The sequence below is a fragment of the Streptomyces otsuchiensis genome (assembly GCF_004305975.1).
Classification (GTDB): Bacteria; Actinomycetota; Actinomycetes; order Streptomycetales; family Streptomycetaceae; genus Streptomyces; species Streptomyces otsuchiensis.
Window position 1 is genome coordinate 1 of the sequence record NZ_BHZI01000006.1, and the last position, 48,999, is coordinate 48,999.

General features: G+C 73.2%; 45 protein-coding genes. 15 read left to right on the top strand and 30 right to left on the bottom strand.

The genetic code is table 11. The annotated features are described in order from the left end of the window. Window positions 1-114: 114 nt before the first annotated feature. The gene (locus E0D90_RS01090; protein ID WP_130796282.1) at window positions 115-885 is read left to right on the top strand and encodes an alpha/beta hydrolase; all 771 of its coding nucleotides are present in this window, start codon (window positions 115-117) and stop codon (window positions 883-885) included. After that, entirely contained in the window at window positions 872-1,501 is a 630-nt protein-coding gene (locus E0D90_RS01095) for a hypothetical protein (RefSeq protein WP_130796283.1), read from the top strand. Before E0D90_RS01090 ends, E0D90_RS01095 begins: the two co-directional genes overlap by 14 nt. Before the next feature lie 151 nt (window positions 1,502-1,652). Here the strand turns inward: E0D90_RS01095 and E0D90_RS01100 are convergent, their stop codons facing one another. From E0D90_RS01100 to E0D90_RS01115, 4 genes are all read right to left on the bottom strand, one after another. Beyond that, entirely contained in the window at window positions 1,653-2,366 is a 714-nt protein-coding gene (locus E0D90_RS01100) for an endonuclease/exonuclease/phosphatase family protein (RefSeq protein ID WP_130796284.1), read from the bottom strand. 123 nt (window positions 2,367-2,489) lie between these two features. Beyond that, a complete protein-coding gene (locus E0D90_RS01105) occupies window positions 2,490-3,431 on the bottom strand; it encodes an ROK family glucokinase (protein WP_130796285.1) in 942 nt (313 codons plus the stop codon). Between the two features lie 80 nt (window positions 3,432-3,511). Further along, window positions 3,512-3,937 (bottom strand): DUF5304 family protein, encoded by a 426-nt coding sequence (locus E0D90_RS01110; protein ID WP_130796286.1) that lies wholly within the window; start codon window positions 3,935-3,937, stop codon window positions 3,512-3,514. Window positions 3,938-4,074: 137 nt separating this feature from the next. Beyond that, on the bottom strand, window positions 4,075-4,530 hold the full coding sequence (locus E0D90_RS01115; protein ID WP_130796287.1) for an SRPBCC family protein: 456 nt from the start codon (window positions 4,528-4,530) through the stop codon (window positions 4,075-4,077). Window positions 4,531-4,894: 364 nt separating this feature from the next. Here E0D90_RS01115 and E0D90_RS01120 point away from each other — a divergent pair, with 364 nt between their 5' ends. Beyond that, the gene (locus E0D90_RS01120; protein ID WP_130796288.1) at window positions 4,895-6,754 is read left to right on the top strand and encodes an AMP-dependent synthetase/ligase; all 1,860 of its coding nucleotides are present in this window, start codon (window positions 4,895-4,897) and stop codon (window positions 6,752-6,754) included. Between the two features lie 54 nt (window positions 6,755-6,808). Here E0D90_RS01120 and E0D90_RS01125 read toward each other — a convergent pair whose 3' ends face one another. From E0D90_RS01125 to E0D90_RS01145, 5 genes are all read right to left on the bottom strand, one after another. Next, window positions 6,809-7,960, bottom strand: coding sequence for a glycosyltransferase family 4 protein (locus E0D90_RS01125; protein ID WP_130796289.1), 1,152 nt, complete (start codon window positions 7,958-7,960; stop codon window positions 6,809-6,811). Window positions 7,961-8,180: 220 nt separating this feature from the next. Continuing rightward, entirely contained in the window at window positions 8,181-9,353 is a 1,173-nt protein-coding gene (locus E0D90_RS01130) for a C40 family peptidase (RefSeq protein WP_227869903.1), read from the bottom strand. A 208-nt stretch (window positions 9,354-9,561) separates the two neighbouring features. Then, complete coding sequence (locus E0D90_RS01135) at window positions 9,562-10,659, bottom strand: C40 family peptidase (RefSeq protein ID WP_130796290.1); 1,098 nt, start codon at window positions 10,657-10,659, stop codon at window positions 9,562-9,564. A gap of 417 nt (window positions 10,660-11,076) precedes the next feature. Next, window positions 11,077-12,366, bottom strand: a complete 1,290-nt coding sequence (locus tag E0D90_RS01140; protein WP_227869907.1) for an NYN domain-containing protein — start codon at window positions 12,364-12,366, stop codon at window positions 11,077-11,079. A gap of 396 nt (window positions 12,367-12,762) precedes the next feature. Beyond that, entirely contained in the window at window positions 12,763-13,002 is a 240-nt protein-coding gene (locus tag E0D90_RS01145) for a hypothetical protein (protein WP_103502371.1), read from the bottom strand. Between the two features lie 240 nt (window positions 13,003-13,242). On the opposite strand from E0D90_RS01145, the gene E0D90_RS01150 reads away from it, so the two are divergent. Next, window positions 13,243-13,524 carry an Lrp/AsnC ligand binding domain-containing protein gene (locus E0D90_RS01150; RefSeq protein ID WP_103502370.1) on the top strand — a complete coding sequence of 94 codons (282 nt, stop codon included), beginning with the start codon at window positions 13,243-13,245 and terminating at the stop codon, window positions 13,522-13,524. A gap of 102 nt (window positions 13,525-13,626) precedes the next feature. Here E0D90_RS01150 and trpD read toward each other — a convergent pair whose 3' ends face one another. The 5 genes from trpD to ctaE form a co-directional block, all read right to left on the bottom strand. Continuing rightward, window positions 13,627-14,700, bottom strand: a complete 1,074-nt coding sequence (gene trpD, locus E0D90_RS01155; protein ID WP_130796291.1) for an anthranilate phosphoribosyltransferase — start codon at window positions 14,698-14,700, stop codon at window positions 13,627-13,629. 362 nt (window positions 14,701-15,062) lie between these two features. Further along, the gene (qcrB, locus tag E0D90_RS01160; RefSeq protein ID WP_130796292.1) at window positions 15,063-16,712 is read right to left on the bottom strand and encodes a cytochrome bc1 complex cytochrome b subunit; all 1,650 of its coding nucleotides are present in this window, start codon (window positions 16,710-16,712) and stop codon (window positions 15,063-15,065) included. Next, window positions 16,709-17,776 (bottom strand): cytochrome bc1 complex Rieske iron-sulfur subunit, encoded by a 1,068-nt coding sequence (qcrA, locus tag E0D90_RS01165; RefSeq protein ID WP_130796293.1) that lies wholly within the window; start codon window positions 17,774-17,776, stop codon window positions 16,709-16,711. The genes qcrB and qcrA overlap by 4 nt, the downstream gene beginning before the upstream one ends. Then, window positions 17,773-18,582 carry a cytochrome bc1 complex diheme cytochrome c subunit gene (gene qcrC / locus E0D90_RS01170; protein WP_103502366.1) on the bottom strand — a complete coding sequence of 270 codons (810 nt, stop codon included), beginning with the start codon at window positions 18,580-18,582 and terminating at the stop codon, window positions 17,773-17,775. Before qcrC ends, qcrA begins: the two co-directional genes overlap by 4 nt. A 78-nt stretch (window positions 18,583-18,660) precedes the next feature. Next, a complete protein-coding gene (gene ctaE, locus E0D90_RS01175) occupies window positions 18,661-19,275 on the bottom strand; it encodes an aa3-type cytochrome oxidase subunit III (RefSeq protein ID WP_103502365.1) in 615 nt (204 codons plus the stop codon). 249 nt (window positions 19,276-19,524) lie between these two features. Here ctaE and E0D90_RS01180 point away from each other — a divergent pair, with 249 nt between their 5' ends. Further along, window positions 19,525-19,926, top strand: coding sequence for a hypothetical protein (locus E0D90_RS01180; protein WP_103502364.1), 402 nt, complete (start codon window positions 19,525-19,527; stop codon window positions 19,924-19,926). 104 nt (window positions 19,927-20,030) lie between these two features. On the opposite strand, the gene E0D90_RS01185 is transcribed toward E0D90_RS01180, so the two are convergent. From E0D90_RS01185 to ctaC, 4 genes are all read right to left on the bottom strand, one after another. Beyond that, a complete protein-coding gene (locus E0D90_RS01185; RefSeq protein ID WP_130796309.1) occupies window positions 20,031-21,233 on the bottom strand; it encodes a L,D-transpeptidase in 1,203 nt (400 codons plus the stop codon). Between the two features lie 260 nt (window positions 21,234-21,493). After that, window positions 21,494-21,892: a cytochrome c oxidase subunit 4 gene (locus E0D90_RS01190; RefSeq protein ID WP_103502362.1), complete on the bottom strand. Its 399-nt coding sequence runs from the start codon at window positions 21,890-21,892 to the stop codon at window positions 21,494-21,496. Next, on the bottom strand, window positions 21,889-23,610 hold the full coding sequence (ctaD, locus tag E0D90_RS01195) for an aa3-type cytochrome oxidase subunit I (protein WP_103502361.1): 1,722 nt from the start codon (window positions 23,608-23,610) through the stop codon (window positions 21,889-21,891). Before ctaD ends, E0D90_RS01190 begins: the two co-directional genes overlap by 4 nt. Then, the gene (ctaC, locus tag E0D90_RS01200) at window positions 23,607-24,566 is read right to left on the bottom strand and encodes an aa3-type cytochrome oxidase subunit II (protein WP_130796294.1); all 960 of its coding nucleotides are present in this window, start codon (window positions 24,564-24,566) and stop codon (window positions 23,607-23,609) included. The genes ctaD and ctaC overlap by 4 nt, the downstream gene beginning before the upstream one ends. A 424-nt stretch (window positions 24,567-24,990) precedes the next feature. On the opposite strand from ctaC, the gene E0D90_RS01205 reads away from it, so the two are divergent. Then, window positions 24,991-26,505, top strand: a complete 1,515-nt coding sequence (locus E0D90_RS01205) for a cysteine desulfurase/sulfurtransferase TusA family protein (RefSeq protein ID WP_130796295.1) — start codon at window positions 24,991-24,993, stop codon at window positions 26,503-26,505. Window positions 26,506-26,627: 122 nt separating this feature from the next. Here the strand turns inward: E0D90_RS01205 and E0D90_RS01210 are convergent, their stop codons facing one another. Further along, complete coding sequence (locus E0D90_RS01210; RefSeq protein ID WP_130796296.1) at window positions 26,628-27,605, bottom strand: carbohydrate kinase family protein; 978 nt, start codon at window positions 27,603-27,605, stop codon at window positions 26,628-26,630. Window positions 27,606-27,770: 165 nt separating this feature from the next. Between E0D90_RS01210 and E0D90_RS01215 the strand changes: the two genes are divergently transcribed. Further along, entirely contained in the window at window positions 27,771-29,531 is a 1,761-nt protein-coding gene (locus E0D90_RS01215) for a hypothetical protein (RefSeq protein ID WP_130796297.1), read from the top strand. 350 nt (window positions 29,532-29,881) lie between these two features. On the opposite strand, the gene erpA is transcribed toward E0D90_RS01215, so the two are convergent. Further along, a complete protein-coding gene (erpA, locus tag E0D90_RS01220; protein ID WP_103501768.1) occupies window positions 29,882-30,235 on the bottom strand; it encodes an iron-sulfur cluster insertion protein ErpA in 354 nt (117 codons plus the stop codon). A 313-nt stretch (window positions 30,236-30,548) separates the two neighbouring features. Here erpA and nadA point away from each other — a divergent pair, with 313 nt between their 5' ends. Then, the gene (nadA, locus tag E0D90_RS01225) at window positions 30,549-31,727 is read left to right on the top strand and encodes a quinolinate synthase NadA (protein ID WP_374754175.1); all 1,179 of its coding nucleotides are present in this window, start codon (window positions 30,549-30,551) and stop codon (window positions 31,725-31,727) included. A 40-nt stretch (window positions 31,728-31,767) separates the two neighbouring features. Here the strand turns inward: nadA and E0D90_RS26435 are convergent, their stop codons facing one another. Further along, window positions 31,768-31,929, bottom strand: coding sequence for a hypothetical protein (locus E0D90_RS26435; protein WP_157996793.1), 162 nt, complete (start codon window positions 31,927-31,929; stop codon window positions 31,768-31,770). Between the two features lie 85 nt (window positions 31,930-32,014). Between E0D90_RS26435 and E0D90_RS01230 the strand changes: the two genes are divergently transcribed. Continuing rightward, window positions 32,015-32,887, top strand: coding sequence for a GNAT family N-acetyltransferase (locus E0D90_RS01230; protein ID WP_130796298.1), 873 nt, complete (start codon window positions 32,015-32,017; stop codon window positions 32,885-32,887). A gap of 75 nt (window positions 32,888-32,962) precedes the next feature. Here E0D90_RS01230 and E0D90_RS01235 read toward each other — a convergent pair whose 3' ends face one another. From E0D90_RS01235 to E0D90_RS01250, 4 genes are all read right to left on the bottom strand, one after another. Then, window positions 32,963-33,637 carry a response regulator gene (locus tag E0D90_RS01235; RefSeq protein WP_130796310.1) on the bottom strand — a complete coding sequence of 225 codons (675 nt, stop codon included), beginning with the start codon at window positions 33,635-33,637 and terminating at the stop codon, window positions 32,963-32,965. Continuing rightward, entirely contained in the window at window positions 33,634-35,079 is a 1,446-nt protein-coding gene (locus E0D90_RS01240; protein WP_227869904.1) for a sensor histidine kinase, read from the bottom strand. Before E0D90_RS01240 ends, E0D90_RS01235 begins: the two co-directional genes overlap by 4 nt. Window positions 35,080-35,241: 162 nt before the next feature. Continuing rightward, complete coding sequence (pspAA, locus tag E0D90_RS01245; protein WP_103501764.1) at window positions 35,242-35,538, bottom strand: PspA-associated protein PspAA; 297 nt, start codon at window positions 35,536-35,538, stop codon at window positions 35,242-35,244. Window positions 35,539-35,573: 35 nt separating this feature from the next. Then, the gene (locus tag E0D90_RS01250; RefSeq protein ID WP_103501763.1) at window positions 35,574-36,365 is read right to left on the bottom strand and encodes a PspA/IM30 family protein; all 792 of its coding nucleotides are present in this window, start codon (window positions 36,363-36,365) and stop codon (window positions 35,574-35,576) included. Window positions 36,366-36,699: 334 nt separating this feature from the next. On the opposite strand from E0D90_RS01250, the gene E0D90_RS01255 reads away from it, so the two are divergent. The 4 genes from E0D90_RS01255 (at window position 36,700) to E0D90_RS01270 (ending at window position 41,564) form a co-directional block, all read left to right on the top strand. Then, the gene (locus E0D90_RS01255; protein WP_103501762.1) at window positions 36,700-37,296 is read left to right on the top strand and encodes a DUF3043 domain-containing protein; all 597 of its coding nucleotides are present in this window, start codon (window positions 36,700-36,702) and stop codon (window positions 37,294-37,296) included. A gap of 140 nt (window positions 37,297-37,436) precedes the next feature. Then, on the top strand, window positions 37,437-38,477 hold the full coding sequence (locus tag E0D90_RS01260) for a S1C family serine protease (RefSeq protein ID WP_130796299.1): 1,041 nt from the start codon (window positions 37,437-37,439) through the stop codon (window positions 38,475-38,477). 130 nt (window positions 38,478-38,607) lie between these two features. After that, window positions 38,608-39,171 carry a DUF3995 domain-containing protein gene (locus tag E0D90_RS01265; RefSeq protein ID WP_130796300.1) on the top strand — a complete coding sequence of 188 codons (564 nt, stop codon included), beginning with the start codon at window positions 38,608-38,610 and terminating at the stop codon, window positions 39,169-39,171. Window positions 39,172-39,215: 44 nt separating this feature from the next. Further along, window positions 39,216-41,564 carry an excinuclease ABC subunit UvrA gene (locus E0D90_RS01270; protein WP_130796301.1) on the top strand — a complete coding sequence of 783 codons (2,349 nt, stop codon included), beginning with the start codon at window positions 39,216-39,218 and terminating at the stop codon, window positions 41,562-41,564. A gap of 65 nt (window positions 41,565-41,629) precedes the next feature. On the opposite strand, the gene E0D90_RS01275 is transcribed toward E0D90_RS01270, so the two are convergent. Beyond that, on the bottom strand, window positions 41,630-41,836 hold the full coding sequence (locus E0D90_RS01275; RefSeq protein ID WP_103502241.1) for a hypothetical protein: 207 nt from the start codon (window positions 41,834-41,836) through the stop codon (window positions 41,630-41,632). Window positions 41,837-41,919: 83 nt separating this feature from the next. On the opposite strand from E0D90_RS01275, the gene E0D90_RS01280 reads away from it, so the two are divergent. Continuing rightward, the gene (locus E0D90_RS01280) at window positions 41,920-43,287 is read left to right on the top strand and encodes a bifunctional adenosylcobinamide kinase/adenosylcobinamide-phosphate guanylyltransferase (protein WP_130796302.1); all 1,368 of its coding nucleotides are present in this window, start codon (window positions 41,920-41,922) and stop codon (window positions 43,285-43,287) included. Window positions 43,288-43,434: 147 nt separating this feature from the next. Next, window positions 43,435-44,649, top strand: coding sequence for a nicotinate-nucleotide--dimethylbenzimidazole phosphoribosyltransferase (locus E0D90_RS01285; protein WP_130796303.1), 1,215 nt, complete (start codon window positions 43,435-43,437; stop codon window positions 44,647-44,649). A gap of 49 nt (window positions 44,650-44,698) precedes the next feature. Here the strand turns inward: E0D90_RS01285 and E0D90_RS01290 are convergent, their stop codons facing one another. The 4 genes from E0D90_RS01290 to E0D90_RS01305 all read right to left on the bottom strand — a co-directional run. Further along, on the bottom strand, window positions 44,699-45,358 hold the full coding sequence (locus tag E0D90_RS01290; RefSeq protein ID WP_227869905.1) for a polysaccharide deacetylase family protein: 660 nt from the start codon (window positions 45,356-45,358) through the stop codon (window positions 44,699-44,701). 92 nt (window positions 45,359-45,450) lie between these two features. After that, complete coding sequence (locus E0D90_RS01295) at window positions 45,451-46,590, bottom strand: glycosyltransferase family 2 protein (RefSeq protein WP_227869906.1); 1,140 nt, start codon at window positions 46,588-46,590, stop codon at window positions 45,451-45,453. An 85-nt stretch (window positions 46,591-46,675) separates the two neighbouring features. Next, window positions 46,676-47,629, bottom strand: a complete 954-nt coding sequence (locus tag E0D90_RS01300) for an aldo/keto reductase (protein WP_130796305.1) — start codon at window positions 47,627-47,629, stop codon at window positions 46,676-46,678. Window positions 47,630-47,856: 227 nt separating this feature from the next. Beyond that, a partial coding sequence (locus E0D90_RS01305; protein ID WP_130796306.1) for an endonuclease/exonuclease/phosphatase family protein occupies window positions 47,857-48,999 on the bottom strand: 1,143 nt, incomplete at its 5' end.

Consider the following 48,999-nt stretch of genomic DNA (forward strand, 5'->3'; position numbering starts at 1 on the left):
GGACCACGTCCCGCCCCCGCTGCGGGACGCCCGCGACACGGACCGTCCGCAGCCGCGGACCGGACGACCGCCGCCGGCCGGCACCACCGGACCGGCACCGAACGGAGCCGCCCCATGCCGCTTGTCCCCGGCGCCGACCCCTTCCGTCACGAGGGCTCGGACATCGGTGTGCTGCTCTGCCACGGCTTCACCGGCAGCCCCGCCTCGCTGCGGCCCTGGGCGCGGCACCTGGCGGAGCGCGGACACACGGTCTCGCTTCCGCTGCTGCCCGGGCACGGCACCCGCTGGCAGGACCTTCAGGCCACCGGCTGGCAGGACTGGTACGCGACGGTCGACCGGGAGCTGCGCCTGCTCCGTGACCGCTGCGACCGGGTCTTCGTGGCCGGCCTGTCCATGGGCGGCTCGCTGGCGCTGCGGCTGGCGGCACGGCACGGCGACGCCGTGACCGGAGTGGTCGTCGTCAACCCGGCGACCACCTTCCCCCGGGTGAAGGGCTGGGCGCTGCCCGCTGTCCGGCACGTGGTCACCAGCATTCCGGGGATCACCGACGACATCGCCAAGGAGGGCGCGGTCGAGGGCGGCTACGACCGGGTCCCGCTGCACGCCGCGCACGCCATGCGGCAACTGACCCGGGTACTGCGCGGCGACCTCGCCCAGGTCACCCAGCCGCTGCTGCTCCTGCGCAGCCGGGTGGACCACGTGGTGCCGCCCTCGGACTCGGCTGTGGTGCTGGGCGCGGTGTCCTCGACCGACATCACCGAGGTCGTGTTGGAAGAGAGTTACCACGTCGCGACGTTGGACCATGACGCGGAACGCATCCACGACGAGACGGATGCCTTCATCACCCGGCTGACGACGAGGAAGGCCGTACGTGACCGAACGTGACAGGGACCGCGGCGAGGGCCGCGATCCGCTCGACGAGGAAGCGGCCTGGGCCGAGATCGTCGCCGCCTACGGCGAGGAGCCGGCGGTGCCGTCCTCCGGGCCGGGCGACACCCCGCCGGGCATCTGGCATCCGGACGCGGTGCCGGACCACTCCGGCGCCGTGGCGAGCCGCGGGAAGACGGCGGACGGCACGGAGGACCCTCCGTCCGACGCCGATCCCCCGGCGGCGGACGGCCCGGGGCCGCCGGCCGAGGGCGGCGCCGACGCAGCCCCGCACGAGGCCGCCGAGATCAACCGGCTGGGCGAGAACGGCCAGTGGGACGGACCCGGGCCGCGTGACTGGGCGCCGGAGGACGACGGCGACGAGGGCCACTTCGTGCCGCCCGAGCCGCCACCGCTGCCCGAGTCCGACATGATCACCCGCTTCGCGTGGCTGGGCGTGGTGGGCGGTCCGCTGCTGCTCGTGGGCTGCGCCCTGCTCGACATCGACATGACGTGGTGGCTGACGACGGCCGGCGTCGGCGGCTTCCTGGGCGGCTTCGCCACCCTGGTGCTGGGGATGCGCGACGACCGCGACGACGAGTGGACCGACCCGGGCAGCGGCGCCGTGGTCTGACAGGTGTGGGCGGGCGCCGCGCGGCTGATTCCGTGCGCCGGTACCCGCGACACCCGTCCGCGCCCCCGCGCGACCCTGGTCGCGTGGGGGACGCTGGCGTGTTCGGGCGGCGGGCGTGTTCGGGCGAAGGGCGCGGCGCCGGCGCCGTGGATCAGCCCGCCTCGCCCGGGAGCCGCAGCACGGCGAGCACCGGCAGGTGGTCGCTGGCCGCGCGGAGGTCGGCGGCGTCGACCCCCTCGTCCGCTCCCGGCACCCCGCAGGAGACGACGCCGACCCCGGGCCCGCAGAACACCGCGTCGATGCGGCGGTCGGGTGCGTGCGCGGGGAAGGTGAGACCGTCGCCGCCCCGGGGCGCCGCCGGCCAGGCGTCGCGCAGCTCCCGGCCCAGCAGGCGGTGGGCGGCGCCGCCGGGCGCCTCGTTGAGATCACCGGCCAGGACCACCGGGGCGTCCAGCCCCGCGAGGTACTCCAGCAGCCGGGCCCCGTGCCGCCGCCGCTCCTCCGCGTACAGGCTGAGGTGACAGCCGACGACGGCCAGCCGGGCGCGGCCGAAGCGCAGCACCGCACCCGCCAGGGCACGGCGGTGGGCTCCGGGCCGGTACGGCAGCGGGATCTCCTCCGACCGCTCGACGGTCGGCCGGAGCGTCGACATCAGGGTGACGCCGCACGCGGGGGCGCCACCCGCGACCAGGTGGAGCCCGGCCTCCCGGCCGAGCCGTGCGGTGCGCCGCCGCCACCGCACGAACCGCGGCGCCTCCTGGAGGCAGACCACGTCGGGGGCGGTCGCACGGATGACCCGTGCCAGCGCCTCGGTGTCGTCGCGGAGCGAACGGATGTTGTAGCTGAGCAACCGCACCTCTGGCATGGGACCGACTGTAGGGCGGTGGTCCCGGCGGCGTCCGCGCCACGCCGGGCGCGGGGGGCGACAACGCGACCCGCCGGTGCGTCCCGCGGGACGCACCGGCGGGTCGACGGCCGACGGCCGGGGTCAGCCCTGCCGGGCGAGGTCTGCGGCGCCCACCAGCCCCGCTCGACCGCCCAGTTGGGCGGCGAGGACCTGGGCGTGCGGCCGGTACCTGCTGCCGACCAGCCAGCGCCGGAAGGACTTGCGGATCGGTTCCAGCACGAGGTCGCCCTCGTCGGAGACGCCGCCGCCGACGATGAACGCGGCGGGGTCGAACAGGGAGGCCAGGTCGGCCAGTCCGGCTCCGGCCCAGCGGGCCAGCTCACGGAAGGAGTCGATGGCCACGGGGTCGCCCTGCCGGGCGGCGGCGGAGACGTGCCGCCCGTCGATGCCCTCGGGGGTCCCGTCGCCCAGGGAGAGCAGCACCGCCGCCGCGTCCGGGCTGGCGGAGGCCCGCTGGCGGGCGTAGCGCACCAGGGCGCGGCCGGAGGCGTACTGCTCCCAGCAGCCCTGGCTGCCGCAGCCGCAGAGCAGACCGTCCGGCACTATCCGGATGTGGCCGAACTCGCCGGCGATGCCGAAGCGTCCGCGGTAGAGCCGGCCGCCCATGACGATGCCGCCGCCGAGGCCGGTGCCGAGGGTGATGCAGACGACGTCCTCGTGGCCGGCGCCGGCGCCGAAGCGGTACTCGCCCCAGGCGGCGGCGTTGGCGTCGTTCTCGACCACGACGGGCAGCCCGACGCGCTGCTCGACCTTGTCCTTGAGCGCCTCGTGCCGCCAGTTGATGTTGGGGGCGAACAGCACCGTCGCCCGCTTGTCGTCGACGTAGCCGGCCGCGCCGATCCCGACGGCCTCGGCGCCGGCGCCCTCACCGCAGGAGCGCACCGCGTCGGCGATGGCGTCCACCACGCCCTGAGGGGTGGGCGGAGTGGGCACCTTGCTGGTGCTCAGGATGGTGCCGGATTCGTCGACCACACCGGCCGCGATCTTGGTGCCGCCGATGTCGACCCCGATGGTGAGTCCCATGAGTCCCTCAGTGAGTGTGGTCGTTGCATACCCGCCGCGGAACACCGTACAGGAGGTGAACGGACCGCCTCCTGGCCCGATCAGCGCTCTGACCGGCCGTCCTCGCCGTCGTCCCCGGTGTCACCGGTTTCCGCGGGGCGGTCCGGGGTGGATTCGCCGTTCTTCTCCCCTTCGCGGCTCTGTTGAGGAGTGAACGCGGCGCGGAGGGCGGCGGCCAGTTCGTCACCGGCCTTGGCCAGGTGTCCGATGGTGTCCTTGTGGCGGTCCAGGACCGGGTCGACGGCGGCACGGGCGCGGGCCGCGGCGTCTCCGGCGACCCAGCCGGCGGGGCCGGAGGCGAACTGACCGATGCGGTCGGCGAGCGTGTCGAAGAAGTGACGTAGTTCGTCGGCGGGCTCACTGCCCTGACCGGCGGCGCGGCGGCGCTCCCGTTCGGCGGCGAGATCCTCCTCGCAGGCGGTGGCCCAGGCGTCGTCGTCGGACGGGGACTGGTGGGCGTCACTCATGGCGGACTCCTGCGGGCCGTGCACGGGACTCGTCGCTTCCGACGGTACCCGAACGGCCGCACGGCGGTCACCGGCCCGACGGTGCCGGGATGGCCGGGCGTCGGGGAAGCGCGCACCGGCGGCCCCGCCGCCGGAGGTCAGGCGTCGGCGTCGCCGAGGCTCTCCACCCGCCGCCGCAGCCCGTCCAGAGCACGGTCGATGATGACCTTCTCCGCCTTGCGCTTGATTTCGCCGAGCATCGGGATCTTGACGTCGACGGTCAGCTGGTAGACGACCTCGGTGCGCAGGCCTCCGGAGGACGGGGTGAGCCGGTAGGAGCCGTCGAGCGCGCGCAGCATCTTGGACTTCACCAGCGTCCAGGAGACCTCGCGGTCGCCGGTCCAGGTGTAGGCGAGGGTGTGGTCGTCGCGAATGGCGCCGGCGTCCAGGACCAGCCGGACCTGGCGGGCGCGGCCCTGCTCGTCGGTGTCGAGGACGTCGGCCTCGGTGACCTCGCCGGTCCACTCGGGGTAGCGGCCGAAGTCGGCGATCACCGCCATCACCGCCGCCGGCGGCGCCTCGACGGTGATGCTGGACCTGGTCTGCTCAGCCATCGCGCTGGCTCCTCGTTCTCGCTCGCCCCTGGCCGGCCGGAGTCATCCGGCGCCGTCCCGTGGGAAGGCTATACCGTGCGCGGGTCCGCTCCCGCGCCCTCGCACCCGGCCGGGGCGCGACGCGGCGCTCACCCCCGGTAGGCTCGAAGCCGGGCGATGCCCGGCGGCGACTGTCCGGCCGGGGGCCGGCAGCGGCACACCGCGAGTGCGACGGTCCACGGCGTGGCCCACGCCCTACCGCGATCCGACTACCAGCGGGTAACGTCCCTTCGCACGCAACGGGGCGACGCCGCCCCGTTGGAACCGCAGCAGACGCCAGGGCGGTCGCACGGCCTCCCCAGTCGCATGATGACGAGGAGCAGCAGTGCGCGAGTTCAGCCTTCCGGCTCTGTACGACGTGGCGCCGGGAGACCGGTTGCCGGACGTGCTGGACCGCAACGCCGCGGCCGGCCCGGACCAGGTCGTCATCGCCCGCCGCACCGCCGACGGCGGCTGGAGCGACGTGGGCAGCGCCGCGTTCCTCGCCGAGGTGCGGACGACGGCCAAGGGCCTGATCGCCTCCGGCGTCCGCCCCGGCGACCGGGTGGCCCTGATGTCGCGCACCCGCTACGAGTGGACGCTGCTGGACTTCGCGCTCTGGTACGCCGGGGCGGTCGGCGTCCCCGTCTACGAGACGAGTTCACCCGAGCAGGTCGGCTGGATCCTCCAGGACTCGGGCGCGGTCGGCATCGTGGTCGAGCACGCCGGGCACCGGGCCGTGGTGGAGGATCTGCGCGGCGAACTGCCCGCGCTGCGCACACTGTTGACGATCGACCCGGACGGCGGCCCGGCCACGGCCACGGCCCCCGGCAAGGACGGCCAGGCGAACGGCCGGGCCGACGGCGCCGTCGCGGAGCTGGCCGCGGCCGGCGCGCACGTCACCGACGCCGAACTGGACGCCGCCCGGGACACCGTGACGGCCGACTGCGCGGCCACCATCATCTACACCTCCGGAACGACCGGCCGCCCCAAGGGCTGCGTGCTGACCCACCGCGCGTTCCTCGCCGACGCCGGCAACGTGGTCGCCGAGCTGGGCCCGCTCTTCCGCACCGGCGAGGGGTCGGTGCTGCTGTTCCTGCCGCTGGCGCACGTGTTCGCGCGGCTGGTGCAGGTCGCGGCGGTCTTCGCGCCGATCCGCCTGGGTCACACCAGCGACGTCGCCTCGCTGACCGACGACCTGGCGTCCTTCCGTCCCACCCTGCTGCTGGCGGTGCCCCGGGTCTTCGAGAAGGTCTACAACTCGGCGCGGGCCAAGGCCCGGGAGGGCGGCAAGGGACGGATCTTCGACGCCGCCGCCGAGACCGCCATCGCCTACAGCCGCGCCCTCTCCGCCGGCGGGCGCCCGGCGCTCGGACTGCGCCTGCGGCACGCCGTCTTCGACCGGCTGGTCTACGGCAAGCTGCGTGCCGCGCTCGGCGGGCGCGCCCGGCACGCCATCTCCGGCGGCGCCGCGCTCGGCGAGCGGCTCGGTCACTTCTACCGGGGTATCGGCTTCACCGTCCTGGAGGGCTACGGCCTGACCGAGACCTGCGCCCCGACCACCTTCAACCCCTTGGACGCGCCGCGCATCGGCACGGTGGGGCGTCCCCTGCCGGGCTCCTCGGTACGGATCGGGGACGACGGCGAGGTACTGCTGCGCGGTGAGCACCTCTTCGACCGGTACTGGAACAACGAGACGGCCACCGCCGAGGCGATGGAGGGCGGCTGGTACCACACCGGCGACCTCGGCTCTCTCGACGAGGACGGCTATCTGTCGATCACCGGCCGGAAGAAGGAGATCCTGGTGACCGCCGGCGGGAAGAACGTCGCACCGGCCGTCATCGAGGACCGCATCCGGGCCCACGCGCTGGTCGCGGAGTGCATGGTGGTCGGGGATGCCCGCCCCTTCGTCGCCGCGCTGATCACCCTGGACGAGGAGTTCCTGCCCCGCTGGGCGGCCGAGAACGGCAAGGAGCTGGGCGACCGCGCCGCGCTGCTGACCGACCCGGAGCTGCTCGCCACCGTGCAGCAGGCCGTGGACCAGGGCAACGCCGCCGTCTCACGGGCGGAGTCGGTACGGAAGTTCCGGGTGCTGCCGGCCCAGTTCACCGAGGAGTCCGGCCACCTCACCCCGTCGATGAAGCTCAAGCGGCACGTGGTGGCCAGGGACTACGCGGCGGAGATCGACTCACTCTACGAGTCCTGACGGGACGGGGAACGGGCCCGGGCGCCCGGGCACCGGGCACCGGGGCACCCGCGCTCAGAGCAGGGCGCGCAGCCGCTCGGCGAGCAGGTCCCAGCGCCACTTCTCCTCGACCCAGGCCCGGCCGCGCTCGCCCATCCGCTGCCGCAGCTCGGGGTCCTGGAGCAGGGTCACCACCCGGTCGGCGGTCTCCGCCGGCGCTCCCGCGCCGCCACCCCGGACGACCCAGCCGGTCTCCCCCTCCAGCACGGCGTCCGGCGCTCCGCCGGAGTCACCGCCGACGACGGGAAGCCCGGTCGCGGACGCCTCCAGATAGACGATGCCCAGCCCCTCGACGTCCAGCCCGCCGCGCCGGGTGCGGCACGGCATCGCGAAGACGTCCCCGGCGCCGTAGTGGGCGGGGAGCTCGGACCAGGGCACCGAGCCGGTGAAGCGGACCGAGTCGGCGACACCCTCGGAGGCCGCGAGCTTCCGCAGCTCCGGCAGGTAGGGACCGCCGCCCACGACCAGCAGCACCGCGTCGGGCACCCGCTCCAGCACGCGGGGCATCGCCCGGATCAGCGTGTCCTGCCCCTTGCGCTGGACCAGCCGGGAGACGCACACCACCACCGGCCGGTCGGCGAGGCCGAGCGAGGACCGCACCTGCTCGCCGCCGGAGCCGGGGTGGAAGGTCTTCTCGTCGACACCGGGCGGCAGTTGGACCATCCGCCCGGCCGCGGCCGGGGTGAGCGCCGAGGCGATCCGGGAGCGGGTGTACTCGCCGAGGTAGGTCAGGGTGTCGGTGGACTCGCCGATGCGCCGCAGTAGTCGGCGCGCCGCGGGCAACTGCGCCCAGCCCGCCTCGTGTCCGTGGGTGGTCGCCACCAGCCGTTCGGCGCCGGCGGACCGCAGCGCCGGCGCCATCAGGCCGAGCGGCGCGGCGGCACCGAACCACACCGACCGGCAGCCGTGCTCGCGCAGCAGCGCCTGGGCGCGCCGGGTGACGCGCGGTGTCGGCAGCAGCATGGTGGCGCGGTCGCGGACCACGGTGAAGGGCTGTTCCGCGTCGAACGCGGCGGTCGCCTCGGCGCCCTCCCGGCCCCGCTTCCACGTCGAGGCGTAGACGACGACCTGTTCGGGGTCCATCCGCAGCGCCATGCTGTGCAGAAACGCCTGGATACCGCCGGGGCGCGGGGGGAAGTCGTTGGTGACGATCAGGGTGCGGTGCATCGGCAGGAGCCTATCCGGTGACGGGCGCGGGACCGGAGCCCGCCGGGCGGTCCGGGCGGCCCGGCCCGCACGGCGCGTGGCGGCCACCTCCGGGGCCCGCGCGGCCCTGGATGGCACCGGAGGGGCCGGGCGGGGGCCCGGGGCGCGGAGGGCGCTTCCAGGGCGCGCCTGGGGATGTCCGGGCCGGCCGGGTGGGCGCCGTCCGTCGGCGCGGCCGGACTCAGGGCCGGACGACGGCGCTGACCGGCATCATCCCGACCGGGTCGTGCCGCACGGAGGAACCGGGGTAGGGGGCGTGCACCACCTGTCCGCCGCCGATGTACATCGCCACATGGCTGGCGTCGGCACGGTAGATCACCAGGTCGCCGGGTTGTGCCTGGTCCAGTGACACCCGGCGGCCCGCCCCGGCCTGGCCCTGGGAGGTCCGGGGCAGGGCGGTCCCGGCCTGGGCGTAGGCCCACTGGGTGAGCCCCGAGCAGTCGAAGCCGCTGGGACCGGCGGACCCCCACACATAGGGCCGCCCGACGGCGCCCAGGGCGGCGGCCGCGGCCGCCCCGCCGCGTCCGGAGGCGGCGACGGGTGCGGCGGCCGCGGCGAGGGTCCGCCCCTCACCCGGGGCGTCCTGCCGTTCCTGCGACCGCTGCGCCCGTTCACGCTGGGCCCGTTCACGCTCGGAGAGACGGTTGAGCTGGCGCTGCGCGAGCGCCAGCTTCTCCTTGACCTCCCGCTTGCGTTCGGCGAGTTCGGCCCGCCGGCTCTCCAGCTCCGCGAGGACACCGCCGGCCTCGGCCCGCTGCTGGTCCATCGAGCGCTGGGCGCTGAGCAGGCCGCGCAGGTCGTCGCGCTGACGGGCGCCGGCCCGGTCGAGGAAGGCGGCCTGCGCGAGGTAGCTGTCGGGGTCGTCGGCGAGCAGCAGCGCCAGCGAGGGCTCGACGCCGCCGGAGCGGTAGTGGGCGGCAGCGAACGAACCCAGGGAGTGCCGCTGTTCGTTGACGCGCTCCTGGGTGCGGGCCAGCCGGTCCTGACGGCGCTCGACCTCGGCCCGCAGGCCCGTCACCCGCTCGTCGACCCCGTTGTACGCCTCCACGGCACGCTCCGCCTCGGCGAAGAGCTCGTCCACCCGCTCGGCGGCCGACTGGCCCGCCTCGGAGCCGGGTTGGGCGGCGACCGGCGCCACCCCGGCCGCCAGTACGGCGGACGCGGCGGCGGTCAGCATGGTCGCCCGGGCGGCTCTGCCGCGCGTGGACGGCACGGAACCTCGGTTCGTCGGCACGACGCGGCGCTCTCCTCGGTCGGGGCTCGGGGAGAGCAGAATGTAGCGGCGCACAGTCCGCGCACCGACCAGCGACGACGCCAGGGTGCCGCCCGGCGGGACGGACTCCTCGCAGGTCACGCGCGGTTCGGAGGACCGTCCGGCCCCGGCGATCGGCGGTGGACAATCACCTGGACGGAGGAGCGCGTGAAGCGGGCGCGGGAGCCGTGGAGTTGCCGGGCCCGGCGAAGCTCGGCATCGACGGGGCGGATCACGACGACGGGGCGGCGCCCGCCGGTCTCGGCGGTCACCGCCCCGTCGTGGGCGTGCGGTTCGGGCGTGCGGCCGGTCAGGCCACGCGGACGCCGAACTGGAAGGGCATCGAGTTGACCCCGGCGTAGCTGACCGTGGAGCCGGTCCGCGGCGCGTGCAGGATCTGCCCGTTGCCGACGTAGATGCCGACGTGGGTGATGCCCGCGTAGTAGAACACCAGGTCGCCGGGCTGGAGCTGGCTCTGGGAGACCCGGGTGCCGGCGTTGGCCTGCGCCTGCGAGGTGCGGGGCAGCGAGATACCCGCCTGCTTGTACGCCCAGCCGGTGAGGCCGGAGCAGTCGAAGCTGTGCGGGCCGGTGTTGCCGAAGACGTACGGGGAGCCGATCTTGCTCTGCGCGGCGGAGATGGCCGACTGCGCGTAGGAGGACCCGGATCCGCTGTCCGCCACCGGCGTAGTGGTGGTGGCGGAGGGGCTGTCGGTGCGGCCCTCGCTCCGGCTGGCCCGGTCGGCGGCGGCCTCCGCCTGCCGCTGGGCCTCCGCCTCGGCGGCGCGCTCCTCGGCCTGGAGCTGCTGGCGCTCCTCCTCCGTGAGGCGGTTGAGGAGTTCCCGGGCCTCGCCGAGCTTGGCCTGGATCGCGTCCTTCTTCTCCTTGATCTCGGCGCGGGTCTCCTCCAGCGTCTCCAGCTTGGTGGTGGCCTCCTCGCGCTGCTGGGCGAGGGTGCGCTGCTTGGACTCGATGTTCCGCAGCACCTCTGCCTGCTTGCCGGTGACCTGGTCGAGCGTGGAGGCGCGGTCGAGGTAGCCGTCGGGGTCGGCGGAGAGGAAGAGCTGCACGGAGGGCGTCATGCCGCCGTTGCGGTACTGGGCGGAGGCGACCGAACCGACGCTGTTGCGCAGTTCGTTCAGCTCCTCCTGGCCGCGTGCGACCGAGGTCTGCAGCTCCTCGGCCTCCTCCTTCAGCTGCTCCTCCTGCTCCATCGCACCGTTGTATTCCTCGGTGATCTCGGTGGCTTCTTCGTGGAGCTCGTCGACGCGTTCCTTGACCTCGGCCTTGCTCGGGTTCGGGTCGGCGTGCGCGCTCTGGGAGGAGAGGGCGACGGTGGCAGCCGCGGCGGCACCGAAAACGGAGACACGGGCGCGGCTCGGCTGCTTGGGACGACGGTGGGACGCCACTGGGGCGATCTCCTTCTTCCTCAGCCGCCTGCCGGTCTCCCGGCCCCGCGTTACTGCCGCGGATCGGCGGTTCCTCCACGGCCACCCCGGATGAGTGAACTACCGCGCGAAGGTTCGAGGCCAGACCATAGCGACAGGGGAAAGCAACCTTCAAATCCCCACGGCGATTTTTTACTTACCCGGTACCCGTAGCTACCGAAACGGTACGTTCCGTGGAAGATAAACCACCCGCAAGGGCAACAGCTCCCCAGCAACGCGTCGTTCCGGACAACGACCGGTGCGCCCGATTCGCTCCCCGCTCGTCCGGCTTGACAAGTACGCCGCGTCCACCATGTGATCCACCTCTCCCGCGTCCGGCGCGCCGGACGCCGGCACCGGGCGGGGGCGGGGCCCATGAGGCCCCGCCCGGAGCACGGTTCAGGCGCGCGCGAGCCGCTTCAACAGCAGTACCGATGCCACCGGGCGCGCGCCCGCGCGCGCGACCCCGTCGGCGACCTCCCGATCGGCCGAAACCACCACCACCGGACGGCCGGGCGGCTCCGCCCGCACCAGCCGCCGGATCAACTCGTCGGCGGTCTGACCCGACTTCGAGAACAGCACCCGGACACCCCGCGGCGGGGCCAGCAGGACCGGAACGTCCAGCTCCGCACCGTCGAAGACGCAGGTCACCTCGGCCGAGGTCTGCGCCGCCAGCATCGCCAGCCCACCCAGCAGCCGCAGCCGCTGCTTGTCCAGCGGCATCGTGGGATACCCCGTCTTGGTGACGTTGTAGCCGTCCACGACCAGGTGGGCCTGCGGGAGGGCCAGCAGCTGGTCCAGCAGCGCCGGGTCCTCCTCGGACAGCGCCCGGTTGGCGATGTCACGCGGCGTCAGTGCGCCCGGCTCCACCGCCTCCACCGTCTGGGCGGGCCTGAACTCGACCGGCGGAAGGGCGAGTTCGCGACGCAGACCCTGGGCCGCCTCCAACACCGTGTCCAGCAGCAGCCGCAGACGCATGTCCTCCACGCTGCGGCCCTCGCGGGCGGCCCGGCGGCCGGTCTCCAGCGCGGTCTCGGACTCCGCCAGCCGCGCGCGCAGCCGGCGCGCCTCCGCGTCGGCCGCCGCCCGCTCGGCGGCGGCCTCCGCACGTACCGCCTCCAGTTCGGCGCGCAGCTTGCGCAGCGCCGCCTCGCCCCGGCGCACATCGCTCTGGGAGCTGCGCAGCTTGCGGTGGACGGCGTCCGACTCGCGCCGCACCGCGTCGAGATCCACGCGGTGCCGGTCGATCTCCTCCCGGGTCCCGGCCCGCAACCGCTCCACCTCCTCACGCAGCCGCTCCAGTTCGCGGGCGCGCTCCTCCTCCGCGTGCTCGGCCTCCGCGCGCAGGGTCTCCTCGCCGGCCGCCACCATCAGCTTCACCCAGCCCTGGGGACGCAGCACGTACGCCGCGGCGGCGACCTCGACCGGGTCGGCGGCGGGCGGGACGGTTCCCTGGGTCAGCGCGTCCGCGAGGTCCGGCTGTTCGGCCCGCAGCCGGGACGCCACCCGGTGCCGGAACCCGGCGTCGGTCTCCAGCGCGGTGGCGATGGCGGCGGCGCCGTACTTGACGCGGCGGGTGGGGGTGAAGCGGGCGTACTGGCGCAGTGGCGGCGGCAGTTCTGAGATGCGCATCCCCGCGAAGGTCTCACCCGCCATGACCACGACGCGGTGGCGGACCCGCTCCGGCAGCGGGCCGTCCGGCTCCTCCCCGTCGGCGTCCCCGAAACCGCCGGAACCGCCGGAACCGCCCGAGCTGCCGGAGCTGCCGGAGCCCCCCGGCGGTGGGGGCGGAGCACCGGCGCCGCCGTGCCCGCCCGTCGCGTCTGCGTCTGCTTCGGCCTCGGAAGCGACCCCGGAGTCCGGGGAACCGTGCTCACGGCCGGGCTCACCGGCGGGTTGGTGCCCCGACTCGTGGCTGTCCGCGCCGTCGTGCTCGGGCTCGTGCTTGGGCTCGTGCTCGGGTTGGTGCTCGGTCACGGCGGCGGCGCGCTGGGCACCGGCCGCGCCGTCGGTCTCCTCGGCGGACGGGCCGTTGGCGCCCGTCTCCCCCGCTGGAGTGGATGCGGACACGGTCTCCACCGCCCGTCAGGAACCCGAGTCGGGACGGTCGACCAGCTCCACCTGGTCCACGGCGTTGCACCAGCGGCACCGCACCGACTCCACCCGGTCGCCCAGCACCTCGCGCTCCTCCACCGTCGGCTCACCGGCGAGGTCCAGATGCACGTACTCCCGTACCCGGCTCGTGCGGGTCACGTCGAAGCGCGTGAGGTTGCCGCACAGGGTGCAGCGCCACCTGGTCCCGTCAGTCGGCTGGGAGAGCACCATGGTCTCGTCCTACTTTCTCTGTTCGGGAGTGTCCTGGCATAAGGGCCCCTCGGCCAGCCTACGGCCTGACGCGCCGCCGAGGGGGCCGCCGATCCGTGCGGCGCGCGGGCGGCGGGCACGGCCGGCGGGCGCGGGCGACCGGCTGGGGGCGTGGGCCCATCGGGTCCGGTGGGGTATCGCCTAGAGTGAGCGGCGGTTTCGGACCATCGTTCCAGGCCCTTACCCCCAGGGAGCTCAGCCATGATCACGTCGATTGTGCTCATCAAGACCAGCGTGGACCGCATCCCGGAGATCGCGGAGCGGATCGCCGCGTTGGAGGGGGTCAGCGAGGTCTACTCGGTCACCGGGGCGCACGACCTGATCGCCATCGTCCGGGTCCCGCGTCACGACGACCTCGCCGAGGTCATTCCGGGACGGATCAGCAAGGTTCCGGGTGTGGAGTCGACCGAGACCCACATCGCGTTCCGCACCTACTCCCAGCACGACTTGGAGGCGGCCTTCGCCATCGGCCTGGACTCCTGAGACGGACGTCGAGGCGGGCCGGGACGCGGCCCCGACGCGCGAGGCGCGGTCCCCGGTGACTGCCGGGGACCGCGCCTCGTCGGTGTTGGTGCGCCTTCCGCCTCAGGCGGTCCGGTGACTGGCCTCCACCCAGCGTTCCAGCGTGCCGGCCGCCGCGCCGCTGTCGATGGCCTTGGCTGCCCGCTCCATCCCGGCGGCGAGCTGGTCGGCCAGCGGCTGGTCGCCCTGGTCCAGCGCCACCAGCGCGGCGGCGGAGTTCAGCAGGACGGCGTCACGGACCGGGCCCCGTTCACCGTCCAGCAGCCGGCGGGCGACATCGGCGTTGTGGGCGGCGTCGCCGCCGCGCAGTGCCTCGATGGGGACGGGCTCCACCCCGACCGACCGCGGGTCGAAGCTCTGCCGGGTCACGGTGCCCTCCCGGACGACCCAGACCGTGGACGTTCCCGTCGTGGTGAGTTCGTCCAGTCCGTCGTCGCCGCGGAAGACCAGCGCGGAGGTGCCGCGTTCGGCGAGGACCCCGGCCAGGATCGGTGCCATCCGGGCGTCGGCGACACCGGTCGCCTGGGCTCCGACCCGTGCCGGGTTGGTGAGCGGACCGAGGAAGTTGAAGGTGGTGGCGATGCCCAACTCCCTCCGGGCTGCGGCGACATGACGCAACGCCGGGTGGAACCGCACCGCGAAGCAGAAGCTGATGCCGGCTTCCTCGGCCACCTCCGCCACCCGCGCGGGTGACAACTCCAGGTTGACGCCGAGCTGTTCGAGGACATCCGAGGCTCCACTGCGGCTGGACGCCGCCCGGTTGCCGTGTTTGACGACCCTCGCCCCCGTGCCCGCCACCACGATGGCCGACATGGTGGAGATGTTCACCGTCCCGGCCCGGTCTCCCCCGGTGCCGACGATGTCCACGGTCGGTCCGGGCACCTCGATCAGCTGTGCGTGCCGGTACATCGCGCGCACCAGACCGGTCACCTCGTCGACCGTCTCCCCCTTGGCCCGCAACGCGACGGCGAAACCGGCGATCTGCGCGTCGGTGGCCTCCCCGCGCATCACCCGGTCCATGGCCCAGGCGGCTGTCTCGGCGGACAGGTCCTCACCGGCCAGCAGCGAACCGAGGACGTCGGGCCAGGAGCGGTCCGCCACGGTGTCGCCTCCGGCGGGGTTCGTCACAGCGCTCATGGTCTGCTCCAGGGATCTCTGGCGTACGGATTCCGGTCCGCCGGCGGTCGCCGGCGGCGGCGTGCGGTGGGGAAAGGCGTGCGGTGGGTCGGGAACGGAGCCCGGGTGGGGCCGGATGCCAGGACAGTACGGGAAACCCGGCCCGCCCGTGACCGTCTCCGCCCGCCTCCCGCGTGTCCGCTCCACGGGGCAGGGCCCTCCCGCGCGCCCCTCCCCCGGGCCCGGCGCGGACGGCGCCGGCCGGGACGCGCTCACCCTAGCGGCGCGCCCGGGAACGCCGACGGCCCCGTCCGGTGTCCGGACGGGGCCGTCGCGCGCGGCGGTGCCGCGGGGGCTGTGCGCCGATCAGCGCGCGGAACGGGTCAGTGGTGACCGTCGCCGCTCGTGATCTCGCGGTACTCCTCGGCGGTCGGCTTGGCGACCTGGCCGCCCTCGCCGAAGTAGCCGCGGCTGATCCGCACCCGTGCCTTCTCCAGCAGACCGACCTTGCGCTGGACGCCGTTGGCGTCCGTGGACGCGGGCAGCTCCGCCGGCTGGTACTGGTCGTGCGCGGTGAGGGCGTGCAGCTTCGCCTGCGACAGCGGCTCGTGCACCTCGACGAACTCACCGTGCGGGAGGCGCTTGATGATGCCGGTCTCACGACCGTGCAGCACCTTGTCGCGGTCCCGTCGCTGGAGCCCGATGCAGATCCGGCGCGTGATGATGAAGACCACCACCGGCACCACGAAGAACCCGACCCGGCCGAACCACGTGATGGCGTTGATCGACAGGTCGAAGTTGATCGCCCAGACGTCGTTTCCACCCGCCACCAGGGCGATGAAGTACCAGCTCAGCCACGCCACACCGAACGCGGTGCGGGTCGGGGCGTTGCGGGGGCGCTCCGAGATGTGGTGCTCGCGCTTGTCCTTGGTGACCCAGTTCTCGAAGAACGGGTAAAGCGCGATCGCGCCGAGCACGACCGGCAGCACCATCAGCGGGATCAGCAGGCCGAGGTTGAGCGTGTAGCTGTTGAACAGCACGATCTCCCAGGCCGGCATGAGCCGCACCAGGCCCTCGGAGAAGCCCATGTACCAGTCGGGTTGCGCGTTGGTCGACACCTGGTCCGGCCGGTATGGCCCCAGCACCCAGATCGGGTTGATGCTGGTGGTCGCCGCGATCATCGCGATCAGGCCGAAGACCAGGAAGAAGAAGCCGCCCGCCTTCGCCATGTAGACCGGGAAGAGCGGCATACCGACGACGTTGCTGTTGGTGCGGCCGGGACCGGCGTAGTGGGTGTGCTTGTGGTACACGATCAGGATCAGGTGCGCCACGATCAGGCCGACCATCAGGCCCGGCAGCAGCAGCACGTGCACCACGAAGAACCTGGGGATGATGTCGTAGCCCGGGAACTCGCCGCCGAACAGGAACATCTGGAGCCAGGTACCGACCACCGGCACCGCCAGGACGGCGCCCTCCATGAACCGGACACCGGTTCCCGAGAGCAGGTCGTCCGGGAGCGAGTAACCGGTCAGACCGGTGAACATCGCCAGGACCAGCAGCAGGAAGCCGAACAGCCAGTTGATCTCGCGCGGCTTGCGGAAGGCTCCGGTGAAGAAGACCCGCATCATGTGGAAGAAGATCGCCACGACGAAGATCAGCGCGGCCCAGTGGTGGATCTCCCGCATCAGCAGGCCACCGCGCACGTCGAAGCTGATGTCGAGCGTCGAGGCGTACGCCTCGGACATCAGCACGCCCTGCATCGGCACGTACGAGCCCGAGTACTCGAGCTCTGCCATGCTCGGCACGAAGAAGAGCGTGAGGTAGACGCCCGTGAGGATGATGATGATGAAGGCGTAAAGGCAGATCTCACCCAGCAGGAACGACCAGTGGTCGGGGAAGATCTTGCGCATGTTGGCCTTGGCGAGACTGTAGACGCCCACCCGGCCGTCGGCCCAGTCGGCCACCCGCTCGCCCGCCGGGGCTTTGCCCCCGCGACTCGGCGCGCTCTTCGGCGCGTCCGTTGCCGTACTCATCCACGCTCCCAGAAACTCGGGCCGGGCGGCTCGGCGAAGTCGCCCAGGGCAACCAGCTCACCGTCGTCGTTGGTTGTGATCCGCAGCTGCGGCAGGGGGTGACCGGCCGGCCCGAAGAGCACCCGGGCACCGTCCGCCAGGTCGAAGGTCGACTGGTGGCAGGGGCACAGCGCGTGGTGCGTCTGCCGCTCGTAGAGCGTGGCCGGGCAACCGATGTGGGTGCAGATCTTCGAGAAGCACAGGATGCCCTCGTGACCCCACTCGGCGGACTGCTCGTCCTTGATGTCGTCCGGTTCGAGCCGGACCAGCATCACCGCGGCCTTGGCGATCTGCGCGTGGAAGTCGTGGTCGTGCAGGTCCAGGCCCTCGGGCATCGCCTGGGTCAGCGACCCGACGGTGATGTCCTCCGGGCGGAGCGGCAGACCGGTGTTCTCGTTGACGATCCGCTTGCCGGCGTCCCAGGCGGTGTGCCGGAGCTTGTCGCCCGGCGCGGGGCCGAGGTCGCGCAGCAGCACCACACCGGAGAGCGGCACCAGGGCCAGCGCGCCGAGCAGCGAGTTGCGCATCATCTTCCGGCGGCCGAAGCCGATCCCGGACTCCTCGGTACCGGCCCGGAACTCGGCCAGCACCTCGGCCTTGACCTCGGGGGAGGCCGCGATCTGGTGCCGCTCGTCGGGCACCTCCTCGTCCGACATCAGCGTGCGGGACCAGTGGACCGCGCCGGCGCCGATGCAGAAGAGGGCGAGACCGAGGGTCCAGCCCAGCGCGAAGTTGAGCCCGCTCACATGGCCGAAGGGCCAGATGTAGACGATCTTGTCGATCGGGATGAGCAGGAAGGACACGATGAAGCCCACCGTGGCCAGGGAGGACAGGACGAACAGCAGCGTCACGGTGCGCTCGGAGCGCTTCGCGGCCTTCTCGTCGATGTCCTGGATGCGCGGCTCGTGTGCCGGGAGACCCGGGTCTGCGAACGGATCGTCCGCCACGGTCACCGTGCCGTGTTCCTGCGCGGTCGGCAGGTGTTCCTCTGACACGTCTTTAGATGATCCAGTCTCGCTACTCATGACTTCCTGGCCTTTGCCGTGTGGGCTGCGATCCACACCGCCGCGGCGATCAGTACGCCGATTCCGAACGTCCAGGCGTAGAGCCCTTCGCTGACCGGGCCGAAGCCGCCGAGGGAGAAGCCACCCGGGTTGGGGGACTCGGAGGTGTTCACGGCGTCCAGCCAGGCGATGATGTCGCGCTTCTGCTCCGGCGTGAGCGTGGAGTCGGGGAAGCTGGGCATCGCCTGCGGGCCGGTGAGCATGGCCTGGTAGATGTGGCGCGGCTCCACGTCATGGAGGTTCGGCGCGTACTTGCCGTGGGTCAGGGCGCCGCCCTGACCGGTGAAGTTGTGGCACTGCGCACAGTTGGTGCGGAACAGTTCACCGCCCTTGGCGGAGTCGCCGTCGGCCGGGTTGTACGCGGAGGACTCCGGAATGGCCGGGCCCGGGCCGAGGGAGGCGATGTAGGCCGCCAGCTGGGCGGTCTCCTCGGGGGTGTAGGCCTTGGGCTTCTTCGGAGCCTGCGGTCCCTTGGCCTGCATCGGCATGCGGCCGGTGGAGACCTGGAAGTCCACGGCGGCCGCGCCGACACCGACGAGGCTGGGCCCGTCGCTGCCTCCCTGACCGCCCATACCGTGGCAGCTGGAGCAGCCCACGGCGTAGAGCTTCTTGCCCTCTTCGATCGCCAGCGAGCTATCCGAGGCTTCGGCCTTGGCCTCGCCCGCGGGAGCGAGCGCGGTGTACAGCCCCCCTGTGGCCGCCAGCGCGAAGAGGAGGACGACAAGCGCCGCCAGCGGATGGCGCCGTCGTGCGGAGAGCTTTTTCACGGATTACCCCGGTGTCAGGATCTTCTGCGTCAGTACGTGGATCGTGCGGGCCGGCTGCGCCGGCGGTGGTTTCTGGGCCTACTTGATGACGTAGATCGTGATGAACAGACCGATCCAGACGACGTCGACGAAGTGCCAGTAGTACGACGTCACGATCGCCGCCGTGGCCTGCTCATGGGTGAAGCGCCGGGCCATGTAGGTCCGGGCGAGCACAAGCAGGAAGGCGATCAGGCCGCCCAGCACGTGCAGACCGTGGAAACCGGTGGTGAGGTAGAACGCCGAGCCGTACGGATCGGACGAGAGCGAGATGCCCTCGTGCGCGACCAGTTCGACATACTCGGCCACCTGTCCGCCGATGAAGATCGACCCCATCACGAAGGTGATCGCGAACCACATCCTGAGCCGCTTCACGTCACCGCGCTCAGCGGCGAAGACGCCGAACTGGCACGTGACCGAGGAGAGCACCAGGATCGTGGTGATGCTGAGGGCGTACGGCACGTTCAGCAGGTCCGCCTGGGCCTGCCAGTACTCGCTGCCCATCACCGATCGCAGGGTGAAGTACATCGCGAAGAGGGCCGCGAAGAACATCAGCTCAGAGCTCAGCCAGATGACTGTGCCGACGCTCGTGAGGTTCGGTCGGTTGACCGAGTGATGCGCGTGCCCGGTTTCTGCTTCTGCTGTTGCTGTCGCCACGCCGACATTATGTCGGTCGCTTATCCCGCACTCACCCCCGGGGGTCCCGTTCGGTGTGTCCGGGCTGATGTGCGGCCCCGGCAGGCGCTTTCCGGGCCGCGTCACGGCCTCGCGCGCCCCCGGCCCCTGCCCGCCGCGAGGGCCGACGGAGTACCATCCGGCCAGTGCCGTCCGCACGGTGTCCGCGCAGCGCGGCCCGGGCGGCGCCGTCCGCGCAGGCGGGCATGGGCAATCCATCGAGGAGGACGGATGCAGCACACCGCGACGGTGCTGGTCTACAGCGACAACGTCAACACCCGCGAGCAGGTGCGGATGGCGGCGGGCCGGCGGCCGGCCGCGGACCTTCCCCCGGTCGAGTACGTGGAGTGCGCCACGCTGCCCACGCTGCTCCGTCTGCTGGAGGAGGGCGGCATCGACGCCTGCGTGCTGGACGGCGAGGCGGTGCCCGCCGGTGGCATGGGTGTCTGCCGCCAGATCAAGGACGAGATCTTCGAGTGCCCGCCGGTGCTGCTGCTGATCGGCCGCCCGCAGGACGCCTGGCTGGCGACGTGGAGCCGCGCCGAGGCCGCCGTGCCGCGCCCGCTGGACCCGGCGGAGGTCGCGTTCGGCCTGGCCGCCGTGCTGCGCGAGCGGCTGCCCGCCGCAGCGTAGCCCGCACGCCGGGCCCACGGGCCCGTGGAACGCCCCGACGCCGCCACCCCGCCCAGGAGGGCCGGGGTGGCGGCGTCGCCGTCCGAGGGGCCGCCGCGGGGCGGTCACAGGGAGGGACGGAGGCGGCCGGAGTCGCCGCTTCCGGTGTCCGCGTCGGCGTCGCCGTGCAGGGCGCTCCCCTGCTGCCAGGCGTCCCAGTCCATGTTCCAGTCACCGAAGCCGTTGCCGAAGTACGCCATGTCGGCGCCGTAGCCGTTGACGTGTTCGACGATGTCGCCGACCTTGACGTACTCGAAGAACCAGCGGGCGTCCTCCGTGCTCAGGCCGGTGCAGCCGTGGCTGACGTTGTCGGCGCCGTGCGAGCCGGCGGACCAGGGCGCGCCGTGCACGTACTCCCCGCTCCAGGTCAGCCGCGCCGCCCAGTAGACGTCGAGGTCGTAGTACTCGGAGCTGCCGGGCGCGATGCCGATGCTGCTGCCGACCATCCGCACGTGCTGCTCCTTGCCGAGCACCACCTTCTTGCCCTCCCGGGTGCGGAACCCCTCCTTGCCGGTGGTCATCGGCATCGTGCGCACGACCTCGCCGTTGTTCCTGACCGTCATGGTGAGGGTGCCGATGTCGGCGACCGCCTCCACGCGGTCGCCGGTGCGCAGCGTCAGCGGCTCGGACTCCCCGCCGCGCAGCCCGTCCTGGATGTGCACTCCGTCGAGTGCGGAAGTCACCCGGACGGTGGAGTTGGCGGGCCAGTACTCGGCCGGACGGAAGTGCATCGTCCTGCCGTCGGCCCAGTGCCAGCTGCCCTCGACGGCGGGTTCGGACTCGACCGTGATCAGCCTCTCCACGACGGCGCGGGCGGCGCGGTCCTCGATCTCCTCGCTCAGCTCGGCCGTGACGGGCTGGCCGACGCCGTAGGTGCCCTTCTCGGGCCCGAAGGTGATTTCCAGCGCGGTGGCGTCGGCGTCCTTGGTGGTGAAGACGTGGGTGCGGCGTCCGGGGTGGCCGGCGGCGTTCTCGGTGGCCACCTCGACCGTGTACTCGATGCCGGCGGCCAGCGGGGTGGTGCTGCTCCACGTGCCGCCGTCGGCGGTGAGCTCCCCGGTGACGGTGCGGCCGGCGGCGTCGACGGCGGTCACGTCGGTGATCCGCGACTCCTCGGACGTGGCGGTGACCTTCAGCGGCTCGGCGGGGTCCACCGCCGCCTGTTCGGCTCCCTCGGCCGGCCCGAAGGAGACCTCCGAGGCCGCGTCGTAGGGAGTGCTGGGTACGGATGACGCGGTGCCGCCGCCGCAGGCGGTCAGCCCGGCCATCAGTGGGGCGAGTATGAGGGCGCAGCCGAGCGTCATTCGACGCCGGGCGGCCCCGCGGAGCGGGCCGGCCGCAGGGGCGCGGGGGGCGTCCCTGTCGGCGTTCCCGTCGGTGATGACATTCCCGTGACTCATGGTCATAAAATATGAAGAATGTCCGCCATTGGCGCGCGGAGCGCATGCAAACGGGTCGGCCCCCGGACGTTTCGTCCGGGGGCCGACCCGTTCGGCGGTTGTGCCGCCCTGCCGCGTGGTGCTGGTCGCTACTGGGTCTGGTTCTCGCCCCGGTAGTACTCGAAGACCCACAGCCACAGGCCGATGGCCAGCAGCGGGGCGGTGAAGTACAGGAACCACCAGCCGAAGACCGGGCCGAGGAAGGCCGTCATACCGCCCGCGCCCAGCGCCAGCGGCGCCCAGCTGTGCGGGGAGAAGAAGCCCAGCTCACCGGCGTCGTCCGCGACGTCGGCCTCTTTGTTGTCCTGCGCCCCGGTGTCCACCCGGCGGGCGGTGAAGACCAGGTAGAACCCGATCATCACCGACAGGCCGAAGGAGAGGAAGAGGGCGGTGGTGCCGACGGGCTCCTTGGACCAGACGCCGTACACGATGGCGACGACCAGGATGAAGCCCGCCAGCCAGTTGAACATGTGGCCCTGGATCTTCACTTGGTGTGCTCCTCACGGGACACCGCAGCGCCCACGCCGTGGTTCTCCAGTTGGTCCCGCTCCGCCTGCTCGGGGTGGTGCAGGTCGAACGCGGGAGATTCGGAACGGATGCGCGGCAGCGTGACGAAGTTGTGCCGCGGCGGCGGGCAGGAGGTAGCCCATTCGAGCGACCGTCCGTAGCCCCACGGGTCGTCGACCTCGACCTTCTCGCCGTACTTCCACGTCTTCCAGACGTTGTAGAAGAACGGGAGCATCGACATGCCGAGCAGGAACGACCCGACGGTGGAGATCATGTTCAGCGTGGTGAAGCCGTCGGCGTGCAGGTAGTCCGCGTACCGGCGGGGCATGCCCTCGGCGCCGAGCCAGTGCTGCACCAGGAAGGTGCCGTGGAAGCCCACGAACAGCGTCCAGAAGGTGATCTTGCCGAGCCGCTCGTCCAGCATCTTGCCGGTCCACTTCGGCCACCAGAAGTGGAAGCCGGCGAACATCGCGAAGACGACCGTGCCGAACACCACGTAGTGGAAGTGCGCCACCACGAAGTAGCTGTCCGAGACGTGGAAGTCCAGCGGCGGCGAGGCGAGGATGACGCCGGTCAGACCACCGAAGAGGAAGGTGACCAGGAAGCCGACGGTCCACAGCATCGGCGTCTCGAAGCTCAGCGAGCCCCGCCACATGGTGCCGATCCAGTTGAAGAACTTCACGCCCGTCGGAACCGCGATCAGGAACGTCATGAACGAGAAGAACGGCAGCAGCACCGCGCCCGTCACGTACATGTGGTGCGCCCAGACCGTCACCGAGAGACCTGCGATGGCGATGGTCGCGCCGACCAGGCCGATGTAGCCGAAGATCGGCTTGCGGCTGAAGACCGGGATGATCTCGGAGACGATGCCGAAGAACGGCAGCGCGATGATGTACACCTCGGGGTGGCCGAAGAACCAGAACAGGTGCTGCCACAGGATCGCGCCGCCGTTGGCCGCGTCGAAGATGTGGGCGCCGAAGATCCGGTCGGCGGCGAGGCCGAAGAGGGCGGCGGCCAGCACCGGGAAGGCCAGCAGGACCAGCACACCGGTCAGCAGGACGTTCCAGGTGAAGATCGGCATCCGGAACATCGTCATGCCGGGTGCGCGCATGCAGATGATCGTGGTGATGAAGTTGACCGCACCGAGGATCGTGCCGAAACCGCCGAGCGCCAGGCCCATCACCCACATGTCCGCGCCCATACCGGGCGAGCGGACCGCGTCGGAGAGCGGCGAGTAGGCGAACCAGCCGAAGTTGGCCGCGCCCTGCGGCGTGAAGAACGCGCCGACGACGATCAGACCGCCGAACAGGTACAGCCAGTAGGCCAGCATGTTCAGCCGCGGGAACGCCACGTCGGGCGCGCCGATCTGCAGCGGCATGATCCAGTTCGCGAAGCCGGCGAACAGCGGCGTCGCGAAGAGCAGCAGCATGATCGTGCCGTGCATCGTGAACAGCTGGTTGAACTGCTCGTTGCTGACGATCTGGCTGCCCGGACGGGCCAGCTCGGCCCGCATGATCAGCGCCATCGCGCCGCCGACGATGAAGAAGGCGAACGACGTGATGAGGTACATCGTGCCGATCGTCTTGTGGTCAGTGGTCGTCAGCCACTTCACCGCGATCTGGCCGGGTGACTTCTTGCGTGCGGGCGGCGCGCCGACCGGCGTCCGCCCGGACTCGGAGGGCTTCTCGAGGATCGTCACGGCTGGTTCGTCTCCGCGTTCTTGGCGGCGTCGGTCTGCGCGATACCCGCCGGGATGTAGCCGGTCTGGCCCCTGTCCGCCAGATCCTGCAGGTGCTCCTGGTACTCCTCCGGCGACACCACCTTGACGTTGAACAGCATCCGGGCGTGGTCCTCACCGCAGAGCTCGGCGCACTTGCCGAGGAAGGTGCCCTGCTTGTTGGGGGTCACCTCGAAGCGGTTGGTGTGGCCCGGGATGACGTCCATCTTCATCAGGAAGGGGACAACCCAGAAGGAGTGGATGACATCACGCGAAGTGAGGATGAACTGCACGGTCTCGCCCTCGGGCAGGACCAGGGTCGGGCCGGGGTTGCCGGTGTCCGGGTTCCGGTCCGCGGGGGTGCCGACGTCGTAGACGCCGTCCGCGTTCTCGGGGACCGCGTCCATCATCCGGTCGGGGATGGCGGACAGCTCCGCGGCGTCCTGCGCGAAGGTGTCCCCCTCGCCCACCGGCTCCAGGTAGTTGAAGCCCCAGCTCCACTGGAAGCCCACCACGTTGATCACGTGGTCCGGCTGCTCGGAGGTCTTCAGCAGTTCCGTCTGGTCGCGCGCGGTGAAGTAGAACAGCACCGAGACGATGATGAGCGGAGCCAGCGTGTACAGCGCCTCGATGGGCAGGTTGTACCGCGTCTGCGGCGGGACTTCCACCTTGGTCCGGGACCGGCGGTGGGAGAACACACTCCACGCGATCAGACCCCAGACGATTACGCCCGTGATGAGCGCGGCCGCCCACGATCCCTGCCACAGCGACAGGATGCGGGGCGCCTCCTCCGTCGCCGGACTGGGCATACCGAGGCGAGGGAAATCCTCGGATGTGCAACCGGTCGCGGTTGCGAGGACCAGGCCCGCGATGAGCGCCTGCGGCAGAATCCGCCGCATCGGACGCCGCGACGAGCGGTCGGAGCCGTTGGGACTCACGTAGCGCCTTCCCGAGAGTCTCGCCCGTGCGTCCGGTTCACCGCCATCGCTCGGCGACGGGGGCGCTTGACCTGGCACGGGCAGGGTTTGGATATTTACGCGGACCAAACCCTACTGGACACCCCATGGCGTTGCGCGGGGAGGGTGCCCAACGCGCCGTGGCGCCGCACCAGGGGATGTACCGGGCGCCACGGACGGGGCCCGCGGGACGCCGACCGGCGGGCCCGCGCCCCGATCGCGCACGTCCGCGGCGCACCCGGCGGGCCGTCACGCCCGGGTCCAGGACGCCTCACACCGGCCGGGCCCCGTCCGGCGGCGGACGCGGCGCGGACCGCCGCGGCTCCACACCTCTCGGGCATCCCGGGCGTGCCGGGCGTGCCGCGCCCGGCGCGGGCCACCCGGGCGCCGGGCGTAGCCTGCGGACGTGACGTACTTCGACGCCGCCTCCTCCGCTCCCCCGCACCCGCTCGCGCGCGAGGCGTTCCTCGCCGCCTGGGAGGAGGGGTGGGCCGACCCCTCCCGGCTGCACCGCGAGGGCAGGCGGGCGCGTCTGCTGCTGGACACCGCGCGGGAGAGCGCGGCGGAACAGGTCGGCTGCCGTCCGGACGAGTTGTCCTTCACCACCTCCGGCACCCGGGCGCTGCACACCGGGATCGCCGGATCGCTGACGGCGCGTCGCCGTGCCGGGCGGCATCTGCTGGTCTCCGCGGTGGAGCACTCGGCTGTGCTGCACGCCGCGGGCGCCCATCGGGACGAGGGCGGGGCGGTGACCGAGGTCTCGCCCGACCGCGCCGGACGGGTGGACGCCGGGGAGTGGGCGGCGGCGCTGCGTCCGGACACCGCGCTGGCGGTGCTCCAGTCCGCCAACCACGAGGTGGGTACCGAACAACCGGTCGAGGAGGTGGCGGAGGGCTGCGCGGCGGCCGGGGTACCGCTCCTGGTGGACGCGGCCCAGTCCCTGCCCTGGGGCCGGGTCCCGGGCTCCTGGTCGCTGCTGGCCGCCAGCGCCCACAAGTGGGGCGGCCCGGGCGGGGTGGGGCTGCTGGCGGTGCGCAAGGGGGTCAGGTTCGCGCCGCCGGAGCCGGCCGACGAGCGGGAGTGGGGGCGTTCGCCGGGCTACCCGTCCCTGCCGGCGGTGGTGGCGGCGGCCGTCGCCCTGCGGGCGGTGCGGGCCGAGGCGGTGGCGGAGGGCGAGCGGCTGCGGGCACTGGTGGACCGGGTGCGTGAGCGGGTGGCGCGCGAGGTCCCGGACACCACGGTGGTCGGCCACCCGGCGCTACGGCTGCCGCACATCGTCACCTTCTCCTGTCTCTACGTCGACGGGGAGGCGCTGCTGCACGCGCTGGACCGCGCCGGGTTCTCGGTCTCCTCCGGTTCCTCCTGCACCTCCTCCACGCTCACCCCGAGCCATGTGCTGCGCGCCATGGGGGTGCTGTCGGAGGGGAACGTGCGGCTGTCCCTGCCCCGGGGGACGACGGAGGCGGAGGTGGAGCGGTTCCTCGACGTGCTGCCGGGAGCCGTGGCGGGAGTGCGCGACCAGCTCACGGCCCCGGCCGTCTCCGCGACGGCGAGCGCCGGTGCGGGCGAAGGCGGAGCGGGCGAGGAGGCGGCGGGCGCAGACGTGGCGGGTGACGGCTCGGCGAGTGGCGGCCACGCGGCCCCCGTTCAGCCGCGGCGCCGCGGCGCGGGCGCGGGGGCGCTGGGCGAACGGACCGTGAACGCGCTCGGACTGCGCTGCCCGATCCCGGTCATCGAACTGGCCAAGATGATGCCGCGCGTTCCGGTCGGCTCCGTCGTCCGGGTGCTGGCCGACGACACCGCCGCGCGGCTGGACATCCCGGCCTGGTGCGAGATGCGGGGCCAGGAGTACCTGGGCGAGGTGCCGTTGCCCGCCGAGGACGGCGCCGGCGCCGTCTACCGGGTCCGCCGCTCGGTGTGAGCGCGCGGAGGCGCGCGGAGGAGGCACGGCTCCGCCCTCCGGCCCGGGGCTCGGGCGCGGAGGGCGGTAGGGCGGGAGGGCGGTGTGGCCCGGCGGTACGCGAGTGGTCCGTCGCGCCGGTGTCAGACGCCGAGGTGGCCGCGGAGCTCGTCCGCCGCCTCCGGGCCGTAGGCCTTGGTGAACCGCTCCAGGAAGGTGCCGCGCAGCAGGGTGTACTCCTGGGTGCCGACGGTCTCGATGACGAGGGTGGCCATCATGCAGCCGACCTGGGCGGCGCGCTCCAGGGAGGAACCCCAGACCAGGCCGGAGAGGAAACCGGCCCGGAAGGCGTCGCCGACGCCGGTGGGGTCGGCCTTGCGCTCCTCCTCGGGGCAGGAGACGCGGATCGGCTCCTCGCCGGCGCGCTCGATGACCGCGCCCTTGGCGCCGAGAGTGGTGACCCGGGTGCCGACGCGGCTGAGGATCTCCGCCTCGTCCCAGCCGGTCTTGGTCTCGATCAGCGCCTTCTCGTACTCGTTGCTGAAGAGGAAGGCGGCGCCGTCGGTGAGCGCGCGGATCTCCTCGCCGCCCATCCGGGCGAGCTGCTGGGAGTAGTCGGCTGCGAACGGGATCGAGCGGGAGCGGCACTCCTCGGTGTGCCGCATCATCGCCTCGGGGTCGTCGGCTCCGATGTGGACCAGGTCCAGGCCGTCGACGCGGTCGGCGACCGTCTTCAGCTCGATCTGCCGGGCCTCGCTCATGGCGCCGGTGTAGAAGGAGCCGATCTGGTTGTGGTCCGCGTCGGTGGTGCAGACGAAGCGGGCGGTGTGCAGGACCTCGGAGATCCGCACGGACTCCGTGTCCACGCCGTGCCGGTCCAGCCAGGCGCGGTACTCGTCGAAGTCGGCGCCGGCCGCGCCCACCAGCACCGGTGCGGCGCCGAGCTGGCCCATGCCGAAGCAGATGTTGGCGGCGACGCCGCCGCGCCGCACGTCCAGGCCGTCCACCAGGAACGACAGCGAGACGGTGTGCAGTTGATCCCCGACGAGCTGGTCCGCGAACCGGCCCGGGAAGGTCATCAGATGGTCAGTGGCGATGGAGCCGGAAACGGCGATGCGCACAGCGTGCTGCTCCTGGGTCGGGACGTGGTGCCGGGCGAGGGACGGGCCCAGGCTACCGGCAGCGGCCGAAGCGTGGGGCGACTGGAGGGAACCCGTGGCCCGCCCGGTCCGTCAGAGGGGACAGAGCGGGCCGGAAGGGCCCATCGCCACCCGAGGAGTGACGTCGTGACTGAACCAGAAGTCGTGACCGACGAGGAATCCGGCGCCGGGCGCCGGGGCGGGCGCCGCTGGGCAGCGGTGACCGCCATCGCCGCCTCCGTCGTCCTGCTGGCGGGCGGTGCCTACGGCGTGAGCCTGGTGACCGGCGGCGCGGAGGCCCCGGAGCAGCTGGCGATCGACGGCGGAGCGGCGGGAGCCGGCGAGGCCGCGTCCGAGGAGCTGGGCCCGGTCTTCTACCGCGCCGGCGACGCACTGCCGGGGACCCCGGAGGACGCTCCGGTCTTCCGCTTCGACGGAACGGTGGACGCCGCCACGGTGGCGGAGCTGGCCGAGGTCCTGGGAGTGGCGGGCGAGCCCGAACTCGCCGACGGCTACTGGCAGGTGGGCGCCGCTCTGCCCGACGGCGAGCTGCGGCTGCTGGTCGAGGAGAGCGGTGGCGGCCAGTGGTCGCTGTCGCCCTACGCCGCCCCGGACCTGCTCCCGGCCGACACGGACCCGGCTGCCTCGGTGGAGCCCACCGTCGAGCCGGTGGAGACCGTCGAGCCCGCCCGGCCCGTCGGCGGCCTGCCCGGGATGCCCCCGGTGGACCTGCCGGTGGAACCCGGCCCGGAGCCCGGTCTGACCGACAAGGCACCCCGGGAGCCCGGGCCACACGACGGGGAGCGCGGTCTGGAGGACGCGCCGGTCCCGCAGGATCTGGAGCGCACGACCCCCGGGGCGGCCCCGACCGAGGAGCCCTCCGAACCGGCTTCGCCCGACGACGGTGTCTCCTCCGACCACGACGGCGGCCGCGGTGTCGACGACGCTCCCACCACCCCGGCCGAACCGGTCACCGAGAAGGAGGCGCTCGCATCCGTCGCGCCGCTGCTGACGGAGCTGGACCTTCCGGCGGAGCGCGCCGACGCCTCCCAGGTCGACGGCGACCAGCGGGTGGTCGCGGTGGACCCGGCCGTGGACGGCTACGCCACCTACGGCTGGAGCACCCGGCTCGCGGTCGGCCCGGACGGCCGGATCGTCAACGGCTTCGGGAGTCTGCTCACCCCGGTCGCGGACGACAGCTATCCGCTGATCGGCGCGGAGGAGGCGCTGGCGCAGCTGAACGGAGGCGCGGCCGAGCCCTCGGACGGCGCCCGCGTCGTCGAGGTGACCGGCGCCGAGCTGGGCCTCGGGTACGAGTCCTCGGACGGCGAGCCGGTCCTGGCACCGACCTGGCTGTTCAGCGTCGACGACGAGGACACGTTCGTCACCGACCCGTCCTGGTACCGGGTCAGCCACCTCGCCGTCGAGCCGGCCCTGGTGACGGGAGTGGCCGGCTCCTGGCCGGGCGGGGGTGCGGACATCGGCGCCGGCGAGCCGGGGTCCGGGCCGGCCGAGCCGTCCGAGCCCGGCACTGGCGGTGACACACCCGCCCACCAGGGCGGCGCACCGGACGCCCCCGGTGACGCCATGGCTCCGCCCCCCGGCCCGCTGACCGGCCTGGAGCCCTACGGAGACGGGGCCACCGAGCTGACGTACTGGAACTGGACCGGGGTGTGCGGCGACTACACCGCCGTGGCCCGGGAGACCGAGGACACGGTGACCGTCGAGCTGCTGCACGAGAGCGACGGCAACGACGTGTGCGTGCTGATGGCGGTGTCCAAGCCCTTCACGGTGACGCTGGAGGCGCCGATCGGGGACCGGACCGTGCTGGACGAGCACGGCGAGGAACTGGAGCAGCTGAGCGACCTCAGCCGGCAGTACCTGGAGGACAACCGCGATCACTCCTGAACGCCCGCCCCGCCCGGTGCAGCCGGGTGGGGCGGACGGCCGGTCGGCCCGGCGTTGTGAGGGTCCGGGCGGACACGGCTGAGGCCGGGAGAGTCCCCGCTACGGCAGGCGGGGGCCTCCCGGCCTCTCGCGTTCCCCGGCCCCGGACGGACGCGCCCGTGGCGGGCCCGGGCCCCGGCCGCCTGATCGGGGGTCCGGACCGCGGCCCGGACCGGCCCTGGACCGGCCCTGGACCGGGGTCCGGAGCCGGGCACGACGAAGCCGCCACGGCGTGGACCGTGACGGCTTCGGGTGCGGCCGTGCCGCGAGCGAGCCGGGCGCCACCGCTCGGGGCGGCGGCACCGCGCGGCTCAGCTGAAGGAGTCGCCGCAGGCGCAGGAGCCGGTGGCGTTCGGGTTGTCGATGGTGAAGCCCTGCTTCTCGATGGTGTCGACGAAGTCGATGGAGGCACCGCCCAGGTAGGGGGCGCTCATCCGGTCGGTGACGACCTTGACACCGTCGAAGTCCTTCACCACGTCGCCGTCGAGCGAGCGCTCGTCGAAGAAGAGCTGGTAGCGCAGGCCGGAGCAGCCGCCCGGCTGCACCGCGACCCGCAGCGAGAGGTCCTCGCGGCCCTCCTGCTCCAGCAGGTTCTTCACCTTCGAGGCGGCGGCGTCGGACAGGATGATGCCGTCGCTCACAGCGGTCTTGTCCTCAACGGACATCTGCTCTCTCCCGGGTAGTACGGACTGCTCTGCCGGCTGGTCAAACAACCGGAGTCCCGGATTCATTTCCGGTGGCCTCGTGCGTCTGTCACCCATCGTCCCACACCGGCGCGGGGACGCCGAGGGCGTCGCGGGACCCGGTGGACGGTGCGGCGCCGTCCGCGTCATGCGTCACATTGACACGATCGCCGTCGTCAAGGCGACGAGAAGTCGCTATCATAGATAACGTCAATCCGACGAGAAGTGCTGCGGAGAGCAGCCGGAGCCGCGCCGGCGCGTCACCCCGAAGCGCGCGGCAAGAGAGGTGTGCGCCGTGACCACCGCCCATCCCCTGGACGTCCAGCCGACGCCGCTCGCCCTGCTGCTCCTCGGCCGCGAGGCGGACCCGGCCAGCGAGCGGGGCGTGGACTGCCCCGGGGACCTCCCCTCCCCCTCGGACCCGACGCTGGTGGCCCGCGCCCGCGCCGCGAAGGAGGCCCTGGGCGACCGGGTGTTCGTGCTCGGCCACCACTACCAGCGCGACGAGGTCATCGAGTTCGCCGACGTCACCGGTGACTCCTTCAAGCTCGCCCGCGACGCGGCCGCCCGCCCGGAGGCCGAGTACATCGTCTTCTGCGGCGTGCACTTCATGGCCGAGTCGGCCGACATCCTCACCGGCGACGACCAGCAGGTCGTGCTGCCGGACCTCGCGGCGGGCTGCTCCATGGCCGACATGGCCACCGCCGAGCAGGTCGCCGAGTGCTGGGACGTGCTCACCGACGCCGGCGTCGCCGGAACCACCGTGCCCGTCTCCTACATGAACTCCTCCGCCGACATCAAGGCGTTCACCGGCCGGCACGGCGGCACCATCTGCACCTCCTCCAACGCGCGGCGCGCCCTGGACTGGGCGTTCGAGCAGGGCGAGAAGGTGCTGTTCCTGCCCGACCAGCACCTCGGGCGCAACACCGCCGTCCGCGACATGGGCATGTCGCTGGAGGACTGCGTCGTCTACAACCCGCACAAGCCCGGCGGCGGCCTCACCACGCAGCAGCTGCGCGACGCCAGGATGATCCTGTGGCGCGGCCACTGCTCGGTGCACGGCCGCTTCTCGCTGGAGTCGGTCGAGGACGTGCGGCAGCGCATCCCCGGCGTGAACGTGCTGGTCCACCCGGAGTGCCGCCACGAGGTGGTCTCGGCCGCCGACTACGTGGGGTCGACCGAGTACATCATCAAGACGCTGGAGGCGGCGCCCGCCGGTTCCAAGTGGGCGATCGGCACCGAACTCAACCTGGTACGGCGTCTGGCCAACCGGTTCGCGCCGGAGGGCAAGGAGGTCGTCTTCCTCGACCGCGCCGTCTGCTTCTGCTCCACCATGAACCGGATAGACCTGCCGCACCTGGTCTGGGCGCTGGAGTCGCTCGCGGAGGGCCGGACGGTCAACCGCATCCAGGTGGACCCGGAGACCGAGAAGTACGCCCGCGCGGCGCTGGAGCGGATGCTCGCCCTGCCCTGAGCGCGGGCACCCGCCGGCGGCGGGCGGTGAGCCGCACCGGTCAGCGCGGCGAGCCGCCCGGCGCCCCCGGTGCGGGGCCCGCGTCGAAGTACTGCCCGCCGCCCCCGCCGCCGTGCCGCCCCTCGCACCGGTCGGCCAGGAGCAGCAGCGCCAGCAGCGAACCGACGACGGCCACCACCAGTCCCCACGATCGCCCGCTCATCCGGTGATCATCTCAAGCGGCCCGCCCGGCCGGAAGAGCCCGCCGGCCGTGGACCGGGCGGGGGCCGCGTGGCGAGAATGGCGGGATGCTGCTGCGCCGGATCCAGGACAGCCGACGGGACACCGAGACCGTCCGGGAGCTGACCGCCGCCTCCTCCCGGGAGAACGGGGCCCGCGACGCGGGCACCACCGCGGGCCCGGTGGCGGCGGTCCGGCAGCGCCGGGCCACCGAGCACCTGGTCCGCAGCGATCCCGGCGGCTGCTGGCTGGCCGAGGACCTCACCGGACGCCCGCTGGGCGCGGTGCACGCGTCACTGCGCGAGGGCACCTGGGCGCTGCCGCTGCTCGTCGTCCACCCGCGGGCACGCGGCGGCGGGGTGGGCGGCGCGCTGCTGGCCCGGGCGCTGGAGTACGGGCGCGGCACCCTGCGCGGGATGACCGGCTGCTGCGCGGACCCGGTCGCCGCCCGGCTGGTACGCCACGCGGGGTTCGACCTGCACCCGACGCTGCGGCTCTCCGGCGCCCTGGACCACGCCCGGCTGCCGGTGCCCGACGGCCCGGCGATCGAGGGCGGCGCCGCCCAGCGCGATCTGATGGACTCGGTGGACCGCGCGGTGCGCGGTGGCGCGCACGGCCCCGACCACGCCGAACTGCTGCTGCACCACCGGGTGGTGGTCGCCGACGACCTGGCCGGCAGCGGCTACGCCTACGTCTGTGACGAGGGCCGGATCGAGCTGCTGGCCGCGACCTCCCGGCGCATCGCCGCCCGGCTGCTGGCCGCCGCGCTGCTGAGCCTGCCGTCGGGATCGCCGGTGACCCTCGCGCGGCTGACGGCCGACCAGCAGTGGGCGGTGGACGTGGGGCTGGCCGCCGGGCTGAACGTCACCGGCTCGGGCGTGCTCGGCCTGCGCGGCATGCGTCCGCCCGCGCCGTACATCCCCTCGGCCGCCTTCCTGTAGCGGCCCCTGCCGCGCCCGCCCCTCCCGCGACGGCGCCGCACGCACCGCACGCACCGCAGCCGTGACGCACGCGCCTCAACCGTGACGCGGTCGCACCAGCCCCGACTCGTACGCCGTCATCACCAGCTGCGCCCGGTCGCGGGCGGCGAGCTTGGCCAGCAGCCGGTTGATGTGGGTCTTGACCGTCAGCGGACTGACCGTCAGCCGGTGCGCGATCTCGTCGTTGGACAGCCCTCGCGCCACCTCCAGCAGCACCTCCCGCTCCCGGGCGGTCAGCGTGTGCAGCCCCTCCGGCTCGGCGACACCGCCGACGCCGGTGTCCGCCGCGAGGAAGCGGCCGATCAGCCCCCGCGTGGCGGCCGGCGAGAGCAGCGCGTCCCCGGCCACCACGACCCGGATCGCCGCCAGCAGCTCCTCCGGGCCGGCCCCCTTGCCCAGGAAGCCGCAGGCCCCGGCGCGCAGCGCGTCCACCACGTAGTCGTCCTGCTCGAAGGTGGTGAGGATGACGACGCGCACCCCGGAGAGCGCCGGATCGGCGCTGATCTCACGGGTGGCGGTCAGCCCGTCCATGCCCGGCATCCGGATGTCCATCAGCACCACGTCCGCACGCTCCTCCCGGAGCGCGCGCAGCGCCTGCACGCCGTCGGCGGCCTCCCCGACCACGCTCATGTCGGGCTCGGAGTCCACCAGCACCCGGAACGCGCTGCGCAGCAGCGCCTGGTCGTCGACCAGCAGCACCCGGATCGTCACAGGCATATCCCCCGCAGTCGCCGGGCGGGGCCGGCCGCCCCACCACGGGAGGTGCCGGGCCCACCGGCCGACGGGCGGCCCGTCCGGCAGACCGGCAGGCTGACGCGGACCAGGAACCCGCCGTCGGGGGCGGGCCCGGCGGCGAACGCGCCCCCGAGGGCCTCGGCACGCTCGCGCATCCCGGTCAGGCCGTGACCGCCGCCGCTCACCGCCGCCCCCGAGGGTGCGGCGCCGTCGTCGTGCACGGTGATCTCCAGCGCACCGGAGGTCCGCCCACCCGTGCGGACGAGCCGGACGGACGCGGACGGGCTGGGCCCGGCGTGCTTGTGCACATTGGTCAGTGCCTCCTGGACGACGCGGTAGGCGGCGAGGTCGACGGCGGCGGGCAGCGGTTCGCCGGCGGCCGGCGCCTCGACGGTGACGCTCATCCCGGCGCGGCCGAACCCCTCGACCAGATCGTCCAGCCGTGCCAGCCCGGACGTCGGCTCCGTCGGCGCCACCGGGTCGTCCCGCTGCCGCAGCAGGCCGACGGTCGTCTGGAGTTCCTCCAGCGCCTGGCGGCCCGCGTCCCGGACGTGGGCCAGCGCCTCCTTCGCCTGGTCGGGGCGGCTGTGCATCACATGGGAGGCCACGCCTGCCTGGACGTTGACCATGGCGATGTGGTGGGCGACCACGTCGTGCAGCTCCCGTGCGATCCGCAGCCGCTCCTCCGCCACCCGGCGGCGTGCCTCCTCCTCCCGGGTCTCCTCGGCCCGTTCGGCGCGCTCCCGGATGGCGTCGACCATGGCGCGCCGTCCCCGCACCGCCTCACCCGCGGCGGCGGCCAGGGCGAACCAGGCGAAGACGCCGACGTTCTCGGCGACATGCCAGGGCTGCGGCCCGAACACCATCGTCATGGCGGTGACCACCGTCGTGACCAGCAGCCCCAGCCGCCAGGTGGTCGACCTCCCCGTGTGGTTGGCGACCGTGAACAGCGCGACCACCGCCGCCGCATACACGGCCGGACCGCGCTCGGCGGGCTCCAGCAGCGCGGCGCCGGCAAGCAGGTCGGCCACCACCCCCAGGGTGGTGACGGTGAGCACGAGCACCGGGCGCCGCCGCCGGAACACCAGCGCCCCGGCGGCGAGCACCGCCAGCACAGCCGTGTGCGGGGGCAGTTCGCGGTAGCCGAGGCCGGTTCCGTGATTCGGGTAGTGGGCGACGGTGACCGAGCTGAGCACGATCACCACCAGCACCGCCGCCGCGAGAACCGCGTCCACGGCCAGCGGATGGCCGGCCACCCACCGCAGCAGCCGCAGCGGCACCGAGGGGCCTTCGTCGGGCGCCGGTGGGGTGGTCGCGCCGGGTTCGGCGTCGCGCTGGGGAGCCATGGCCTCGGGCACGGCCTCGGGCACGGCCTCGGCGGCGGGGCCGCTCAGGGCGGCGGGCGGGGGGCTGGTCACTCTGGCAAGGGTAAGCGGCGGCGGGCGACATGGACATCGCGCGGGCGAACGCGCCGACGCCCCGGCCCTCACGGGGAGGAACGGGGCGTCGGCGTGTTCACGCGAACCGCGGGTCGTGCACCGGGCGCCGGCCGCGGGGCCGGGCCGGGAGCGGCCCGACGGTCAGGACCTGGCCGGAGGTTCGTCCGGGATGAGGCCATCGTCCGACAGCATCGCGCGCACCTGCTCGATCGTCGCGTCGGGCGCCGGAAGGATCAGCTCCGACGGTTCGAGCGCGTCGTCCGGCAGCGGCGCACCCATGGTGCGGACCGCGTCGAGCAGGGCGGCGAGCGTCCGGCGGAAGCCCTCCTTGTCGTCCTGCTCGACCTCTGCCATGAGCTCGTCGTCGAGCTCGTTCAGCTTGGGGAAGTGGCTGTCGTCCAGCCGGACCTGCCCCTCCCCCATGATCCGTACGATCACTCCGTACTCCTTGTAAGAACCGTGTCGGGCAGGTGTTACTGCTTGTCGAACTTGGGGGTGTCCTGCCGCTGCTGGTCCTGCGCGCCCCCGTTGTCGCCGCTCTCCAGTGCCTGCGGGCTGCTGCCGCCGGCGAGTTCGGCCTTCATCCGCTCCAGCTCCAGGTCGACGTCGGAGCCGCTGGAGATGCGGTCCAGCTCGGCCGTGAGGTCGTCCTTGGAGGTGCCGGTCGGGTCGTCCAGGGCACCGGACGCCAGCAGCTCGTCGATGGCGCCGGACCGCGCCTGGAGCTCCTGCGTCTTGTCCTCGGCGCGCTGGATCGCCATGCCGACGTCGCCCATCTCCTCGGAGATGCCCGAGAAGGCCTCACCGATGCGGGTCTGCGCCTGCGCGGCGGTGTAGGTGGCCTTGATGGTCTCCTTCTTGGTACGGAAGGCGTCCACCTTGGCCTGCAGCCGCTGGGCGGCGAGGGTGAGCTTGTCCTCCTCGGCCTGTAGCGTCTGGTGCTGCGCCTCCAGGTCGGAGACCTGCTGCTGCAGCCCCGAGCGGCGGGTCAGTGCCTCCCGGGCCAGATCCTCCCGGCCGAGCGCCAGGGCCTTCTTGCCCTGGTCGCCGAGCTTGTCGGACTGGCCGCGCAGCTGGTTCAGCTGCAGCTCCAGCCGCTTGCGGGACGTGGCCACGTCGGCCACCCCGCGTCGTACCTTCTGCAGCAGTTCCAGCTGCTTCTGGTACGAGTAGTCGAGCGTCTCGCGCGGGTCCTCGGCCCGGTCCAGGGCCTTGTTGGCCTTCGCGCGGAAGATCATCCCCATCCGCTTCATGACACCGCTCATGGGCCTCGCGCGCCCCCTTCAGACAGCTCCGGATAATTCGCCAGGTGACCTCTAGCCTACGGGTCCCACCTCTATTAGCGCACCACCCGGCCATGATCACCCTCATCCGCAAGGACGATGACCGGCGGCGCCCGTAACGCTCAGGGACTAGGGACACGGCGAGCGGACGAACGGTTCCCGGCTTCCTGACGCTGCCTCACCGTCGCGCGAGCGGGCACACAGCGTCACCGAACCGGTCACCCGGGGTGCACGCCAGATATCGGATCGGGCACAGCCGGGCACCCCGGCGCTCCGGGGGCTTAGCCGCGAGGCCGGGAACGCTTAGGCTGGGGGTGTGTTCCGAAGCCGTTCGAATGAGACCAAAGACGCGCCGGCCACCGAGACCGCCGAGGTCGAGGGCCCGCCCGTGCGTGACCCGCAGGCCCCGAAGGGCCGGCCCACGCCGAAGCGGAGCGAGGCCGAGGCACTGCGCCGCGCCACCGCGAAGCCGCCGGCCAACCGCAAGGAGGCCGCCAAGCGCGCCCGGGAGGCCCGGAAGGCCGCGCTGGCCAAGCAGCGCGAGGCGCTGGTGACCGGTGACGAGAAGTACCTGCCGGTCCGCGACCGGGGCCCGGTGCGCCGCTACACGCGTGACTTCGTGGACGCCAAGTGGCATGTGGCGGAGTACTTCCTGCCCATCGCCGTCCTCATCCTGGTGATGAGCATGATCCCCTCGCAGCAGGCCGTCGCCCTGCTGATGTGGATGGGCGTCATCCTCATGATCGTCTTCGACTCGGTCGTGACCGGTGTCCGGCTGAAGAAGCAGCTGCGCGAGCGCTTCCCCGACGAGGGCCGCCGGGGCGCGGTCGCCTACGCCCTGATGCGGACCCTCCAGATGCGCCGGATGCGGCTGCCGAAGCCGCAGATCAAGCGCGGCGAGGCGCCCCGCTGAGACGACGCCGGGCGGGCCGGGCACGGTCCGCCGCGGCGTGCGTCCAGTGGCTCCGGCGCTGCCGGAGGCAGGCGCACCGTCACCCGTTGGGCCCGCCGTCAATCCCGTGACCGCCGAAGTCCCCGGGCGACAATCAGCCCATGACCGGCTCCCGCAGGAACACTCTCGCAACCTGTGCCGCCGCGCTCTGCGCGGCGGCACTGCTGTCGGCCTGCTCCGGTGGAGGGGGTAACCGCGACGGCGGCATCGCGGACGCCGGCCCCGCGGGCTCGGCGGCGTCGCTGGACGAGACCTTCCAGCAGGTGGTCGGCGACGTCCTGCCGTCGGTCGTCCAGATCACGACCGGGCAGGGTCTGGGCTCGGGGGTCGTCTACGACTCCGACGGCCACATCGTCACCAACGCCCATGTCCTCGGCGACTCGGACCGCTTCGAGGTGCTGCTGGCGAACAACCGCAAGCCGCTCGCCGCCCGGCTGGTCGCCGACTACCCGCCGCAGGACCTCGCCGTCATCCGGCTGGAGGACGCGCCCGACGACCTCAACCCGGCGACGTTCGGGAAGTCCTCGGACGTCGAGGTCGGTCAGATGGTGCTGGCCATGGGCAACCCGCTCGGTCTCGACTCCTCGGTCACCCAGGGCATCGTCTCGGCCGTGGGCCGTTCGCTCAGCGAGGGCGAGGGCGGGGCCACCCTCAGCAATCTGGTGCAGACCTCCGCCCCGATCAACCCCGGCAACAGCGGGGGCGCGCTGGTGAACCTGGGCGGCGAGGTGATCGGCATCCCCACCATCGGCGCGATGGAACCGGACGGCGGCGGGCAGGCGGCGGGCATCGGCTTCGCCATCCCGGCCGCGACCGTCACCGATCTCGCCGATCAGATGATCGAGAACGGCAAGGTGACCGACTCCGGGCGGGCGGCGCTGGGCGTCACCGTCCGCACCGTCCTCGGCGAGGGATTCCGCCCGGCGGGCGCGGCCGTGGTGGACGTGGCGGACGACGGCCCGGCCGCCGACGCCGGGCTGCGGGCCGGGGACGTGATCATCGCCGTCGCGGACGAGCAGGTGACCGACGTGGTCTCACTCGCCGAGGCGCTCGCCTCGCAGCAGCCGGGGGACAGCGTCGAGGTCACCTGGGAGCGCGACGACAGCGAGGAGTCGGCCAAGGTGAAGCTCGACGAGGTCTGACGGCCCCGGGCGGGCCCGGCGCGCTCTCCCCGCCTCGCGCGCCCGCTCGAAGACCTGAGCGCGTCTCAGAGCGCGTCGGCGCGGTTACGTCCTTCGCACCGCTGTATGCGCGTCGTGCGAGCATGACCGGATGTCATCCCCTACCCCACGAAGACGCCCGGACCTGGCCTGGTGCGGCTACGCGGCCTTCGTCCTCGGACTGCTCCACGCCGCGGCGAGCCTCTACTGGGGGCTGGGCGGCACAGCCGCGCTCCACACCATCGGAGGCGAACTGGAGAGACTGGCCCGGGAGCGTGACCCGGCCCTGCTCACCGTCGTCTGGATCACCGCCGCGCTCAAGCTGTTCGCCGCGTTGCTCGGCCTCGCCGTGGTGCGCCACTGGGGCCGCCGTCTCCCCCGCCGCGCGCTGCTCGTCCCGGCGTGGGCCGCCGGCTCCGTCCTCACGGTCTACGGGGGAGCCCTGGTCCTCGGGCAGGCGATGGTGAAAGCCGGACTGATCGATGCCTCGCCCGATATGGACTGGACGGCCTTCCACTGGCACCTCTACCTGTGGGATCCCTGGTTCCTGCTGTGGGGGCTCTTGCTGTCCGCCGCGACGTACCGCTTCTCCCGCGACTCCCACGACTCCCACGGCGCCGACGGCGGGCACGCGGAGACAGGGCACAGTGGGCGGCGGGAGAAGCCGGGGAGCTGACACGGCCCCGGGCTGCGGAGAGACAAGAAGTGGGGAGACCGACCATGCGCCAGAGCGGGCAGCACATCGTGGTGACGGGTGCGCGGGCCAACAACCTGAAGGGGGTGGATCTACGCGTCCCGGTCGGCGTCCTGACCGTGGTGACCGGTGTATCCGGGTCCGGCAAGTCCTCGATCGTCTTCGGCACCATCGGTGTGGAGTCGCAGCGGCAGCTCAACGAGGTGTTCCCGGCGTTCATCCGTAACAGGCTGCCCCGCTACGAGCGCCCCGAGTTCGAGCTGATCGAGAACCTCGCGCCTGCCATCGTCGTGGACCAGAAGGCGGTGGGCGGCGGGACCCGCTCCACGGTGGGAACCATGACCGAGATCAACCCGGTGCTGCGGGTGCTGTTCTCACGGTACGGAGAGCCGAGCGCCGGACCGTCCAACGTCTACTCCTTCAACGACCCGCAGGGCATGTGCCCGCGCTGTGACGGCATCGGGGCCACGCTCCAACTGGACGTCGGCATGATGCTGGACCTCGATCGCTCCCTCAACGAGGGAGCGATCCTGCACGGCAACTTCGCCGTCGGCACCAACTACTGGAAGCGGTACGCGCAGATCAGCCGGTACGAGAAGGGCCGGGCCAGGGACGCGGACCTGGAGCCGGTCTTCGACCCGGACAAGCCGCTGCGCGACTACACCCGGCAGGAGATGGACCTGCTGCTGTACGGGGAGGGATTCCGGACGATCCGCCCCGACGATCTCGGCAACGTGGCCGTCAACGACTACGAGGGAATCGTCCCTCGCTTCACCCGGCGGTTCGTCAAGCCCGGGCTGGAGGCGCTGAAGGGAGCGGAGCGCAGGGCGACCGAACGGGTCGTCACCGAGCGGACGTGCCCCGCGTGCCGGGGAACCCGGCTGAACCGGGCGGCCCTGGAGTCGAGCATCGACGGCCGCGACATCGCCGACTACTGCGCGATGGAGATCGGAGACCTCGTCACCGAGCTGGAGCGGGTGGCCGACCGGTGGCCCGGTCCGGTGGTGCCCACCGCGCTCGCCTCACTGCGCCGCATCGTCTCGGTGGGACTGGGCTACCTCACCCTCGACCGGCCCACCCGCACGCTCTCCGGCGGCGAGGGGCAGCGCCTGAAGACCGTGCGCCACCTGGGGTCGGCGCTGACCGGGATGACGTACATCTTCGACGAGCCGAGTGTCGGCCTTCACCCCCACGACGTGGACCGGCTGAACAGGCTGCTGCTCGACCTGCGGGACAAGGGCAACACGGTCCTGATCGTCGAGCACAGCCGGGACGTCATCGCCATCGCCGACCATGTGATCGACATGGGCCCGGGCGCCGGCGCCGCGGGCGGCGAGATCGTGTTCACCGGCACGGTGGAGCAGCTCGCCGAGAGCGGGACGCTCACCGGCCGCCACTTCCGCGCGCGGCCCGATCTGAAGCCGCGCCCGCGCACGCCCACCGGCCGGCTCCCGGTGCGCGGGGCGGACCTGCACAACCTCCGGGACCTCTCCGTCGACTTCCCCACCGGGGTGCTGACCGTGGTCACCGGTGTGGCCGGATCGGGCAAGTCGACCTTGGTCTCGAGGGTCTTCACCGCGCGGCATCCGGACGCGATCGTGCTCGACCAGTCGGCACTGGCCGCCAACCCGCGTGCGACACCGGCCACCTACACCGGGATCTGGGACACGGTGCGGAAGCTGTTCGCGAAGGCGCACGACGTGGACCCGAGCCTGTTCAGCTTCAACGCCAAGGGCGCCTGCCCGGAATGCCGGGGGCGCGGCATCATCACCACCGACCTGGCGTTCATGGACCCGGTCACCACCGTCTGCGAGGTGTGCCGGGGCCGTCGCTACCGGCAGGAGGCGCTCGCGTACCGGGTGAACGGGCGCGACATCGCGGAGGTCCTGGACCTCACCGTGACGGAGGCCCGTGACTACTTCGACGACCCCTCCGTGATGCGGCGACTCGGCCCACTGCGTGAGGTCGGGCTTGGCTACCTCACGCTGGGACACCCGCTCTCCAAGCTGTCGGGTGGCGAGCGGCAGCGCGTCAAACTCGCCGACCGGCTTCACGAGAGGGGCAGCGTCTACGTGTTCGACGAACCGACCACCGGACTGCACATGGCGGACATCGACAACCTGCTGACGCTGCTGGACCGCCTGGTGGACTCGGGCAACACGGTCATCGCCATCGAGCACGACCTGGACGTCGTCAAACACGCCGACTGGGTCATCGACATCGGGCCGGGCGCGGGCGAGCAAGGCGGACAGGTCGTCTTCACCGGGACCCCCGCCGAGATGGCCGAGCGCTCCGACACCGTCACGGCCCGGTTCCTGCGCTCCGCGCTGCCGGTCGGGCGGACCCCGGAGGGCGGGGTGCCCGCGGATACCTGACCGGTGCCCCGCCCGGCTCCGTCCGCCCGCCTGAGCAGGGCGCGGACGGAGCCGGGCGCGGCCGGTCAGCCGGCCTCGTGCAGGCTCATCGGCCCGTAGACGGTGTTGCCGTCCTCACGCAGCAGCACCTGGTCGACGCCCTCGCCGCGCAGGTCCTGCCAGACCTCGCCGATCCAGGTCTCGGCGTCGCCCTGGGTGCTGAACTCCCCGGGCGGATCGCCGGGCTCGACCGCCGTGCCGTCCTGCTTCTCGAACCGCCAGTCCCACGCCATATGCCGCCTCCACGAAGATCGCCGGTACCCGGCAGCCTAGCGCTCCGGGTGCGGTCCGCCCGAGAGAAGGGAACATCGGGTGGGTGGACGTCACACTGCTCGGTACCGGCGACCCGGCGGGCCTGCCCCGCCCCGGGTGCCCCTGCGCCGCCTGTTCCCGCGCCGCCTCCGGCGGTGGCAGGGCCGCCACCAGCGTGCTGGTGGACCAGGTGCTGCTGCTGGACCTGACCCCCGGGGCCGCGATGGCCGCAGCGCGCGCCGGGCGCACACTGCACGGCGTGCGTCAGGTGCTGCTCACCCATCCGCACGACGGCCCGGCCGTCGATTTCCCCGACGACCTGCCGCCACCGGTGCGCGTCCCGGACGGCCGGGAGCTGACCCTGCTCAGCGGACACCGGGTGCGCGCCGTCGCCCTGGACGCCCCCGGCACCGGCTACGCGGTCAGCGGGCCGGACGGCCAGCGGCTGCTGTATCTGCCGCCCGGCGGCTCACCGGCCGGGCTGAGCGACGACGAGGCCCAGTTCGACGTGGTGCTGCTGGACGTCGTCGGACGGCCGGACGCCCTGGCGCGGCTGCGCGCCGGCGGAGCCGTCACCTGGAACACGGACGTGGTCGCCGTCCATCTGGGCCACGACGCCCCGGCGGGTCCGGAGCTGGAACGCCGGCTGGCGGCGGCGGGCGCCCGCGCGATGCCGGACGGCGGCACCCTGCGTGCCGGTGACCCGCCGGACGCGCCCGAGGTGCCGCGCCGCACGCTGCTGCTGGGCGCACCGGGTTCCGGGGTGTCGGAGGAGGCGGTGCGGCGGCTGGCGACCTTCCCCACGGTGGTGCGGGTGCTGCCCGGCGGGGGCACGCCCGCCTCGGGTGTGGAGGGCGTCCGGCGTGCCGACGGCAGCGTCGCCACGGGGCCGGGCACCGGGTCGTCCGGCGCCGGGGCCCCCGGCGGCGGGGCCCCCGGCGGCGGGGAGGCGGCCCGGATGGCGGACGGGAGCGGCTCCCATGACGGTGACCGGCTGCCCGAGGACGGCCCGGCGGCCGGTTCCGCCCTCGCCGCGGGCCGCTACCACCCGCCGGGCTGGACCACCACCGTCACCACGGAGCTGCTGCCGCTGCTGCGGGAGGACGGTCCCCCGCTGCTGGTCGACTCGCTGACCCGCTGGCTCGCGGCCACCCACACCACCGGCCCGCGCTCCGTCGCACGCGGCGCCGCCCGGCCGGGGCCGGGGTTCGGGCTGCCGGCCGGCTACCCCTCCCGGGTGGCCGACGCCGTACGGCACTGTCCGCGCCCGCTGGTCCTGGTGAGCGACCAGCCGCAGCCGGGCGCCGCCCCGCCCGGGGACCGGGACGGGCGGTTCGCCGCCGAGCTGGCACGGCTGAACGCGGCGGTCGCCGCCGAGTGCGAGGAGGTCCTGCTGATCATCGCCGGCCTGCCGCTGCGGCTGCGTTCCTGACCCGGCGCTCCCGGGCCGGCCCCGCTGTCCGGCTGTCCGTGTCCGGCTGTCCCGCTGTCCCGCTGCCCCGCTGTCCCGCTGCCTCACGTCGCCGCTGAGGCGTGGCCCCGGAGGAGCGGCGGCGTCGCTGCCGGTAATCTCGTGCGCATGACCGAGAGCACCCTGAATCTCGACGAGTTCGGCGATCTGATCGAACGTCCGAACGCCGGCGTCCGGCGCGCCGCGGAGTCCTGGCGGGTGCGCACCGGCCTGCCGCCCGCCGCGCTCGGCCGCCTGGACGAACTGGGCCTGTGGCTGTCGGCGGCGCAGGGGCAGGTGCCGGTCTCCCCCGTGCGCTCGCCCCGGCTGGTGGTCTTCGCCGGTGATCACGGCATCGCCGCGCGGGATGTCTCCGGCCACGAGCGGGCCTCCCCCGGTGACGCCGAGGCGGATACCGGCGACGCCGAGGCGGCGCCCGGGGCCGGTCCTGGCAGTGGCGCCGGAGCGGTCCGGCAGGTCCGTGACCTGCTCGACGGGCGCGGCCCGGTGGCCGTGCTGGCCCGTCAGGCCGACGTTCCGGTGCGGGTCGTCGACGTCTCCCTCGACTGCGACCAGGACCTGTTGCCGTCCGAGATCACCCGGCACCGGGTCCGCCGCGGCTCGGCGCCCCTGGACACCGGCGACGCCATCAGCCTTGAGGAGGCAGAGCGCGCGTTCCGTCTCGGGGTCGCGGTGGCGGACGAGGAGGCCGACTCCGGCAGCGATCTGCTGGCGCTCGGGGACCTCTCCGTCGGCGGTACCACCGCGGCGGGTGTGGTGATCGCGGCGCTCTGCGGCACGGACGCCTCGGTGGTGACCGGGCGCGGCGGGGCGGGTATCGACGATCTGGCGTGGATGCGCAAGTGCGCGGCCATCCGTGACGGTCTGCGCCGGGCCCGCCCGGTCCTCGGCGACCAGCTGCAGCTGCTGGCCACCTCCGGTGGCGCCGACCTGGCGGCGATGACCGGCTTCCTGCTCCAGTGCGCGGTCCGCCGGACCCCGGTGATCCTGGACGGTGTGGTCTCCGCCGCGTGCGCGCTGCTGGGACAGCGGGTGGCGTTCCGGGCGGTGGACTGGTGGATTCCGGGCCAGGTCAGCGGGGAGCCGGGGCAGGCCAAGGCCCTGGACCGGATGGCGATGCGGCCGCTGCTGGATCACGGGGTGACGGTCGGCGGGGGCGCGGGGGCGCTGCTGGCGCTGCCGATGGTGCGCGCCGCCGCCGCGCTGGCGGCCGAACTGCCGGTGGACGGCGGCGACGACGCCCGTGGGGACGGTTCCCCTGCCGAGGCTCCGGCGGCCGGGCCGGTGTCACCGGAGGATGACAGCCTGGCCGAGGCCACCTGACGCCGAAAGGTGCGCCGCCGCGCTGCTCGGCGGTGTAGTCAGAGGGTGGTCAGAGGGTGGTGAACTCCACCCCCTGGGCGCGCAGTTGACCGAGCGCGGTGTCGAGTGCGGCGACGGTACCCGACCGGTCGCCGCCGCCGTCGTGGCACAGCACGATGTCACCCGCGCGGGCGCCCAGCACGGTCCGCGCGATGCGGGCCGGGGGTGGCGGTCGCCAGTCCTTGGGGTCCACGCTCCAGTCGACGGGCGTCAGCCCCTGGTCGCGGGCCGCGCCGAGGACTGTCCGTGACCAGCCGCCGGCCGGGGCGCGGAAGAGCACCGGCGCGCGGCCGGTCGCCTCCGAGACCACCCGCTGGGTGCGGCGCAGTTCCTCGGCGACGAGGTCCGGGGGCAGGGCCGCGAAGGGCTGGGTGTGGGTGTAGCTGTGGTTGCCGATCGTGTGGCCGGCCGCGAGGGTCCGGCGCAGCAGTTCCGGGTGGTGGGCGGCGCGTTCGCCGATGACGAAGAAGGTCGCCCGCACATCGTGGGAGTCCAGTACGTCGAGCAGTCGCGGGGTCCACGTGGGGTCCGGTCCGTCGTCCACGGTGAGCGCGACCGGGGACGCGCCGGTCCGCCCGGGCCCGGCGGCCGGAACGCTGAACAGGGGCCCGCGCGCGAGCAGGGGGCGCCGCGCCGGGGCGTCGGCCCGCCAGGACTCCGCCCGGCGCACCAGGCTCCACCCCGACTGCGCCAGACGGGCGCGCCACGGGCCGGCACCGCCCGTACCCCCGCGCCGCGGTGGCGCGGGATGAGTCCCGTCGTTCACGCCACCCTCGTTCCCGGCGCGTCCGCGCCGCGCTGTCCGTGGGAGGCGTCCGCTCCGGCGGTGGGAACTCCGGCGGTGGGAACAGCGGCGGTGGGAACTCCGGCGGTGGGAGCGCGTCCCGCGCTCGCGGCGAACCCGCGGTCGAAACGGGAGCGTACCCAGCCGGTGGCGGCGCCCAGGCCGATCTGCACGTTGACCAGCAGGTGCAGTCCGACGAAGAACGGCAGGAACCGGAGCCCCCGTTCGCGGTGGACGAACCGGATGAGCGAGGGGTCGGCGGCGGCGAACACGAGCGCACCGCCCACCGGAAGCGCCGCCAGCGCGGGGTGGAACGCGGCCAGCGGCGCGCTCGCGAGGGTGAGGAACGCCGCGGCGACCCCGAGCCCGCTGTTGGCGCGGAGCGCGCCGGGACGCCGGCGGTGCGCGGCGGCGAACGGCAACAGGTACTGGGCGCGGCGGAACTGTTCGCGCAGCATCCGGCCGAGCCGGTGCTCCTCGTCGTGCGCCGCCTCGATGCGGTCGGTGAGCCGGATGGTGTAACGGGCCGACAGCCTCTCGCTGTACTCCACGTCCTCGCTGTCCCGCAGCGCCGGGTCGAACGGCCCCACCTCCTCGAAGACATGACGCGGGAGCGCCGCCGCGGCGAAGTAGGCGGTGGGGGTGGGGCCCACGCCCCGGCGTCGCCAGTGGTGCGCGTGCAGGGTCCGGTACCACTCCACCGGCCCGTCGTCCACGAGGGGTTCGGCGGCGATGATGCCGTGCACACAGCCCAGCCGCGGGTCCTCGGCGAGCATCTGGACCGCGTTCTCCAGCGACGCGGGGGAGAGCGCCTGGTCGGAGTCGAGGAAGAACAGGACGTCGCCGGTGGCGGCTGCCGCTCCCCTGTTGCGGGCCGCGGAGACGCCTTCGTTGCGTTCGGCGCGCAGGACGCGGCACCCGAAGCGGCGTGCCACCTCCACGGAGGCGTCGGTGGAGGCGTCGTCCGAGACGATCACCTCGTACGGCTGGAGGGTCTGTGCGGCGACCGAGGTGAGGCACAGCTCCAGGGTCCTGGCGTAGTTGTAGTTGGGGATGACCACGGAGACCCGGGCCGTGGGACGTGAGCTGTCGGCGGTGGGCGCGGGGGACGCGGTCACGGTGACCTCCAGGAGGGGGCGTTCGGGCAGGGGGAGCCACCGGCCGCGCGCTCCGGCGCGGCCGGCGGTCCGGTCTTCCGTGGTGTCAGACGGCCTCGTCGAGGGTCCGGCGCAGTTCCCGGGGCAGCTCCAGGTCGGCGGCCGCCAGGCACTCGTCGAGCTGGGCGACGGAGCTGACTCCGACGATCGGTACGACGGTGGGGGTGCCGCCGATCAGCCACGCCAGGACCACCTGGACGGGGCTGGCCCCCAGTTCCTCGGAGACCTTGGCGAGGGCCCGCAGCCGGCGGTCGGTCCCCGGGTGGTCGTAGTGCTCCGGGAGCGGCTGTCCCGGGCGGCTGTAGGCCCCCCAGATCAGCGTGGTGTAGGCGAAGAGGGTGAGACCGTGGCTGTGCACGTAGTCGAGCAGTTCGTCACTGGCGTGGACGTGGCCTCCCTCGGGGAGGGTGGTGTTCGGCCGGGGCCGGACGTAGGAGTAGCGCTGCTGGACCGCCGTGTAGGGGGTCCAGCCGCGCCGCTCGGCCAGCGCGCGGGTCTCGGCGAGCCGCCAGGCGGTGTGGTTGCTCGCGCCGAGCGAGCGGACCGTGCCGTCGGTGACCGCCTGGTGGAAGGCGGCCAGGGTCTCCTCGTCGGGTATGACCCGGTCCTCGCGGTGCGCGTAGTAGAGGTCGAGGTGGTCGACGCCCAGGCGGCGCAGGGAGCCCTCCAGCTGGGTCCGGACCACCTCCGGCGCGAGTCCTTCGGCGCCTCCGTCGGCCCCGAGGCCGGAACCCACCTTCGAGGCGATGGTGAGGCGGTCCCGGCCGCCCCGGTCGGCGAGCCAGCGGCCCACCACGCTCTCGCTCTCGCCGCCCTCACCGCCGGGCACCCAGAACGAGTAGCAGTTGGCGGTGTCGATGGTGGTGCCGCCCGCCTCCACGAAGCGGTCCAGGATGGCGAAGGACGTCTCCTCGTCCACGGTGGTGCCGAACGGCATGGCGCCCAGGGTGAGTGCGCTGACCCGCGTTCCGGCGGCCTCGTCCAGGGGTCGCTGCTGCATCGTTCCTCCGAGAGTTCTGGTGGGTCGGGGTGGCGGCGGGACCCGCTGGGCCACCCAGGGTGATCGTGAGGACACCGTAGGAGCATCGCCGCTGTTCCGGGACACTTCCGAAATGATCCGGTCGCTTCGGAGCGCCCGGTCTACGACGTTCGTCGTACGGTTCGTGCCACCGGGTACGACCGAGCCGGCGTGGCGCCGCGGCCGGTGGGGGCCACGGCCCGGCGACGTCAGCCGGCGGCGGGTCCGGTGCTGAGCGTGAACGCCTGGGCCCGGTGGTCGGACATGCCGCGGCTGTCCACCATGCGGTAGTCGTGGACCGTCACCGACTCGCTGGTGAACGCCCAGTCCAGGCGCCACGCCACCGGGCCGCCGGCCGGCCAGCTGACGGGGTGGAGCCGGTCGGAGGCGTGCACGGCGTCCCGCAGCCGGTCGCTGAGACCGCGCACCTCACCCATGGCGGAGGTGGCGTTGAGGTCTCCCGCCACCACAGTGGGCAGCGGGTTGTGGTCCAGGTCCTCCTCCAGCGCGCGGTAGGTCGCCTGCCGCCGGACCTCCTGGGCCCGCATGAAGGAGAAGAACTGTGCGGAGAAGGGGTTCATCGAGATGTCGAGCTGCACCGGCACATGGATGTTGTAGAACGAGGTCACGCTGCCGTCGATCCGCAGATCGGTGCGCAGCGTCTTGTAGCGGTAGTACTCCGGGAACGCCCCGTCGGGCGGCATCCCGGCGGCCGGGTCGGAGAGGTGCGGCCAGGCGTCCAGGCCGCGCCACTCCTCGATCGGGTACCGGGAAAGGGTCAGCAGCTCGCCCAGGGCCACCACGTGGAACCCGGGGAACGCCTCCCGCAGTTCGGCGACGTGGTCGGCGCGGACCGGGCGGTGGCCGTCGAGGTCCCAGGAGACGTGCTCCTGGAGGAGGTAGACGTCGGCCTCCTGTTCGCGCAGGTAGGCGTAGAACGCGGCGGGGTCGTCGCTGTCGGCCCAGTACTCGGTGTTCCAGGCGAAGACCCGCACCGCGTCCGGCGGGGCGTCGGAGCCGCCGCCGGCGCCCGGCAGGGAGTGGACGTTCAGCCCGGCCAGGGGCAGGCCGAGCAGCAGGCAGCACAGCGCGGCCAGGGCGGGCCGGAGGGCGAACGGCCGCGCCAGCGGTGCGAGGAGCAGCAGGAGCAGCGGCACCGCCACAAAGGTCAGGGGAGGCATCAGCTCCACCGGCCTCCACCACCAGTACCGCCCGGTGAGGATCGAGAACACCACCACGAACAGCGCCCAGGACAGGAGTGCGGCGGTGAGCAGCCGGGCTCCCCGGCGGCGGCGCCCCGGCGGGTCGGGCGGGGGTTCGCGGCCGTCGGGAGCCGCCGTGCTCCCCGGACC

Coding starts and splice junctions, on each gene's coding strand:
- E0D90_RS01090 (WP_130796282.1), top strand. CDS start 115: ATGCCGCTTGTCCCCGGCGCCGACCCCTTCCGTCACGAGGGCTCGGAC.
- E0D90_RS01100 (WP_130796284.1), bottom strand. CDS start 2,366: ATGCCAGAGGTGCGGTTGCTCAGCTACAACATCCGTTCGCTCCGCGAC.
- E0D90_RS01105 (WP_130796285.1), bottom strand. CDS start 3,431: ATGGGACTCACCATCGGGGTCGACATCGGCGGCACCAAGATCGCGGCC.
- E0D90_RS01110 (WP_130796286.1), bottom strand. CDS start 3,937: ATGAGTGACGCCCACCAGTCCCCGTCCGACGACGACGCCTGGGCCACC.
- E0D90_RS01115 (WP_130796287.1), bottom strand. CDS start 4,530: ATGGCTGAGCAGACCAGGTCCAGCATCACCGTCGAGGCGCCGCCGGCG.
- E0D90_RS01125 (WP_130796289.1), bottom strand. CDS start 7,960: ATGCACCGCACCCTGATCGTCACCAACGACTTCCCCCCGCGCCCCGGC.
- E0D90_RS01145 (WP_103502371.1), bottom strand. CDS start 13,002: ATGGTGCTCTCCCAGCCGACTGACGGGACCAGGTGGCGCTGCACCCTG.
- E0D90_RS01150 (WP_103502370.1), top strand. CDS start 13,243: ATGATCACGTCGATTGTGCTCATCAAGACCAGCGTGGACCGCATCCCG.
- trpD (WP_130796291.1), bottom strand. CDS start 14,700: ATGAGCGCTGTGACGAACCCCGCCGGAGGCGACACCGTGGCGGACCGC.
- qcrB (WP_130796292.1), bottom strand. CDS start 16,712: ATGAGTACGGCAACGGACGCGCCGAAGAGCGCGCCGAGTCGCGGGGGC.
- qcrA (WP_130796293.1), bottom strand. CDS start 17,776: ATGAGTAGCGAGACTGGATCATCTAAAGACGTGTCAGAGGAACACCTG.
- E0D90_RS01180 (WP_103502364.1), top strand. CDS start 19,525: ATGCAGCACACCGCGACGGTGCTGGTCTACAGCGACAACGTCAACACC.
- E0D90_RS01185 (WP_130796309.1), bottom strand. CDS start 21,233: ATGGCCGGGCTGACCGCCTGCGGCGGCGGCACCGCGTCATCCGTACCC.
- erpA (WP_103501768.1), bottom strand. CDS start 30,235: ATGTCCGTTGAGGACAAGACCGCTGTGAGCGACGGCATCATCCTGTCC.
- E0D90_RS26435 (WP_157996793.1), bottom strand. CDS start 31,929: ATGAGCGGGCGATCGTGGGGACTGGTGGTGGCCGTCGTCGGTTCGCTG.
- E0D90_RS01230 (WP_130796298.1), top strand. CDS start 32,015: ATGCTGCTGCGCCGGATCCAGGACAGCCGACGGGACACCGAGACCGTC.
- E0D90_RS01250 (WP_103501763.1), bottom strand. CDS start 36,365: ATGAGCGGTGTCATGAAGCGGATGGGGATGATCTTCCGCGCGAAGGCC.
- E0D90_RS01260 (WP_130796299.1), top strand. CDS start 37,437: ATGACCGGCTCCCGCAGGAACACTCTCGCAACCTGTGCCGCCGCGCTC.
- E0D90_RS01265 (WP_130796300.1), top strand. CDS start 38,608: ATGTCATCCCCTACCCCACGAAGACGCCCGGACCTGGCCTGGTGCGGC.
- E0D90_RS01270 (WP_130796301.1), top strand. CDS start 39,216: ATGCGCCAGAGCGGGCAGCACATCGTGGTGACGGGTGCGCGGGCCAAC.
- E0D90_RS01275 (WP_103502241.1), bottom strand. CDS start 41,836: ATGGCGTGGGACTGGCGGTTCGAGAAGCAGGACGGCACGGCGGTCGAG.
- E0D90_RS01285 (WP_130796303.1), top strand. CDS start 43,435: ATGACCGAGAGCACCCTGAATCTCGACGAGTTCGGCGATCTGATCGAA.
- E0D90_RS01300 (WP_130796305.1), bottom strand. CDS start 47,629: ATGCAGCAGCGACCCCTGGACGAGGCCGCCGGAACGCGGGTCAGCGCA.